54 protein-coding genes (1 of these 54 only partly in view) are annotated in these 57,006 nt (G+C 73.5%); 43 read left to right on the top strand and 11 right to left on the bottom strand.

Annotated features, from left to right (window positions below):
* The 17 genes from ACGIF2_RS04355 to ACGIF2_RS04275 form a co-directional block, all read left to right on the top strand.
* Positions 1-1,002, top strand: the 3' portion of a protein-coding gene (locus ACGIF2_RS04355; protein ID WP_396043874.1) for a UDP-N-acetylmuramoyl-L-alanyl-D-glutamate--2,6-diaminopimelate ligase. The gene continues 582 nt to the left of window position 1, outside the view; the window shows 1,002 of its 1,584 coding nt (coding positions 583-1,584); its start codon lies off the left edge, out of view; it ends in the stop codon at positions 1,000-1,002.
* Entirely contained in the window at positions 999-2,474 is a 1,476-nt protein-coding gene (gene murF, locus ACGIF2_RS04350) for a UDP-N-acetylmuramoyl-tripeptide--D-alanyl-D-alanine ligase (protein WP_396043872.1), read from the top strand. Before ACGIF2_RS04355 ends, murF begins: the two co-directional genes overlap by 4 nt.
* Complete coding sequence (gene mraY, locus ACGIF2_RS04345; RefSeq protein WP_396043870.1) at positions 2,471-3,553, top strand: phospho-N-acetylmuramoyl-pentapeptide-transferase; 1,083 nt, start codon at positions 2,471-2,473, stop codon at positions 3,551-3,553. Before murF ends, mraY begins: the two co-directional genes overlap by 4 nt.
* Complete coding sequence (murD, locus tag ACGIF2_RS04340; RefSeq protein WP_396044219.1) at positions 3,550-4,986, top strand: UDP-N-acetylmuramoyl-L-alanine--D-glutamate ligase; 1,437 nt, start codon at positions 3,550-3,552, stop codon at positions 4,984-4,986. Before mraY ends, murD begins: the two co-directional genes overlap by 4 nt.
* 10 nt (positions 4,987-4,996) lie before the next feature.
* Positions 4,997-6,250, top strand: coding sequence for a putative lipid II flippase FtsW (ftsW, locus tag ACGIF2_RS04335; RefSeq protein ID WP_396043868.1), 1,254 nt, complete (start codon positions 4,997-4,999; stop codon positions 6,248-6,250).
* Between the two features lie 85 nt (positions 6,251-6,335).
* On the top strand, positions 6,336-8,945 hold the full coding sequence (murC, locus tag ACGIF2_RS04330; RefSeq protein ID WP_396043866.1) for a UDP-N-acetylmuramate--L-alanine ligase: 2,610 nt from the start codon (positions 6,336-6,338) through the stop codon (positions 8,943-8,945).
* A 77-nt stretch (positions 8,946-9,022) separates the two neighbouring features.
* Complete coding sequence (locus ACGIF2_RS04325) at positions 9,023-10,003, top strand: cell division protein FtsQ/DivIB (protein ID WP_396043864.1); 981 nt, start codon at positions 9,023-9,025, stop codon at positions 10,001-10,003.
* Between the two features lie 201 nt (positions 10,004-10,204).
* Positions 10,205-11,455 (top strand): cell division protein FtsZ, encoded by a 1,251-nt coding sequence (ftsZ, locus tag ACGIF2_RS04320; RefSeq protein WP_396043862.1) that lies wholly within the window; start codon positions 10,205-10,207, stop codon positions 11,453-11,455.
* 7 nt (positions 11,456-11,462) lie between these two features.
* A complete protein-coding gene (gene pgeF / locus ACGIF2_RS04315) occupies positions 11,463-12,218 on the top strand; it encodes a peptidoglycan editing factor PgeF (protein WP_396043860.1) in 756 nt (251 codons plus the stop codon).
* A gap of 106 nt (positions 12,219-12,324) precedes the next feature.
* Positions 12,325-12,798, top strand: a complete 474-nt coding sequence (locus ACGIF2_RS04310; RefSeq protein ID WP_396043858.1) for a cell division protein SepF — start codon at positions 12,325-12,327, stop codon at positions 12,796-12,798.
* 3 nt (positions 12,799-12,801) lie between these two features.
* Complete coding sequence (locus ACGIF2_RS04305; protein WP_396043856.1) at positions 12,802-13,086, top strand: YggT family protein; 285 nt, start codon at positions 12,802-12,804, stop codon at positions 13,084-13,086.
* A 143-nt stretch (positions 13,087-13,229) separates the two neighbouring features.
* Complete coding sequence (locus ACGIF2_RS04300; protein ID WP_396043853.1) at positions 13,230-13,907, top strand: DivIVA domain-containing protein; 678 nt, start codon at positions 13,230-13,232, stop codon at positions 13,905-13,907.
* Between the two features lie 116 nt (positions 13,908-14,023).
* Entirely contained in the window at positions 14,024-14,479 is a 456-nt protein-coding gene (locus ACGIF2_RS04295; protein WP_396044217.1) for a TraR/DksA family transcriptional regulator, read from the top strand.
* Positions 14,480-14,500: 21 nt separating this feature from the next.
* The gene (locus ACGIF2_RS04290; protein ID WP_396043851.1) at positions 14,501-15,139 is read left to right on the top strand and encodes a signal peptidase II; all 639 of its coding nucleotides are present in this window, start codon (positions 14,501-14,503) and stop codon (positions 15,137-15,139) included.
* A complete protein-coding gene (locus ACGIF2_RS04285) occupies positions 15,132-16,073 on the top strand; it encodes an RluA family pseudouridine synthase (RefSeq protein ID WP_396043849.1) in 942 nt (313 codons plus the stop codon). Before ACGIF2_RS04290 ends, ACGIF2_RS04285 begins: the two co-directional genes overlap by 8 nt.
* 41 nt (positions 16,074-16,114) lie before the next feature.
* Positions 16,115-19,660, top strand: a complete 3,546-nt coding sequence (dnaE, locus tag ACGIF2_RS04280; protein ID WP_396043847.1) for a DNA polymerase III subunit alpha — start codon at positions 16,115-16,117, stop codon at positions 19,658-19,660.
* Positions 19,657-20,064 carry a pyridoxamine 5'-phosphate oxidase family protein gene (locus ACGIF2_RS04275; protein ID WP_396043845.1) on the top strand — a complete coding sequence of 136 codons (408 nt, stop codon included), beginning with the start codon at positions 19,657-19,659 and terminating at the stop codon, positions 20,062-20,064. The genes dnaE and ACGIF2_RS04275 overlap by 4 nt, the downstream gene beginning before the upstream one ends.
* A 9-nt stretch (positions 20,065-20,073) precedes the next feature.
* On the opposite strand, the gene ACGIF2_RS04270 is transcribed toward ACGIF2_RS04275, so the two are convergent.
* The gene (locus tag ACGIF2_RS04270; protein ID WP_396043842.1) at positions 20,074-20,319 is read right to left on the bottom strand and encodes an RNA-binding S4 domain-containing protein; all 246 of its coding nucleotides are present in this window, start codon (positions 20,317-20,319) and stop codon (positions 20,074-20,076) included.
* A 96-nt stretch (positions 20,320-20,415) separates the two neighbouring features.
* On the opposite strand from ACGIF2_RS04270, the gene hisD reads away from it, so the two are divergent.
* Positions 20,416-21,738, top strand: coding sequence for a histidinol dehydrogenase (gene hisD, locus ACGIF2_RS04265; RefSeq protein ID WP_396043840.1), 1,323 nt, complete (start codon positions 20,416-20,418; stop codon positions 21,736-21,738).
* Positions 21,739-21,869: 131 nt separating this feature from the next.
* Here the strand turns inward: hisD and ACGIF2_RS04260 are convergent, their stop codons facing one another.
* The gene (locus tag ACGIF2_RS04260) at positions 21,870-24,116 is read right to left on the bottom strand and encodes a RecQ family ATP-dependent DNA helicase (RefSeq protein WP_396043838.1); all 2,247 of its coding nucleotides are present in this window, start codon (positions 24,114-24,116) and stop codon (positions 21,870-21,872) included.
* A 308-nt stretch (positions 24,117-24,424) separates the two neighbouring features.
* On the opposite strand from ACGIF2_RS04260, the gene ACGIF2_RS04255 reads away from it, so the two are divergent.
* From ACGIF2_RS04255 to ACGIF2_RS04230, 6 genes are all read left to right on the top strand, one after another.
* Positions 24,425-25,540 carry a histidinol-phosphate transaminase gene (locus ACGIF2_RS04255; RefSeq protein WP_396043836.1) on the top strand — a complete coding sequence of 372 codons (1,116 nt, stop codon included), beginning with the start codon at positions 24,425-24,427 and terminating at the stop codon, positions 25,538-25,540.
* The gene (gene hisB / locus ACGIF2_RS04250; protein WP_396043834.1) at positions 25,537-26,157 is read left to right on the top strand and encodes an imidazoleglycerol-phosphate dehydratase HisB; all 621 of its coding nucleotides are present in this window, start codon (positions 25,537-25,539) and stop codon (positions 26,155-26,157) included. The genes ACGIF2_RS04255 and hisB overlap by 4 nt, the downstream gene beginning before the upstream one ends.
* On the top strand, positions 26,154-26,741 hold the full coding sequence (locus ACGIF2_RS04245) for a hypothetical protein (protein ID WP_396043832.1): 588 nt from the start codon (positions 26,154-26,156) through the stop codon (positions 26,739-26,741). The genes hisB and ACGIF2_RS04245 overlap by 4 nt, the downstream gene beginning before the upstream one ends.
* Positions 26,742-26,822: 81 nt before the next feature.
* Positions 26,823-27,470, top strand: a complete 648-nt coding sequence (hisH, locus tag ACGIF2_RS04240; protein ID WP_396043830.1) for an imidazole glycerol phosphate synthase subunit HisH — start codon at positions 26,823-26,825, stop codon at positions 27,468-27,470.
* Between the two features lie 124 nt (positions 27,471-27,594).
* Complete coding sequence (gene priA, locus ACGIF2_RS04235; RefSeq protein ID WP_396043827.1) at positions 27,595-28,335, top strand: bifunctional 1-(5-phosphoribosyl)-5-((5-phosphoribosylamino)methylideneamino)imidazole-4-carboxamide isomerase/phosphoribosylanthranilate isomerase PriA; 741 nt, start codon at positions 27,595-27,597, stop codon at positions 28,333-28,335.
* Positions 28,336-28,337: 2 nt separating this feature from the next.
* Positions 28,338-29,078 carry an SseB family protein gene (locus ACGIF2_RS04230; protein ID WP_396044214.1) on the top strand — a complete coding sequence of 247 codons (741 nt, stop codon included), beginning with the start codon at positions 28,338-28,340 and terminating at the stop codon, positions 29,076-29,078.
* A gap of 30 nt (positions 29,079-29,108) precedes the next feature.
* On the opposite strand, the gene ACGIF2_RS04225 is transcribed toward ACGIF2_RS04230, so the two are convergent.
* Genes ACGIF2_RS04225 through ACGIF2_RS04215 form a run of 3 tightly spaced genes read right to left on the bottom strand, consistent with a single transcriptional unit; the run spans position 29,109 to position 31,145 of the window.
* Positions 29,109-29,618 (bottom strand): spore germination protein GerW family protein, encoded by a 510-nt coding sequence (locus tag ACGIF2_RS04225; RefSeq protein WP_396043825.1) that lies wholly within the window; start codon positions 29,616-29,618, stop codon positions 29,109-29,111.
* A gap of 40 nt (positions 29,619-29,658) precedes the next feature.
* Positions 29,659-30,411, bottom strand: a complete 753-nt coding sequence (locus ACGIF2_RS04220) for a S1C family serine protease (protein WP_396043823.1) — start codon at positions 30,409-30,411, stop codon at positions 29,659-29,661.
* Positions 30,408-31,145: a hypothetical protein gene (locus ACGIF2_RS04215; RefSeq protein ID WP_396043821.1), complete on the bottom strand. Its 738-nt coding sequence runs from the start codon at positions 31,143-31,145 to the stop codon at positions 30,408-30,410. Before ACGIF2_RS04215 ends, ACGIF2_RS04220 begins: the two co-directional genes overlap by 4 nt.
* Positions 31,146-31,235: 90 nt before the next feature.
* Between ACGIF2_RS04215 and ACGIF2_RS04210 the strand changes: the two genes are divergently transcribed.
* Complete coding sequence (locus ACGIF2_RS04210) at positions 31,236-32,624, top strand: MFS transporter (protein WP_396043818.1); 1,389 nt, start codon at positions 31,236-31,238, stop codon at positions 32,622-32,624.
* Here the strand turns inward: ACGIF2_RS04210 and ACGIF2_RS04205 are convergent.
* The 3 genes from ACGIF2_RS04205 to ACGIF2_RS04195 all read right to left on the bottom strand — a co-directional run bounded on the left by ACGIF2_RS04205 (position 32,617) and on the right by ACGIF2_RS04195 (position 35,130).
* Positions 32,617-33,012 (bottom strand): DUF1844 domain-containing protein, encoded by a 396-nt coding sequence (locus ACGIF2_RS04205; protein WP_396043816.1) that lies wholly within the window; start codon positions 33,010-33,012, stop codon positions 32,617-32,619. The genes ACGIF2_RS04210 and ACGIF2_RS04205 overlap by 8 nt on opposite strands.
* Before the next feature lie 107 nt (positions 33,013-33,119).
* Positions 33,120-34,625 carry a catalase gene (locus ACGIF2_RS04200; protein WP_396043814.1) on the bottom strand — a complete coding sequence of 502 codons (1,506 nt, stop codon included), beginning with the start codon at positions 34,623-34,625 and terminating at the stop codon, positions 33,120-33,122.
* Positions 34,626-34,710: 85 nt separating this feature from the next.
* Complete coding sequence (locus ACGIF2_RS04195) at positions 34,711-35,130, bottom strand: Fur family transcriptional regulator (protein WP_396043812.1); 420 nt, start codon at positions 35,128-35,130, stop codon at positions 34,711-34,713.
* A gap of 334 nt (positions 35,131-35,464) precedes the next feature.
* On the opposite strand from ACGIF2_RS04195, the gene infC reads away from it, so the two are divergent.
* The 7 genes from infC (at position 35,465) to pheT (ending at position 42,720) form a co-directional block, all read left to right on the top strand.
* On the top strand, positions 35,465-36,562 hold the full coding sequence (gene infC, locus ACGIF2_RS04190) for a translation initiation factor IF-3 (RefSeq protein WP_396044212.1): 1,098 nt from the start codon (positions 35,465-35,467) through the stop codon (positions 36,560-36,562).
* Positions 36,563-36,654: 92 nt separating this feature from the next.
* Positions 36,655-36,849, top strand: a complete 195-nt coding sequence (gene rpmI, locus ACGIF2_RS04185) for a 50S ribosomal protein L35 (RefSeq protein ID WP_066582156.1) — start codon at positions 36,655-36,657, stop codon at positions 36,847-36,849.
* A gap of 61 nt (positions 36,850-36,910) precedes the next feature.
* Positions 36,911-37,294 carry a 50S ribosomal protein L20 gene (gene rplT, locus ACGIF2_RS04180; RefSeq protein WP_396043810.1) on the top strand — a complete coding sequence of 128 codons (384 nt, stop codon included), beginning with the start codon at positions 36,911-36,913 and terminating at the stop codon, positions 37,292-37,294.
* 31 nt (positions 37,295-37,325) lie between these two features.
* Positions 37,326-38,156, top strand: a complete 831-nt coding sequence (locus ACGIF2_RS04175) for a TrmH family RNA methyltransferase (RefSeq protein ID WP_396043808.1) — start codon at positions 37,326-37,328, stop codon at positions 38,154-38,156.
* A 67-nt stretch (positions 38,157-38,223) separates the two neighbouring features.
* The gene (thpR, locus tag ACGIF2_RS04170; RefSeq protein WP_396043806.1) at positions 38,224-38,838 is read left to right on the top strand and encodes an RNA 2',3'-cyclic phosphodiesterase; all 615 of its coding nucleotides are present in this window, start codon (positions 38,224-38,226) and stop codon (positions 38,836-38,838) included.
* 241 nt (positions 38,839-39,079) lie between these two features.
* Entirely contained in the window at positions 39,080-40,144 is a 1,065-nt protein-coding gene (pheS, locus tag ACGIF2_RS04165) for a phenylalanine--tRNA ligase subunit alpha (protein ID WP_396043804.1), read from the top strand.
* Positions 40,144-42,720 carry a phenylalanine--tRNA ligase subunit beta gene (gene pheT, locus ACGIF2_RS04160; protein WP_396043802.1) on the top strand — a complete coding sequence of 859 codons (2,577 nt, stop codon included), beginning with the start codon at positions 40,144-40,146 and terminating at the stop codon, positions 42,718-42,720. Before pheS ends, pheT begins: the two co-directional genes overlap by 1 nt.
* Before the next feature lie 90 nt (positions 42,721-42,810).
* On the opposite strand, the gene ACGIF2_RS04155 is transcribed toward pheT, so the two are convergent.
* From ACGIF2_RS04155 to ACGIF2_RS04145, 3 genes are read right to left on the bottom strand one after another with little or no spacing between them, the layout of a single operon-like run.
* The gene (locus ACGIF2_RS04155; protein WP_396043800.1) at positions 42,811-43,041 is read right to left on the bottom strand and encodes a hypothetical protein; all 231 of its coding nucleotides are present in this window, start codon (positions 43,039-43,041) and stop codon (positions 42,811-42,813) included.
* 10 nt (positions 43,042-43,051) lie between these two features.
* On the bottom strand, positions 43,052-43,825 hold the full coding sequence (locus ACGIF2_RS04150) for a DsbA family oxidoreductase (protein ID WP_396043798.1): 774 nt from the start codon (positions 43,823-43,825) through the stop codon (positions 43,052-43,054).
* A complete protein-coding gene (locus tag ACGIF2_RS04145; RefSeq protein ID WP_396043796.1) occupies positions 43,822-44,805 on the bottom strand; it encodes a quinone oxidoreductase family protein in 984 nt (327 codons plus the stop codon). The genes ACGIF2_RS04150 and ACGIF2_RS04145 overlap by 4 nt, the downstream gene beginning before the upstream one ends.
* 108 nt (positions 44,806-44,913) lie before the next feature.
* On the opposite strand from ACGIF2_RS04145, the gene argC reads away from it, so the two are divergent.
* The 11 genes from argC to tyrS all read left to right on the top strand — a co-directional run bounded on the left by argC (position 44,914) and on the right by tyrS (position 56,450).
* Complete coding sequence (gene argC, locus ACGIF2_RS04140; protein WP_396043794.1) at positions 44,914-45,978, top strand: N-acetyl-gamma-glutamyl-phosphate reductase; 1,065 nt, start codon at positions 44,914-44,916, stop codon at positions 45,976-45,978.
* Positions 45,975-47,138, top strand: a complete 1,164-nt coding sequence (gene argJ / locus ACGIF2_RS04135; protein ID WP_396043792.1) for a bifunctional glutamate N-acetyltransferase/amino-acid acetyltransferase ArgJ — start codon at positions 45,975-45,977, stop codon at positions 47,136-47,138. Before argC ends, argJ begins: the two co-directional genes overlap by 4 nt.
* Positions 47,135-48,148 (top strand): acetylglutamate kinase, encoded by a 1,014-nt coding sequence (argB, locus tag ACGIF2_RS04130; protein WP_396043790.1) that lies wholly within the window; start codon positions 47,135-47,137, stop codon positions 48,146-48,148. Before argJ ends, argB begins: the two co-directional genes overlap by 4 nt.
* Complete coding sequence (locus ACGIF2_RS04125) at positions 48,145-49,410, top strand: acetylornithine transaminase (RefSeq protein ID WP_396043788.1); 1,266 nt, start codon at positions 48,145-48,147, stop codon at positions 49,408-49,410. The genes argB and ACGIF2_RS04125 overlap by 4 nt, the downstream gene beginning before the upstream one ends.
* A gap of 1 nt (position 49,411) precedes the next feature.
* Positions 49,412-50,344: an ornithine carbamoyltransferase gene (argF, locus tag ACGIF2_RS04120; protein WP_396043786.1), complete on the top strand. Its 933-nt coding sequence runs from the start codon at positions 49,412-49,414 to the stop codon at positions 50,342-50,344.
* The gene (locus ACGIF2_RS04115) at positions 50,341-50,892 is read left to right on the top strand and encodes an arginine repressor (RefSeq protein ID WP_396043784.1); all 552 of its coding nucleotides are present in this window, start codon (positions 50,341-50,343) and stop codon (positions 50,890-50,892) included. The genes argF and ACGIF2_RS04115 overlap by 4 nt, the downstream gene beginning before the upstream one ends.
* Before the next feature lie 80 nt (positions 50,893-50,972).
* Positions 50,973-52,214: an argininosuccinate synthase gene (locus ACGIF2_RS04110; RefSeq protein WP_396043782.1), complete on the top strand. Its 1,242-nt coding sequence runs from the start codon at positions 50,973-50,975 to the stop codon at positions 52,212-52,214.
* The gene (argH, locus tag ACGIF2_RS04105) at positions 52,207-53,631 is read left to right on the top strand and encodes an argininosuccinate lyase (protein WP_396043780.1); all 1,425 of its coding nucleotides are present in this window, start codon (positions 52,207-52,209) and stop codon (positions 53,629-53,631) included. The genes ACGIF2_RS04110 and argH overlap by 8 nt, the downstream gene beginning before the upstream one ends.
* A 26-nt stretch (positions 53,632-53,657) precedes the next feature.
* A complete protein-coding gene (locus ACGIF2_RS04100) occupies positions 53,658-54,329 on the top strand; it encodes a uridine kinase (RefSeq protein WP_396043778.1) in 672 nt (223 codons plus the stop codon).
* Positions 54,330-54,448: 119 nt separating this feature from the next.
* Complete coding sequence (locus tag ACGIF2_RS04095) at positions 54,449-55,129, top strand: DNA-3-methyladenine glycosylase (protein ID WP_396044209.1); 681 nt, start codon at positions 54,449-54,451, stop codon at positions 55,127-55,129.
* A 58-nt stretch (positions 55,130-55,187) separates the two neighbouring features.
* Positions 55,188-56,450, top strand: a complete 1,263-nt coding sequence (gene tyrS / locus ACGIF2_RS04090; protein WP_396043776.1) for a tyrosine--tRNA ligase — start codon at positions 55,188-55,190, stop codon at positions 56,448-56,450.
* The last annotated feature ends 556 nt before the right edge of the window (positions 56,451-57,006 follow it).

Genomic DNA, 57,006 nt, shown 5'->3' with positions numbered 1-57,006 from the left:
GCCTGCTCGATGGAGGTCTCGTCGCACGCGCTCGCGCTGGGCCGCGTGCGCGGTCTCGAGCTCGACGTCGTCGGGTTCACGAACCTGCAGCGCGACCACCTCGACTTCCACGGCGACATGGAGGGCTACTTCCGCGACAAGTCGCGCCTGTTCGCGCCCGGCCAGGCGCGCCGCGGGGTCGTGGTCGTGGACGACGAGTGGGGTCAGCGGCTCGCGGCCGAGGCGCAGATCCCGGTCGAGTCGGTCGCGACGCAGGTCGGTTCGCCGTCCTCGCTCGACGCGGACTGGGCGGTGACGAGCGCGGACATCGGGCTCGACGGCATCGGTTCGACGTTCACCCTGCGGGCCCCCGACGGGACCGAGCACCTGGCAGCGAGCCCGCTGCCGGGGCGGGTCAACGTCTCGAACGCGGCCCTCGCGATCGTGCTCGCGCACCGTGCGGGCCTCGACCTCGCGGACGCGATCGACGGGGTCGGCCACGCCTCGGCGATCCCCGGTCGCATGGAGCGCGTCGTCGAGCGCGGCGAGGGCATGCCGCTCGGGCTGGTCGACTACGCGCACACGCCCGACGCGCTGGTGCTCGCGCTCGACGCAGTGCGCCCGATCACCCCGGGTCGCCTGATCCTGGTGTTCGGCTCGGACGGCGACCGCGACCAGGGCAAGCGCCCGCTCATGGGCGAGATCGGCGCGCGCCAGGCCGACGTCCTGGTCGTCACGGACGAGAACCCCCGCTCCGAGGAGCCGGCCGCGATCCGCGCGTCCATCCTGGAGGGGGTGCGGGCCGTGCGCCCCGACCTCACCGACGTCCACGAGGCGACCAGCCGCACGCAGGCCATCCACGACGCCTTCGAGATCGCGACGGAGCAGGACACCATCATCATCACCGGCAAGGGCCACGAACCGACGCAGGAGATCGCCGGGGTCTTCCACCGGTACAACGACCGGGACGTGCTGCTGGCGGCAGCCGCGGCCCGGCGACAGCTCGAGGAGCAGGACGCGTGATCGCACTGACGGCGGCCGACATCGCGGCCGCGACCGGGGGTGAGCTGCGTCCGGCGTCGCTCGACCCCGCCACTGTCGTCGCGGGACCCGCGGTGATCGACTCGCGCGAGGTCGAGCCGGGTTCGCTCTTCGTGGCGCTGCCCGGCGAGCACGCCGACGGGCACGACTTCGCGGCGGGTGCGGTGCAGGCTGGTGCGGCCCTCGTGCTCGCGTCGCGCGACGTGCTCGGGGCCGACGGCGAGCCGGTGCCCGCGGTCGTCGTGCCCGACGTCGAGAAGGCCCTCGGCGATCTCGCGCGCACGGTGCTCGTGCGGCTGCGCGAGGCCTCGGCCGAGCCGGGCGGGGCGGGCCTGCAGGTCATCGGCGTGACGGGTTCGGTGGGCAAGACGACCACCAAGGACCTGCTGGCCCAGGTGCTCGGCACCGCCGGCCCCACGATCGCCCCCGCGCGCTCGTTCAACAACGAGATCGGCCTGCCGCTCACCGTGCTGCGCGCCGACGAGTCGACCCGCTACCTCGTGCTCGAGATGGGGGCCAGCGGCATCGGCCACCTCACCTACCTGACGGGGATCGCACCGCCCGACGTGGCCGTCGTGCTCGTCGTGGGCAGCGCGCACCTGGGCGAGTTCGGTGGCATCGAGGCCGTCGCCCGGGCCAAGGCCGAGATCGTCCAGGGACTCGTCCCCGACGGTGTCGCCGTGCTCAACGCGGACGACCCGCGGGTGCGGGCCATGGCCTCCGTGGCTCCCGGGCAGGTCGTGACGTTCGGCACGTCGAGCGCGGCCGACGTCCTGGCGCGCGGCGTGCGGCTCGACCGTGCCGGCCGCGCGTCGTTCACGCTCGAGGCGCCGGGCTCCGACGGCGTGGTGCGGCAGGTGCCCGTCTCGCTGCGGCTCGTGGGCGAGCACCACGCGCACAACGCTGTCGCCGCCGCTGCGGCTGCGCTGCAGGTCGGGCTCGGGATCGACGAGGTCGCGGCCGGGCTCAGCGTGGCCGACGCGCTCAGCCCGCACCGCATGCACGTGGTCGACCGCCCCGACGGCGTGACGGTGATCGACGACTCGTACAACGCGAACCCCGACTCGATGCGGGCCGCGCTCAAGGCGCTGGCCGTCGTCGCCGGACGCGACCGCCGTTCGATCGCTGTGCTCGGCGAGATGCTCGAGCTCGGTGCGGACTCGCGCGAGGCGCACGACGCGATCGGCCGGCTCGCGGTGCGGCTCAACATCGGGCTGACGGTCGCGGTGGGGGACGGTGCCCGCCCGATCCGTGACGGCGCGAACCACGAGGGGTCGTGGGGCGACGAGGTCGCCCTCGCGGACGACATCGACGCCGCGGCCGCGTTCCTCGAGGACGAGCTGCGACCCGGTGACGTGGTGCTCGTGAAGTCCTCGTACGGCGCGGGGCTGTGGCGCCTGGGTGACCTGCTGGTCGCCGGCGGGACCGGCGCCGGGACGGAGGTCGCGTCATGAAGGCCGTCCTGATCTCGGGCGGCCTGTCGATGCTCATCGCGCTGCTCGGCACCCCGCTGTTCATCCGCTACCTGGTCCGCAAGCAGTACGGGCAGTTCATCCGGCAGGACGGCCCGACGGCGCACTTCACCAAGCGCGGCACCCCCACGATGGGCGGCGTCGTCATCATCGGGGCGACGCTGCTGGGCTGGGTCGGCGGGCTGCTGGCCACCCAGCAGCTGCCCAGCGTGTCGGCCCTGCTCGTGCTGTACCTCATGACCGGGCTCGGGGTGGTCGGGTTCCTCGACGACTTCATCAAGATCTCGCGGCAGCGCAGCCTCGGGCTCAAGGCCCGGTGGAAGTTCCTCGGCCAGGGGCTCGTGGGCGTCACCTTCGCGCTCGCCGCGCTGCAGTTCCCGAACGAGGCGTTCCGCACCCCGGCCTCGACCCGGATCTCGTTCATCCGGGACACCAACCTGGACCTCGCGTTCGCGGGCGTGACCCTGGGCATGGTGCTGTTCGTGCTCTGGGCCAACTTCCTCATCACGGCCTGGTCGAACGCCGTCAACCTCACCGACGGCCTCGACGGCCTCGCGACGGGCGTCTCGCTCATCGTCTTCGGCTCGTACGTGCTGGTGGGCGTGTGGCAGTTCAACCAGAGCTGCCAGTTCCTCGCCACCGCCGGGCCACGCTGCTACGAGGTGCGCGACCCGATGAGCCTCGCGGTCGTCGCGGCCTCGATCACCGGCGCGTGCTTCGGCTTCCTGTGGTGGAACGCGAGCCCCGCGAAGATCTTCATGGGGGACACGGGCTCGCTCGCGCTCGGCGGCGCGCTGGCCGGGCTCTCGATCCTGTCGCGCACCGAGATCCTCGCGGCGATCATCGGCGGCCTGTTCGTGCTCATCGTGCTCTCGGACGTCATCCAGATCGGGTTCTTCAAGATGACCGGGAAACGGGTCTTCAAGATGGCGCCGCTGCACCACCACTTCGAGCTCTCGGGCTGGGGCGAGGTGACGATCGTCATCCGGTTCTGGATCATCGCGGGCCTGTTCGTGGCCCTCGGCATCGGCATCTTCTACGCGGAGTGGGTGACGGGATAGTGGAGCTCACGGGCGCGCGCGTGGTGGTCGCCGGGCTCGGGCTCTCGGGCCGGGCGGCGCTCGAGGTGCTCACAGCCCGCGGCGCGACGGTCACGACCGTCGACGAGCACGCACCGGCGGCCGACGTCCAGGACGTGGCGCGGTTCGTCGCCGACGGCGGCCTCGACGGCGTCGACCTGGTGGTCGCCTCACCCGGCTGGCCGCCGAGCAACGCGCTGCTGGCCGACGCGCTGGCGCGGGACGTGCCGGTGTGGAGCGAGGTCGAGCTCGCCTGGCAGGTCCGGGCCGAGCGTCCGGGTGGGCGCGGCCCGGCGCCGTGGCTCGCTGTCACCGGCACCAACGGCAAGACCACGACCGTGGGCATGCTGGCCGCGATCCTGCGGGCGGGCGGCGAGCACGCGGTCGAGGCCGGGAACGTCGGCACTCCGATCGTCCAGGTCGTCACCGATCCCACGGTCGACGTGGTCGCGGTCGAGCTCTCGAGCTTCCAGCTGCACTTCACGCACTCGATGTCGGCCCAGGCCGCCGCGGTGCTCAACGTCGCTCCCGACCACCTCGACTGGCACGGCTCGCTCGCCGCGTACGCGGCCGACAAGGGGCGGGTGTACGAGCGCGTCCAGGTTGCGTGCGTCTACAACCTCGCCGACCCGGTCACCGAGCAGCTCGTGCGCGAGGCCGACGTCGAGGACGGGGCCCGGGCGGTCGGCACCACGCTCGGCACGCCCGGCGTCGGCCAGCTCGGCGTGGTCGAGGACGTGCTCGTCGACCGCGGCTTCACCCCGCAGCGCTACACGCACGCGGCCGAGCTCGGCACCCTGGCCGATCTCGCCCACCTGGGTGGCCCGGGCGGGGCGGTGCCGCCGCACGCCCTGGAGAACGCCCTCGCGGCCGCGGCGCTCGCGCTCGCCCACGGCTGCGCGCCGGCCAGCATCCGCGCGGGCCTGCGGGCGTACACCCCCGGGGGCCACCGTCTCGAGACCGTGGCTGTGCTCGACGGAATCCGCTGGGTCGACGACTCCAAGGCCACCAACGCGCACGCCGCGGCCGCGTCGCTCGCGGCGTTCGAGCCGGGCACCGTGGTGTGGGTCGCCGGTGGCCTCGCGAAGGGCGCCACGTTCGACGAGCTCGTCGCGGCCCGCCGCGACCGGCTCGCCGGGGTCGTGCTGATCGGCGCCGACCAGGAGCCCCTCGCGGGCGCCCTCGCCCGACACGCGCCCGAGGTTCCCGTCGTCCTGGTCGATCCCGACGACACTGGGAGCGTGATGACCCGTGCCGTGGACGAGGCGCGCCGGCTCGCCGCCCAGGTGCCCGGCGGGAACGCGAACGTGGTGCTCGCACCGGCGAGCGCCTCGATGGACCAGTTCGACTCCTACGCCCAGCGGGGGGAGTCGTTCGCCGCAGCGGTGCGCGCCCTGGGCCAGGACGCGGGCTGAGGCGGACGTGGTGACGTCCACACGCTCGGGACCGCTCGCCGCGAAGCCCCCGGCCGCCGCCGGTCCGACCGAGGGGTCGGGCGGCGCCCTCGGCGCCTGGAACAGCGCCGTCACCAGCTACTACGTGCTCACCGGGGCGACGGCGCTGCTCGTCGTGCTGGGTCTCGTGATGGTCCTGTCGAGCTCGAGCGTCGAGTCGATGGCGGCCGGCGACTCGCCCTACGCGGTGTTCATCACCCAGGCCCAGTACGCGCTGATCGGGCTGCCGGTGCTGCTGGCCGCGTCGCGTGTGCCCGTCGCGGTCTACCGGAAGGCGGCGTGGCCCTTCCTGGCCTTCGCGGCGCTGCTCCAGCTCCTGGTGTTCAGCCCTCTGGGTGTCGGCACCAAGGGCAACACGAACTGGATCGACGTCGGGCCGTTCACCGTGCAGCCCTCCGAGGTGGTCAAGCTCGCGCTGGCGATCTGGCTCGGCGCGGTCCTCGCCCGCAAGAAGCCGCTGCTGCGCGAGTGGAAGCACGCCTTCGTGCCGGCGGTACCCATGGCCTGCCTCATGATCGGGCTCGTGCTCGTGGGTCACGACCTCGGCACCGCGCTCGTGATGATGCTGCTCGTGGGCGGCGCGATGTTCATCGCCGGGGTCCCGCTGCGGATGTTCGGGGTCGCCGCCGCGCTGGCCGGGGTCGCGGCGGGCGCGCTCGCGCTCTTCAGCAGCAACCGCGTCGAGCGGATCACCTCGTGGCTGAGCGACAACTGCGACCCCACGAGCGCGTGCTACCAGACGGTGCACGGCGGCATGGGCCTCGCGACCGGCGGGTGGGCCGGGATCGGCCTGGGGCAGAGCCGCGAGAAGTGGTCCTACCTGCCCGAGGCGCACAACGACTTCATCTTCGCGATCATCGGCGAGGAGCTGGGACTGATCGGCACCCTGCTTGTGCTGGGCCTGTTCACGCTCATCGCCCTGGCCATGTTCCGGGTGATCCGCCGGCACCCGGACCCGTTCGTGCAGATCACGACGGGGGCCGTCGTGTGCTGGGTCATCGGGCAGGCGCTCGTCAACATCGCCGTCGTGATCGGCCTCGCGCCCGTGATCGGGATCCCGTTGCCGCTCGTCTCCGCGGGTGGGTCGGCCCTCATCATGACGATGGCCGCGATCGGCGTGGTCATCTCGTTCGCGCGGTCCGAGCCGGGGGCGGCCGAGGCCCTCGCCGCGCGCCCGAGCGTGGTGCGCCGCTCGCTCGCGGTGCTGGGCCGGACGCGGGCGTGATCGTGGGTGCAGGCACCGGCATGAGACTGTGCACCTCCGCGCGGCGGTGCGCGGAACGGTGAGAGACGAAGGAGCTGAGGGACGCGTGGGTGGACGTGAGGGTGTGCGGTCGGTGCTGCTGGCCGGCGGAGGCACGGCGGGGCACGTCAACCCGTTGCTCGCCGTCGCGGAGGAGCTGCGCCGGCGCGACCCGCAGGTGCGGCTCACGGTGCTGGGCACCGAGACCGGCCTCGAGTCCCGGCTCGTGCCCGAGCGCGGGCTCCCGCTCGCTGTCGTCCCCCGGGTCCCGCTGCCCCGGCGCCCCACGGCCGAGTGGGCGATGCTGCCCGCCCGGCTGCGCGAGGCCGTGCGGGCCGCGGGCGAGGTCATCGACGAGACCGGCGCGCAGGTCGTGATCGGGTTCGGCGGCTACGTCTCGACGCCGGCGTACCTGGCGGCCCGGACCCGGCACGTGCCGGTCGTGGTGCACGAGCAGAACGCCCGCGCGGGCCTCGCCAACCGGCTCGGCGCGCGGTGGGCCGCCGATGTCGCTGTGACGTTCCCGGGCACGACGCTGCCGGGCGCCCAGGTCACGGGCCTGCCCCTGCGTCCCGAGATCGCGGCGCTGGTCGCCGACCGGGAGCGCGACACCCAGGCCACCCGGCTCGACGCCGCGGCGCGGCTCGGGCTCGAGCCGGCGCGCACCACGCTCGTGGTCACGGGCGGCTCGCTCGGGGCGCTCAGCCTCAACCGGGCGATCGTGCGGGTGGCCGGCGAGCTGCTCGACGCCGGGGTGCAGGTGCTGCACCTCGCGGGTGCGGGCAAGGGTGACGAGGTGCGCGAGGCGGTCGCGGCGCTGCCCGGCGCCGAGCGCTACCACGTGCGTGAGTACCTCTCCGAGATGCAGGACGCGCTGGCCGTCGCCGACGTGGTGGTCGGCCGGGCGGGTGCCGGGACCGTGAGCGAGCTCGCGGCGCTCGGGATCCCCGCGGTGTACGTGCCGCTGCCTGTCGGCAACGGCGAGCAGCGGCTCAACGCCGCGCCCGTCGTCGCGGCCGGCGGGGGACTGCTGGTCGCTGACGCAGACCTCACGCCCGAGTGGCTCGTCGAGCACCTGGTGCCGCTGCTCGTGGGCCCGGACGCCGGTGCCGTGCGGGCACGCATGGGTGAGGCCGCGGCGACCGTCGGTGTCCGTGACGCCGCGTCGCGCGTGGCCGACCTGGTCGAGGCGCACCTGCCCCCCGTCGACGCCGCCGCGGACGCGTCGGGTCCCGGCGCACCGGAGCTCGGCTCTCTGGGGCGCGTCCACCTGATCGGGATCGGCGGCGCGGGCATGTCGGCCGTGGCCGGACTGCTGTCCGCCGCGGGCGTGACCGTGTCGGGCTCGGACGCCAAGGACGGCGCGGTGCTCGCGGACCTGCGTGACGCCGGGGTCCAGGTCTGGGTGGGCCACGAGGCGTGGTACGTCGACGACGTGGACACCGTCGTCGTGTCGAGCGCGGTCCGGGAGACCAACCCCGAGCTGGCCCGGGCACGCGAGCTGGGGCTGCGGGTGCTGCACCGCTCGGAGGCCCTCGCGGCGCTCATGGCGGGGCACGACGCGGTCGCGGTCGCGGGCGCGCACGGCAAGACCACGACCTCGGCGATGATCGCGACGGCGCTGACGCACGCCGGTCTCGACCCCTCGTTCGCGATCGGGGGCACAGTGCTCTCGGCCGCCGGCCCTCTCGGGGGCAGCCGCAGCGGCGCGGGTCCGGTCTTCGTGGCCGAGGCCGACGAGTCGGACGGCTCGTTCCTCGCGTACTCGCCCCGCACGGCCGTCGTGACGAACGTCGAGCCGGACCACCTGGACCACTACGGCACCCGTGAGGCGTTCGAGGAGGCGTTCGTCCGCTTCGCCGGGCGCATCGTCCCCGAAGGTCTGCTCGTGGCGTGCGCGGACGACCCGGGTGCCGCCCGGCTCGTGGACGGCGTGCGTGACGAGCTCGCGGCCCGAGGCGCCGACGTGGTGACGTACGGGATCGAGCCCGGCGCCGACGTCCTGGTCGAGCCGCGGGGGCGCACGGGGGAGGACTGGGCTGTCGACCTGCGTTCGGCCGACCCGTCGATCGGCGACGCGACGCTGCACCTGACCGCCCCGGGCACCCACAACGCGCTCAACGCGGCCGCGGCCTTCGTGGTCGCACGGCGCGCGGGGGCCTCGACCGCCCAGGCCGTCGAAGGGCTGGCCGCCTTCCGGGGGACCGGGCGACGCTTCGAGCTGCGCGGCGAGGTCGCGGGCGTGCGGGTGGTCGACGACTACGCGCACCACCCCACCGAGGTCGCGGCGCTGCTGCGCGCGGCGCGCAGCGTCGCGGGCGACGGACGCGTGCTCGTGGTGTTCCAGCCACACCTGTTCTCCCGCACGCGGACGTTCGCGGCCGAGTTCGGTCAGGCCCTCGACCTCGCCGACGTCGTCGTGGTGACCGATGTGTACGCCGCGCGCGAGGACGTCGACCCGGCGGTCACCGGGCAGCTCGTGGTCGACGAGGTGCCGACCGCCGGACGCGCGCGGTTCGTCGCTGACCGGGTGGAGGCCGCCCACGTCCTCGCGGCGGACGCGAGACCGGGCGACCTGGTGCTCACGGTCGGGGCGGGTGACGTCACCGAGCTCGCTCCCGTGGTGCTCGCGGCCCTCGTCACGCGTGACGCGGCCGGAGGGCCGGAGCAGGCATGACGCCGCAGCGCCCCCGCCCACCGGTCCCCGGCCGGACCGCGCGCCCTGCTGCGCCGCGTCCGCCCGCGGGTCCGGCGGTGCCCGGGAGCGCCACGGGCTCGACGCCGGTGACCGGGCAGGGGGCGGGTCGCGCGCCGGTGCGTCCGCGTCCGGCGCTGCCGTCCCGCCCGGCCGCGTCCGAGCCGCGCGCCGGCACGGGTGCCACCCCGCAGGCCCGAGGCGCAGGGCTGCCCGAGCCGTCGGTGACCACGTACTCGACGGGGCGGCGCGGAACGGTGCTGCCGTCGCGTCCCCCGGTGGTCTCGGCCGTCTCGGCGGCACGGTTCGCGGAGCGCGCGAGGGCTCGGCGGCGGCTCGCGGTGCGGCAGGTGGCCCTCGTCGTCGGCGGGCTGCTCGGGGTCGGTCTCGTGGCGTGGCTCGTGCTGTTCTCGCCGGTGCTGCGGCTCGACCAGCAGCAGGTCGTGGTCGACGGCGCCGGGACCGTGGTCGCGGTCGACCAGGTCCTGGCCGTGGTCGCGGAGCAGGGCGAGATCCCGCTGCCCCGGCTGGACACCGTGGCACTGCGCGAGCAGGTCCTCGACGTCCCGGGGGTGCGTGAGGCGGAGGTCACGCGCGAGTGGCCGCGCGGGCTGCACATCCAGCTCGTCTCGCGCGAGCCGGTCGCGGCGGTGCCGGAGGAGGCCGGGGTCGTCCCTCCGGACGGCGTGCCCGGGTTCGCGCTGGTCGACATGGACGGCGTGCAGGTGGGTCGGGTCGACGTCGCCCCGGAGGGCCTGCCGGTGGTGCAGGTCCCCGTCGGGGAGGCGCGCACGCTGACCGCGGTGCTCACCGTGCTCGACGCCCTGCCGGTCGAGCTGCTCGCGCAGGTCGGGGAGGTCTCGGCGCAGACGCAGGACACGGTGACGATGCAGCTGCGCGACGGCGCGCGGGTCGACTGGGGGAGCGAGCAGGACACGGCGCTGAAGATCGCCGTGCTCGGTGCGCTGCGGGCCGCGCCCGAGAGCGCGGGGGCGGCCGTGTACGACGTGTCGGCGCCGACGATGCCCATCACCCGGTGACCGGCAGCCGCGGGCGGCGATGTGACGGCATCGTCGGCCGACACGCGCGCGTGGTCGTTGATCCGGACGCCCGTCGCACCTAGCGTCTCGGAGTGAAGAATGTGACATAACTATAACCCTCAGGTTGAGGGTGAAGGTTTGACGGTCGCGGTCCTGCCGCACCGTCCTGTTGGACCCGGCGCACAACGAGAGGCACCCACTGTGGCAGCTCCGCAGAACTACCTGGCGGTCATCAAGGTCGTCGGCATCGGAGGTGGCGGCGTCAACGCCGTCAACCGCATGATCGAGGTCGGCCTCAAGGGTGTCGAGTTCATCGCGATCAACACCGATGCCCAGGCTCTGCTGATGTCCGACGCCGACGTCAAGCTCGACGTGGGCCGTGAGCTCACGCGCGGGCTCGGTGCCGGCGCGGACCCCGAGGTGGGCAAGAAGGCCGCCGAGGACCACGCCGAGGAGATCGAGGACGTGCTCCGCGGTGCGGACATGGTCTTCGTGACCGCGGGCGAGGGCGGCGGCACGGGGACCGGCGGTGCGCCCGTCGTGGCTCGCATCGCCCGCTCGCTCGGTGCGCTGACCATCGGTGTCGTCACGCGGCCGTTCACGTTCGAGGGACGCCGCCGCTCGGTGCAGGCCGACTCGGGCATCGACGCGCTGCGCGCCGAGGTCGACACCCTCATCGTCATCCCCAACGACCGGCTGCTGTCGATCTCCGACCGCTCGGTGTCGGTGCTGGACGCGTTCCACTCGGCCGACCAGGTGCTGCTCTCGGGCGTGCAGGGCATCACGGACCTCATCACGACGCCCGGCCTGATCAACCTCGACTTCGCCGACGTGAAGTCAGTCATGCAGGGTGCCGGCTCGGCGCTCATGGGGATCGGCTCGGCGCGAGGCGACGACCGGGCCGTGCAGGCTGCCGAGCTCGCGATCTCCTCGCCGCTGCTCGAGGCCAGCATCGACGGCGCGCACGGCGTGCTGCTGTCGATCCAGGGCGGTTCCGACCTGGGGCTCTTCGAGATCAACGAGGCCGCGCGCCTCGTGCAGGAGGCCGCGCACCCCGAGGCCAACATCATCTTCGGTGCCGTGATCGACGACGCGCTCGGCGACGAGGTGCGCGTCACGGTGATCGCCGCGGGCTTCGACGGCGGAGCGCCGCTCGTGCGACGCGACGGGCGCGGCCTGGGACAGGTCAGCGGCTCGATGTCGGGGGCCACGCGGTCCGCGCCGGCCGCCGCGCCGACCCACGCCGTCGGCCAGCCGCGTCCCGTGGACCCGGACGAGGACGTGGTGCGCGTCGGCACCCCGAGCCGTCCGGTCGCCCCGGCCCCCGTGCCGCAGTTCATGGCGTCCGAGCGCGAGCACGCCACCGGCCAGCTCGCGGTGCCGCAGATCTTCGAGGACGAGGGCGCACGCCGCACCCACGACGACCTCGACGTGCCCGACTTCCTCAAGTAGTCGCTGCATGACCCTGCCTGTGCTCGAGGTCGACCTCGGCCCGCGGGTGCGCGCCGGTTTCACCACGCGCGCCGGCGGGGTGAGCGGTGGGGCGTGGGGCACGCTCAACGTCGGGCTCGCGGTCGGTGACGACGAGGAGCACGTGCTGACCAACCGCGAGCGGGTCGAGCGGTGGGCCGGTGGTCCCGTCGTGTACGCGAACCAGGTGCACGGCGCGCAGGTCGCTGTGCTCGACGACGCGGCCCGCACGCTGCCGCGTGGCGCGTCGGCCGGTGACGTCGACGCGCTCGTGTCGACGTCGGCCGGGCTCGGTGTCGCGGTCTACGTCGCCGACTGCGTCCCGGTGCTGCTCGCCGACGCCGATGCGGGGCTGGTCGCCGCGGTGCACGCAGGCCGGCCGGGTCTGGCCGCGGGGGTCGTGGGTGCGGCTGTCGCCGCGCTGCGGGCGAGCGGCGCCGAACCCGCGCGGCTGCGCGCCGTGGTCGGCCCCTCGATCAGCGGCGGGGCGTACGAGGTTCCCGAGCAGATGCGGGCCGATGTCGCCGCGCTCGTGCCCGAGGCGTGGGCGGTCACGACGTGGGGCACACCGGCCCTCGACCTCGCGGCGGGGGTCGTGGCGGAGCTGTGGCGGGCCGGCGTGAAGCACGTGGACAGGCTCCCGACGTGCACCTGGGCCGACGAGCGGCTTTACTCTCATCGGCGTGCGGTGCGTGACGGCACCACGACCGGCAGGTTCGCGGGCGTGGTACGGATCACCGGGTGAGGTCGGGGTAATCCGGACGCGCCGCGCGTGTCGCGCCGGGAGGGTGCTGCGCCCTTGCTAGCGTGAAAACGCAGGGAGTAACAGTTCGGGGGATGGGGAGACCGCGATGGCCGGAGCGCTGCGCAAGACGATGCTGTACCTCGGCCTCGCCGACGAACGAGGCGAGCACGAGGAGTACGTCGAGGAGTACGACGATCTGGAGGCTACGGTGCCGCAGGAGTACGAGGCTCAGGTCACGCCGCTGCACCGCCCGACGATGACGCGCGTGGCGACGTCCGCGCCCGCCACGGGCGAGCTCCGACGGATCACGACGATCCACCCGCGCTCGTACAACGACGCGCGCAAGATCGGCGAGGCGTTCCGCGAGGGGACCCCCGTCATCATGAACCTCTCGGACATGGACGACGCGGACGCCAAGCGGCTCGTCGACTTCTCCGCCGGCCTGATCTTCGGGCTGCACGGCGCGATCGAACGGGTCACCAACAAGGTGTTCCTGCTCTCGCCCGCGCATGTCGAGGTCACGGGTGAGGAGCAGCCGCCGGCTGAGCCCCCCACGGTCGGTTTCTTCAACCAGAGCTGACGCGTGACGTTCCTCATCGGCATCCCGTACCTGATCGTCCTGGTCTTCTTCCTGCTGCTGCTGGTGCGTCTGGTCCTGGACTGGGTGCAGTTCTTCGCACGCGACTGGCGACCCACCGGGATCGCGCTGGTCGTCGCCGAGGCCACGTACACGGTCACCGACCCGCCGTTGCGGGCCGTGCGGCGCGTCGTTCCCCCGCTGACGCTCGGCTCCGTGCGGCTCGACCTGGCCTTTCTGGTCCTCATGCTGCTGTGCTCCGTGCTCTTGTCGGTGCTGCCGGCGCCGTGAGCCAGCGAGACCCTGCTCGCCCCCCGGGGTCTGAGCAGTGCACGGCGGGTCGCACGCTCGTGCGACAAACTCCGCTACCGTGAGCCGAGGTGGTCGGTGACTGCCCACCGGCTAGACCAAGTTCGACCGAAGAGGTGACGACGATGGCACTGCTGACAGCAGACGACGTCCTGAACAAGAAGTTCCAGGCGACCAAGTTTCGAGAGGGATACGACCAGGACGAGGTCGACGACTTCCTCGACGAGGTCGTGCACACCCTTCGTGACCTGCAGACGGAGAACGAGGAGCTCAAGACCAAGCTCGCGGCAGCAGAGCGGCGGATCGCCGAGCTGAGCCGCGCGGGTGCGCAGCAGCAGGCGGCCCCGGCCGCCAAGCCCGAGCCCGCCCCCGAGCCCGAGCGCCCCGTCGCCGCGGCACCCGTCGCCCCCGCTCCGGTGGTCGTCGCGCCCGTCGGCCAGCAGCGGCCCAACGAGCCCGAGTCGGCTACGGGCATGCTCGCGCTGGCCCAGAAGCTGCACGACGACTACGTCCGCAGCGGCCAGGAGGAGAGCGACCGGCTCATCTCCGAGGCCAAGGCCCAGGGCTCGCGCATCGTCCGTGAGGCCGAGGAGACGTCGTCACGCACGCTCGGGCAGCTCGAGCAGGAGCGCTCGCTCCTCGAGCGCAAGATCGACGAGCTGCGGGTGTTCGAGCGGGACTACCGCACGCGCCTCAAGAGCTACCTCGAGAACCTGCTCGGCGACCTCGACAACCGGGGCAGCGCGCTGCCGCCCCGCAGCGGTCAGAACGCCCAGCCCGGAGGCGACCCGCGAGGGGTCTGACCTGCAGTTCTGCTGTCCAGCACACCGCGTGGGGAGAGGTCCTCACGCGGTGTGTTGTGCGTTGTGACCATCGCGCATAGTCTCGCGTGACTTCCAGAGAGAGGGCGCCAGTGGCCATCAACGACTCGCTCAGCAGGGGGACGACATCGCAGGGGGACCCGGACTTCGCGAAGGCGGTTCGGATGTTCCCTGTGCGTGACGGTGAGAAGCCGTGGTCGGTCCGAGATGTCCGTGCGGTCGCCGACGAGCTCATGAGCGACGTCGCGCGACTTACCTCCGAGCTCTCCGCGGCGGACGCCGAGCTCTCGGACCTGTTGCGGAACTCCGGAGACGGAGCAGGCGACGACCAGGCCGACTCGGGCTCGAGCGCGCTCGAACGTGAGCACGAGCTGACCCTGGTGAACAACACGCGTGATCTCCTGGCGCAGACCACGCACGCGCTGGCCCGCATCAGCGCGGGCACGTTCGGCACGTGCGAGTCGTGCGGCAAGGCGATCGGCAAGGCGCGTGTGGAGGCCTTCCCGCGCGCCACGCTGTGCGTGGAGTGCAAGCAGCGCGAGGAGCGTCGCTGACGCCCCCGTAGACTCCTGCGGGTGCCCACGACCTCCGAGACGACGCCGGCCCTCGCACCTCCGGGTGCGAGGCACCGGCGTCGCCTTCTGCCGCTCCTCGTCTCCCTGACGGCCCTCGTCCTGCTGATCGACCAGCTCACCAAGGCCTGGGTGCTCCAGGCCCTCGTCGAGGGCGAGGCTGTCCCCGTGCTGGGCGACCTGCTGAGCCTGCAGCTGCTCTTCAACCCCGGTGCCGCGCTGTCGATCGCGGAAGGGATGACGTGGGTGCTCACGCTCGTGGCGCTCGGCGTCGTCGTGGTGGTCGTGCGCATCGCGCGCCGCCTCGGGTCGACGGGCTGGGCGGTGGCTCTCGGCCTGCTGCTCGGCGGGGCGCTCGGCAACCTCGGCGACCGGCTGTTCCGGGAGCCCGGGGTGGGACGCGGTCGCGTCGTCGACTTCATCGCGTACGGCGACCTGTTCGTCGGCAACGTGGCCGACATCGCGATCGTCGCCGCGGCCGGGCTCATCATGCTGCTCGCGCTGCGCGGCATCCAGATCGACGGGACCCGCGAGGGTTCGACCGCCGCGGACGACGCGGCGCCGGACGGCGGGCACGCCCCCCAGGCCCCCGCGGCCGGACCCGAGGCCCGTACCCCCCAGGAGGGCCGCGACGATGGCTGAGACCCGGGCGATGCCCGTCCCCGACGGACTCGCGGGCGAACGGGTCGACGCGGCGCTCGCGCGGCTGCTCGGGGTGTCCCGCACCCGGGCCGCCGAGATCGCCGCGGACGGCGGTGTGCGGCTCGACGGCCGGGAGGTCGGCAAGTCCGACCGGCTGCTCCCGGGCGGCTGGCTCGAGGTCGACCTGCCCGATCCGGCGGGCGCGCAGGCGCAGCCCGCCGTGGCGCCCGAGCCCGTGCCCGGGATGCGCATCGTGCACGACGACGACGACCTGGTGGTCGTGGACAAGCCGGTCGGCGTCGCGGCCCACGGGTCGCCGGGCTGGACCGGGCCGACCGTGGTCGGAGCGCTCGCCGCAGCGGGCTACCGCGTCGCGACGTCGGGCGCCGCCGAGCGCCAGGGCATCGTGCACCGGCTCGACGTCGGGACGTCGGGGCTCATGGTCGTCGCCAAGAGCGAGCACGCGTACACGGTGCTCAAGCGGGCGTTCAAGGAGCGCACGGTCGAGAAGGTCTACCACGCGCTCGTCCAGGGCCACCCCGAGCCCACCACCGGGACGATCGACGCGCCCATCGGGCGTCACCCCAGCTCGGACTGGCGGTTCGCGGTGGTCGCCGACGGCAAGCCCTCGGTCACGCACTACGAGGTGCTCGAGATGCTCCCGGCGGCCTCGCTCGTCGAGGTGCACCTCGAGACCGGGCGCACCCACCAGATCCGCGTCCACTTCTCGGCCCTGCGGCACCCGTGCGTGGGCGACCTCACATATGGCGCCGACCCGTCGCTCGCGGCGCGCGTCGGGCTCTCGCGGCAGTGGCTGCACGCCATGCGGCTGGGCTTCGAGCACCCCACCAGCGGGGACTGGCTCGAGCTCACGAGCGAGTACCCGCAGGATCTCGACGCGGCGCTCGCGACGCTCCGCGACGCCTACCGGTAGTCGTTCCGGGGGTGTCACCCGTGGCACCTAGACTGACCGGCATGGCATCGGCTGGGCGAACTGACGGCTCCGACTTCGTCCACCTGCACGTCCACACCGAGTACTCGATGCTCGACGGCGCGGCCCGGCTGGACGACCTCTTCACGGAGGCGAAGCGGCTCGGGCAGACGGCGATGGCCACGACCGACCACGGCTACCTGTTCGGCGCCTTCGACTTCTGGAACAAGGCCCGCAAGCACGGCATCAAGCCGATCATCGGCGTCGAGGCGTACCTGACGCCCGGGACCAGCCGGTTCGACCAGAACCGCGTGCGGTGGGGCGAGGCGCACCAGGCGTCCGACGACGTGTCGGCGCGCGGCGCGTACACGCACATGACGATGCTGGCCCGCACCACCGAGGGCATGCACAACCTGTTCCGGATGTCCTCGTTCGGCTCGCTCGAGGGTCAGCTCGGCAAGTGGCCGCGGATCGACCGCGAGCTGCTCAGCCGGTACAGCGAGGGCATGATCGGGATGACCGGCTGCGCCTCGGGCGAGGTGCAGACCCGCCTGCGGCTCGGGCACTTCGACGAGGCCGTGCGGGCCGCCGGAGAGTTCCAGGACATCTTCGGCAAGGACAACTTCTACGTCGAGATGATGGACCACGGTCTCGACATCGAGACCCGGGTCATCAAGGACCTGCGGCGGATCTCCGAGATCATCGGCGCGCCCATGGTCGCGACGAACGACCTGCACTACACGCGCCACGAGGACAGCCACGCGCACGAAGTGCTTCTCGCCGTGCAGTCGGGCTCGACCCTGGCCGACCCGGACCGGTTCAAGTTCGACAGCGACCAGTTCTACCTGAAGTCGGCCGAGGAGATGCGCCGCACCTGGGCGGAGCTGCCCGAGGCGTGCGACAACACGCTGCGCATCGCCGAGCAGTGCGAGGTCACGTTCAACACGGACGCGAACTTCATGCCTCGCTTCCCCGACACCCCGGCCGGCGAGAACGAGGACTCCTGGTTCATCAAGGAGGTCGAGACCGGGCTGCAGCGCCGCTACAAGGGCGCCGTGCCCGACGCCGTCCGCACGCAGGCGAACTACGAGACGGGCGTCATCACCCAGCTCGGCTTCTCGGGGTACTTCCTCGTCGTCGCCGACTTCATCAACTGGGCCAAGGCGCAGGGCATCCGGGTGGGACCGGGCCGTGGCTCGGCCGCCGGGTCGATGGCGTCCTACGCGATGGGCATCACCGAGCTCGACCCGCTCGAGCACGGGCTGATCTTCGAGCGGTTCCTCAACCCGGAGCGCGTGTCCTGGCCCGACGTCGACGTCGACTTCGACGAGCGTCGGCGCGGTGAGGTCATCCGGTACGTCACCGACAAGTACGGCGAGGACCGCGTCGCCCAGATCGTCACCTACGGCACCATCAAGGCCAAGCAGTCGCTCAAGGACGCCTCGCGCGTGCTGGGCTTCCCGTTCGCGATGGGGGAGAAGCTCACCAAGGCGATGCCGCCCGCCGTGATGGGCAAGGACATCTCCCTGGCCGGCATCTACAACCCGGACGACCCCCGCTACGCCGAGGCGGACGAGTTCCGCAAGGTCGTCGAGGCCGACCCCGAGGCGCAGCGCGTGCTCGAGACGGCGCGCGGCCTCGAAGGGCTCAAGCGCCAGTGGGGCGTGCACGCGGCCGGCGTGATCATGTCGAGCGAGCCGCTCGTCAACGTCGTGCCGATCATGCGCCGCCCCCAGGACGGCGCGATCATCACGCAGCTGGACCAGCCCGCGTCCGAGGCGCTCGGGCTGATCAAGATGGACTTCCTGGGCCTGCGCAACCTCACGATCCTCGACGACGCGCTCGAGAACATCGTGATGAACGGCAAGGACCCCATCCAGATCGAGGAGGTCCCGCTCGACGACCCGGCCACCTACGAGCTGCTGGGTCGCGGGGACACGCTCGGCGTCTTCCAGCTCGACGGCGGCCCGATGCGCTCGCTGCTGCGCCAGATGCGCCCCGACAACTTCGAGGACATCTCCGCCGTCATCGCGCTGTACCGGCCGGGCCCGATGGGGATGAACTCCCACATCAACTACGCGCTGCGCAAGAACGGCCTGCAGAAGGTCGAGCCGATCCACCCCGAGCTCGAGGAGCCGCTCGAGGAGGTCGTGGGCATCACCCACGGCCTGATCGTGTACCAGGAGCAGGTGCAGCGCGCCGCGCAGAAGCTCGCCGGCTACAGCCTGGGCCAGGCCGACCTGCTGCGGCGCGCGATGGGCAAGAAGAAGAAGGAGGTCCTGGAGAAGGAGTTCATCCCCTTCCAGGCCGGCTGCCGGGAGCGCGGGTACTCCGACGAGGCGATCCAGGCCGTGTGGGACGTGCTGGTCCCGTTCGCGGGCTACGCCTTCAACAAGGCGCACTCGGCCGCGTACGGCGTGGTCTCCTACTGGACCGCCTACCTCAAGGCCAACTACCCGACCGAGTACATGGCCGGGCTGCTCACCAGCGTGCGCGACGACAAGGACAAGTCGGCGCTGTACCTCGGCGAGTGCCGCCACATGGGCATCACGGTCCTGCCGCCCGACGTGAACTCGTCGTCGGCGAACTTCACGGCCGTGGGCAAGGACATCCGGTTCGGGCTGACGGCGATCCGCAACGTCGGCGCCAACGTCGTCGACGCGATCGTGCGGACCCGCGAGGAGAAGGGCGCCTTCACGTCCTTCATCGACTTCCTCGACAAGGTGCCCGCGGTGGTGTGCAACAAGCGGACCATCGAGTCGCTGATCAAGGCCGGAGCCTTCGACTCCCTCGGCCACCCGCGCCGCGCCCTGCTGCTCGTGCACGAGCAGGCGGTCGACTCGGTCATCGGGGTCAAGCGCAAGGAGGCCGAGGGACAGTTCGACCTGTTCGCGGACCTGGGCGCCGAGGACGACAGCATGGGTTTCTCGGTGGTCATCCCCGAGCTGCCGGACTGGGACAAGAAGCAGCGCCTGGCGTTCGAGCGCGAGATGCTCGGCCTGTACGTCTCGGACCATCCGCTCTCCGGCCTCGAGCACGTGCTCTCGGCCGCCGCGGACGTGTCGATCGCGACGCTCAACGCCGACGAGGCGCGCCCCGACGGCTCGACCGTCGTGGTCGCGGGCCTCATCACGAGCCTGCAGCGCAAGATGTCCAAGCAGGGCAACCCGTGGGCCGCCGTCACCCTGGAGGACATGGAGGGCTCGGTCGAGATCATGTTCTTCGGCGAGACGTACCTCGCCTACTCGACGGTGCTGGCCGAGGACGCGGTGGTCGTGGTGCGCGGACGTGTGCGCCGACGCGACGAGACCATGCAGCTCCAGGCCATGGAGGTCACGCTGCCGGACCTGTCGGCCGTGGCCGACGCGCCGGTCGTCGTCACCCTGCCCGCGTCCCGCTGCACGCCGCCCGTCGTCGAACGGCTCCGTGAGGTGCTCTCGACGCACCCGGGCATCAACGAGGTGCACCTGCGGCTCACGAGTCCGGGACGGGCGACGGTCATGCGCCTCGACGCGGGGCTGCGGGTCGAGCGCACGCCCTCGCTGTTCGGCGACCTCAAGGCCCTGCTCGGCCCGAGCTGCCTGTCGTGACGGCCCCGACGGCCCTGACCGAGGAGCAGACGGCCTTCGTCACCGACCGTCACCTCGCGACCCTGACGACGCTCCGCGCCGACGGGAGCCCGCACGTGGTGCCCGTCGCGTTCACGTGGGACGCCGCGCGTGGACGGGTGCGCATCACCACCAAGGTGGGTTCGGTCAAGGCCCGGAACGTCGAGCGGGCGGCGGCCGCGGGCACGCCGCCGCGCGCTGCGGTGTGCCAGGTCGAGGGGTGGCGGTGGCTGACCCTCGAGGGCCCGATCACGCTCTCGCGGGACCCGGACGAGATCGCCGAGGCGGTCGAGGCCTACGCCGCGCGCTACCGGCCGCTCGAGTTCCAGCCTGAGCGTGTGGTGCTGCACCTGGACGTCGACCGGGTGCTGGGCAGCGTGCGCTGACGGTTCTGCTCAGCCGACGACGGCGCGCACCTCGCCCGTGGGCAGGTCCACCGTGACGAGGTCGGCGCGGCGCAGCTGGCGGCCCCGGCGCCCCTCGGGCTCGCCGTTGACGAAGACGGCGCCGTCGTCGAGGAGCTCGCGTGCCTGCGCTCCCGAGTCGGCGAGGCCCGCGAGCTTGAGGAACTGACCGAGGCGGATGGACTCGTCGGTGATCGGGACGACGTCGCGCTGGCCGGGCGAGTGCGAGGTGCTCATGAGGACATCCTCCCGGAAGAGTGCGCCGGGTGACGTCCGGCGACGAGTGGTGGGACCGGGGAGTGCCCCGACGCGGGCGCGCCTAAACTTGGGGCCATGATCTCCAGAATCGACCTGCGTGGTCGGGCGATGTCCCGCCGCGAGCTGATCGAGACGCTCCCGCGCGCCGAGCTCGACGTCGAGGCCGCGACCGAGCAGGTCGCGCCGATCGTGGCGGCTGTGCGCCGCGACGGGGCGGGAGCGCTGCGTGACCTGGGGGAGCGCTTCGACGGGGTGCGCCCCGCGCGGCTGCGCGTCCCGGCGGACGCGATCGCCGCGGCCGTCGCCTCGCTCGACCCGCTCGTGCGGGCCGCGCTCGAGGAGACGATCGAGCGGGTGCGGACCGTGCACGCGGCCCAGCGGCCCGAGGACTTCACGGTCAAGCTCGACACCGGGGCGCAGGTGCGGCAGCGCTGGATCCCGGTGCGACGCGTCGGGCTGTACGTGCCGGGCGGCCTGGCGGTGTACCCGTCGTCGGTGATCATGAACGTGGTGGCCGCGCAGGAGGCGGGCGTCGGGTCGCTCGCGGTCGCGTCGCCGCCCCAGAAGGACAACGGAGGTCTGCCCTCGCCCGACGTGCTCGCGACGTGCGCGCTGCTGGGCGTCGACGAGGTGTACGCGGTGGGCGGGGCCCAGGCGATCGCGATGTTCGCGTACGGCGCGGCCGGTTCCGAGCCCGTGGACGGCACGACGCTGTGCGAGCCGGTCGACGTCATCACCGGCCCGGGGAACGTGTACGTCGCAGCGGCCAAGCGGCTCGTGCGCGGCGTCGTCGGCATCGACGCCGAGGCCGGGCCGACCGAGATCGCGATCCTGGCCGACGGCACGGCAGACGCCACGCACGTCGCAGCCGACCTGGTCTCGCAGGCCGAGCACGACCCCCTCGCCGCCGCTGTGCTCGTGACGCCGTCGGTCGAGCTGGCCGGAGCGGTCGAGGCGAAGCTCGTCGACCGGGTCGGGTCGACCGCGAACGCCGTGCGCGTCGCGCAGGCCCTGTCGGGCCCGCAGTCGGCGATCGTCATCGTCGACGACCTCGCGCAGGGCCTCGACGTGGTCAACGCCTACGGGGCCGAGCACCTGGAGATCCAGACGGTCGGCGCCGCGGCGCTCGCCGACCGGGTCACGAGCGCGGGGGCGATCTTCGTGGGGCCGTTCTCGCCGGTCTCGCTCGGCGACTACATGGCCGGCTCGAACCACGTGCTGCCCACCGGTGGCTGCGCGCACTTCGCGAGCGGCCTCGGCGTGCACAGCTTCGTGCGCGCCGTCCAGGTCATCGAGTACGACGCGGACGCGTTGGGCGCCGTGGCCGAGCGGATCGTCGCGCTGGCCGACGCCGAGGGGCTGCCGGCGCACGGCGAGGCGGTCCGGGCCCGCTTCTGACGGCGCGAGCCGCCCGCGGCTGCAGTCACGGGCGGCTCGTGGACGACTTGCATCCCAGTGGTGCCCCAGGCGTCTGTGCTGGTCCGGGGCCGTTTCGGAGCTCGAACAGGGTGCAGTCGAGCACCGACCGGTCAGCCCACGCCCAGCACGAACGGGTGCACGGCGGACGCGCCGGCCTGGCGCAGCAGCCGGGTGGCGACGGTGAGCGTCCATCCGGAGTCGGTGCGGTCGTCGACGAGGATCACGGCCCGGCCCGGCAGGTCGGCCAGCGCCGAGGGGTCGAGGTCGAGCTCGAGGCGGTGCACGACGCCCGCGAGGCGCTGCGCCGAGTTGACGTCGTGGCGCGCGGGCGGGGTGCCGGGGACGGGGCGCACGCTGCCGACCACGGGGAGCCCGAGCTGCCGCGCGACACCCTCGGCCAGGTGGCGCACCAGCCCGGGCCGGGTCGCGGACTCCACCACCACGACCCCCGAGGGGGCCGGGTCGGGGTGCCAGGCCGCGAGCACCTCGAGCACGGGGCGACGCAGCGGGACGGGCAGGGCGTCTCCCGTGCCGGGCTCGGCTCCGTCGTGGCCGGTCACGGGAGTGAACAGGTCACGCAGCAGACCGCCCCAGCCGATCCCGTCGAGACGTGCCACCGCTCGACCGGTCTCCGCGCGCTGGCCGTCCGGGATCTTGCCCGTGAGGTCGATCCCGAGCGATGCCATGCCCGAGGGCCACATCTTGCGCGGCTCGACCTCGACGCCGGGGACCGCGAGTCGCTCGCGCGCGACCTCGACCTCGGCGGCGTCGGGCACGACCCCCGCGCTCGCCCCGCCGCACCGGTCGCAGCGTCCGCACCGCCACCCGTCGGTCAGCTCGGGGTCGTCGAGCGCCCGCCGCAGGAACGCCATGCGGCACCCGTCGGTGCGCACGTAGTCGACCATCGACTGCTGCTCGGCGCGGCGCGCGGCCGCGACCCGCTCGTAGCGCTCGGCGTCGTAGGACCACGGCCGGCCGGTGGCCTCCCAGCCGCCCCGCACGCGGCGCACGGCACCGTCCACGTCGAGCACCTTGAGCATGAGCTCGAGGCGTGCGCGGCGCAGCGTCACCGACGTCTCGAGGGCGGCCGTCGAGAGCGTGCCGCGGGCGGTGAGCGCCGCGAGCGCGGCGCGCACCTCGGTCTCGGGCGGGAACGCCATCGAGGCGAAGTAGTCCCAGATCGCCCGGTCCTCCCGCCCCGGCAGGAGCACCACCTCGGCGTGCTCGGTGGCACGACCCGCGCGCCCCACCTGCTGGTAGTAGGCGATCGGCGAGGCCGGTGCGCCGAGGTGCACGACGAACGCGAGGTCGCCCTTGTCGAACCCCATGCCGAGGGCCGACGTCGCGACCAGCGCCTTGACCCGGTTGGCGAGCAGGTCCGCCTCGGCCGCCTCCCGCTCGGTCGTGTCGGTCTGGCCCGTGTACGCGCGCACGTCGAGGCCCACCCCGCGCAGGTACTCGGTGACCTGCTGGGCCGCGGCGACAGTCAGGCAGTAGACGATGCCCGAGCCGTCGATGCGCGGCAGGTTGTGGGCGAGCCACGCGAGCTGCGCGGACGTGTCCGGCAGCGTCGCGACCGACAGGTGCAGGCTGTCCCGGTCGAGCGGTCCGCGCAGGACGAGCACGTCGGCGAGGTGGTCGGTGCCGTCCTCGGCGGTCACGGCGAGCTGCTCCGCGACGTCGTCGGTCACGCGCGAGTTCGCCGTGGCGGTCGTGGCCAGCACCGGGATGCCCGGGGGCAGGTCGGTGAGCAGGGTGCGGATGCGACGGTAGTCGGGCCGGAAGTCGTGCCCCCAGTCCGAGATGCAGTGCGCCTCGTCGATCACCACGAGCCCCGCGTCGGCGGCGAGCCGGGGCAGCACCTCGTCGCGGAAGCCCGGGTTGTTCAGTCGCTCGGGGGAGACCAGCAGCACGTCGACCTCGCCCGCGTGGACGCGCGCCTGCACGTCGGCCCACTCGGTCATGTTGGACGAGTTGATGGTCTCGGCGCGGATCCCCGCGCGTGCCGCGGCGGCCACCTGGTTGCGCATGAGCGCGAGCAGCGGGGAGATGATCACCGTCGGCCCGGACGGCGGGCCGCCGGCCGCGCCTGCGCGCAGCAGGGCCGTCGCGACGAAGTAGACGGCCGACTTGCCCCACCCGGTGCGCTGGACCACGAGCGCCCGCCGCCGGTCCGCGACCAGGGCCTCGACCGCGACCCACTGGTCCTCACGGAGCCGGGCGTCTTCGCGTCCGACGAGGGCCCGCAGCGCCGCCTCGGCCTGCTCGCGGAGCGCTGCGCGGTCCACCGGGGCTGCGGCGTCGTGCTCGGTGGACGAGGTCGCGTCGGACGTGACGGGCCGGGGGGAGGGGGACATGCCTCGATGGTAGGCAGAGCCACCGACTCCGCGGGGAGGGGCCCCGGAGACGGGGATGCCCGTCCGCTGGGGGGCGGGGCGGACGGGCATCGGGCTGACGTCGTCGTCAGAGCAGGCGACCGGCGCGAAAGGGGGACGTCGCTCGGTCGCACATCGAGGCTAGGCACATCCCGGGCTCCCTGGGGTGGGACCTTGGTCACGTTCTCCGGCGAGGTGCTCCGCGGCGACGGCCCGCGACGCGTGGCGGTCACCGACCGAGGTCCGGACGCTCGACGGCCCTCTCAGGCGCAGTCCCTAGACTCGCAGGCGTGACAGCAGACCTGGACCGCCCGTCGTTGCCCCTGCGCGCCGAGCTCGCCGGCCTCGAGCCGTACGGCGCCCCGCAGCTCGACGTTCCGCACCTGCTCAACGTCAACGAGAACCCGTATGCGCCCTCGGCCGAGGTCGTCGCCGACATCGCCCACGACGTCGCGCTGGCCGCCGCCGGCCTCAACCGCTACCCCGACCGCGACTTCACGGCCCTGCGCGCGGACCTCGCGGCGTACCTGCACGTCGAGTCCGGCGTCGAGCTCGCGCCCGAGCAGGTCTGGGCCGCGAACGGCTCGAACGAGATCATGCTGCACCTGCTGCAGGCCTTCGGCGGACCGGGCCGCACCGCGCTGTCGTTCGCGCCCACCTACTCGATGTACCCCGAGTACGCGCGCGACACGTCGACCCGCTGGGTGGCCGGGCGCCGCGCCGAGGACTTCGCCGTGGACCCGCAGCAGGCCGCCGCGACGATCGCTGCCGAGGCGCCGTCGGTCGTGCTGCTCGCGAGCCCCAACAACCCGACGGGCACCGCGCTGCCGACGGCGACGCTCGAGGTCCTGCTCGACGCCGCGGCGCGTGTGCCCGGGGGCTGCGTGGTCGTGGTCGACGAGGCGTACGGCGAGTTCCGCCGCGCGGGCACCCGCTCGGCCCTCGACCTGCTCGCCGCGCACCCGCACCTGGTCGTGACGCGGACCATGTCCAAGGCGTTCGGCCTGGCCGGTGCCCGCGTGGGGTACCTCGCCGCGTCGACCGAGGTCGTCGACGCGCTGCGCGTCGTCCGGCTGCCGTACCACCTGTCGGCCGTGACCCAGGCGGTCGCCCGCGCGGCCCTGCGGCACGCGCCCGAGCTCATGGCGCAGGTCGGCTCGCTGCGGGTCGAGCGGGACGCGACTGTGACCTGGCTGCGCGAGCAGGGCCTGACCGTCGCGGAGTCCGACGCGAACTTCGTGCTGTTCGGGGTGTTCGACGACCGGCACGCGATCTGGCAGGGTCTGCTCGACCGGGGGGTGCTGATCCGCGAGGTCGGGCCCGAGGGGTGGCTGCGCGTGTCGATCGGCACGCCGGAGGACATGACGGCGTTCAAGGACGCCCTGGTGGAGGTGGCTGGACTGTGAGCACGACGGCTGACCGCGGCGCGCGCACGGCGCGCATCGAGCGGACCACGAGCGAGTCGTCGGTGCTCGTCGAGCTCGACCTCGACGGCACGGGGACCACCGACATCTCGACCACGGTCGGGTTCTACGACCACATGCTCACGGCCCTCGGCAAGCACTCGCTCATCGACCTGACCGTCAAGGCCACGGGCGACACGCACATCGACGCCCACCACACGGTCGAGGACGTCGCGATCGCGATCGGCGAGGCGCTGCGTCTGGCGCTGGGCGACAAGCAGGGGATCTCGCGCTTCGGGGACGCGCTCGTCCCGCTCGACGAGGCGTTGGCCCAGGCCGTCGTCGACGTGTCCGGCCGCCCGTACCTCGTGCACTCCGGCGAGCCCGCGGGGCAGGAGCACCACCTCATCGGCGGGCAGTTCACGGGCTCGCTCACGCGTCACGTCTTCGAGTCGATCGCGCACCACGCCGGGATCTGCATCCACATGCGGGTGCTGGCCGGTCGCGACCCGCACCACGTCGTCGAGGCGCAGTTCAAGGCCCTGGCCCGCGCGCTGCGGTTCGCCGTCCAGCCCGACCCACGGGTCGTGGGCATCCCGAGCACCAAGGGGGCGCTGTGAGCACCGACCACCCGCAGCCGTCGGGCGGCGACGAGCTGCCCGAGGGCTTCACCGTGCCCGACGACCTGTCGGGGCTGACCGGTCCCGGCGCCGACCCCGGGCCCGCTCCGGCCGGGGCGGACGCCGCCGCACCCGCGGCCGCCGCGCCGCAGGCCGAGCAGCCCACCGTCGCGCTCGTGGTCACGCAGGTCGCGGGCGCCGAGGCGCTCGCGGCGGCCTGCGCGATCGCGAAGGTCGACGTCGATGCGATCTTCACGTCGGTCGGTGCGGTCGCCGTGCTGCGCGACCCGACCGCAGCCGTCGCCGGCGCCCGCGCGATCTCGGCGATGCTCAAGACCTCGCCCGTGGTGCTGCTCGTGCGGCACACGGGCCAGATCGGCGCCACGCAGTGGGCCGGTGGAGTGCAGGGCGACGACCTGCCCCCGGGTCTCGTGCTGTCCGACGCCCCGGCCGAGATCGAGCAGCTGCTGCTCGGCACCCTCGTGGTCGCGGACGCGGAGAACGCCGTGACGAGCGTGGGCCTGTCGCGCTGGAAGGCGATGCGGCTGCTCGCGGCGGCGACCCGCGACCAGCGCCGCGGCTGAACCTCGTCCGTGGCCACCGAGCCGCCGCCGAGGGCTGGACGCGACGACTGCCCGTCCAGGTCGGCCGGGTAGCCTGACCCCGTGCCCAGCCAGTCTCGCGTCGTCGTCCTCGACTACGGCTTCGGCAACGTGCGGTCCGCCGTGCGTGCGCTGATGCGTGTCGGTGCACAGGTCGAGCTCACCTCCGACCCCCATGCGGCCGCCGAGGCCGACGGCCTCGTGGTGCCCGGCGTCGGGGCGTTCGCCGCGTGCATGGAGGGCCTGCGCGCCGTCCACGGCGACCAGATCGTCGACCGGCGGCTCGCGGGCGGACGCCCGGTCCTGGGCATCTGCGTCGGCATGCAGGTCATGTTCGCCGCGGGCGACGAGCACGGGGAGCGCGCCGAAGGGCTGGGCGAGTGGCCCGGTGTCGTGGACCGGCTCGAGGCCGACGTCGTGCCGCACATGGGCTGGTCGACGGTGGACGTGCCCGAGGGCTCGACGCTGTTCGCCGGCCTGGAGGACGAGCGCTTCTACTTCGTGCACTCCTACGCGGCCCGCAGCTTCCCGCTGGCCGAGGAGGCGGACGGCACCCGGTTCCGTGCACCGCTCGTCACCTGGTCGCAGCACGGCGACCGCTTCGTGGCCGCGGTCGAGAACGGTCCGCTGTCGGCGACCCAGTTCCACCCCGAGAAGTCCGGCGACGCCGGCGCCGAGCTGCTGCGCAACTGGGTCGGCTCGCTGCGCTGAGCCGCGCGGCGGTCCCGGACCCGCACCGCCCGACGACCACGTCGGGCACCGCACCGAGCACGACAGGGCCGACGTGGCCCGCACGAACCCCGGCGCCCCAGCCGCGCCGCCGAGAGAGGACACCATGACCGACCGTCTCGAGCTGCTGCCCGCCGTCGACGTCGCCGAGGGGCAGGCCGTGCGCCTGGTCCAGGGCGCTGCCGGGTCCGAGACGGGCTACGGCGACCCGCTCGCCGCGGCGCTCGACTGGCACGCCGGGGGAGCCGAGTGGATCCACCTGGTCGACCTCGACGCGGCCTTCGGCCGGGGCAGCAACGCCCCCCTGCTCGCCGAGGTCGCCGCCGACCTCGCCGGGAAGGGTGTCAAGGTCGAGCTCTCGGGCGGCATCCGGGACGACGCGTCGCTCGAGCGCGCGCTCGCGACGGGGGCCACGCGGGTCAACCTGGGCACCGCGGCCCTCGAGGACCCCGCGTGGACCGCGAAGGTCATCGAGAGCCACGGAGCCGCGATCGCCGTCGGCCTGGACGTGCGGGGCACCACGCTCGCCGCGCGCGGCTGGACCCAGGAGGGCGGCGACCTGTGGGAGGTGCTCGCCCGGCTCGACGACGCAGGATGCGCACGGTACGTGCTGACCGACGTGACGAAGGACGGCACGCTGCGCGGCCCGAACCTCGAGCTGCTGCGTGAGGTGTGCGCGCGCACGTCCGCGCCGGTCGTCGCGTCGGGCGGCATCTCGAGCCTCGCCGACATCGAGGCGCTGCGCGCGCTCGTGCCGCTCGGCGTCGAGGGTGCGATCGTCGGCAAGGCCCTCTACGCGGGGGCGTTCACGCTGCCCCAGGCCCTGGACGTCGCCGGGCGGCCGTGACCGTGGCCGGTCGTGAGCTCCCGCCGTCCTCGCCGTTCGCGGGCGACGACGGCTCGTGCGACATCGGGCTCGGTCGCGCGCTCGACGCGTTCGGCGAGGGCAGGGGGGCGCTCGGCGCCGTGGTCGACGCCCTCGCGGGCACCCGGGTGCTGGTGCCCGTGCTGGCCGAGCTTGAGGTCGCCGACGTCGTGGTCCACGACGGGCACGAGCACACGGTCGACAAGGAGGCGTCGGCCGGCATCGTCGCGCTGCGGGCCCCCGACGGGCGGACCGCTCTGCCGGTGTTCTCCTCGGTCGCGAGCATGAGCGCGTGGCGTGCCGACGCGCGCCCCGTGCCCTCGGACGTCGCCCGAGCGGCGCTGTCGGCCGTGGAGGAGGGCTGGGAGCTGCTCGTGCTCGACCCGGGCGGCCCCGTCACCGTGCTCGTGCCCCGTCCCGCGGTGTGGGCGCTCGCCCAGCAGCGGGCGTGGGTGCCCGCGGTACGTCCCGGCCCGGGGGGCGACGAGGTGTGCCCGGACGTCCGCGCCGCCGTCCGCGAGGCGCTCGCGGGCATCCCTCAGGTGCCCGCCGCGGACGCCGAGCCCGGTCGGCGCGCCGAGGTCGCCGTGGTCCTGTCCGTCGTCGCCGGGCTCGACCGCCCGCGCCTCGACGCCGTGCTCGCGCAGGTCAACGAGCGGCTCGCCGCCGACGAGACGGTCACCGCACGGGTCGACTCGCTCGAGCTGCGGCTGCGCACCGCCTGAGCGACGGGCCAGGTCGGGGCTGCCCGCGCGTCAGCGGTGCAGCGACCCGAGGCGCCGCAGGTGCCGGAGGCGTCCGAGGTGGCCGAGGTAGCCGTGGTGCCCCGGCAGCCCGTGGTGGCCGGGCAGCACGCGACGCACGCTGCGCAGCACCAGGGCGAGGCAGGCGGTCGCGCCCAGGACCACCACCGCGACGGCGCCGACGACCTGGGCCCCGAGCACGATCCGGTTGACGTCGATCGCGGGGCGCCAGTGCACGCCTGAATCGTCGATGACGTAGACCCCGAGCGGCTTGACCCGCGCGGCGTAGCCACCCCCGCCCCCGTCGCCCTCGCGGACGCCGCCCTCGCGGACGCCGCCCTCGGTGTCGTCCCCCTGCGTGCCCCGGCCGCCACCACTCCCGGTGGCGCCCATGATCTTCGCGACCGGGACGAGGGTGCGTCCCCCGTGCTCGTACGGGGTGCCGAAGGCCCGGGCGACGTTCAGCGTCTCGCTCGCGGTACGGGTCACGACGTAGGGGTCGAACTGCTGCTCGTCGGGCATGGTGTCTCCGGTCTGCTCGCGGCTCAGGGAGCCCGGGTGGTCAGGACGTCGCGCACGGCACGGTCTCGGTGAAGGCCGTGTCGTCTGCAAGCATCGTGCGCAGCGTGCTCACCGGCACCACGAAGCTCATGCCGGTCGAGTTCTTGGCGTAGACGACGCCGATCACGCGTCCCTCCTCGTCGAGCGCCGCCGAGCCCGAGCTCCCCGGCTCGACCGCGGCGTCGGTGACGAGCACCTCGCCGAGGTTCTCGTTGAGCGGGTCGGTCGTGGTGCCGATCACCCGCCCGCTCGTGACGGTGAGCCGGCCGCCCAGCGGGTAGCCGACGACAGTCACGGCGTCGCCCGGCTCGGGGTCGACCTCGGCCAGCACGGGCGCCGCAGGCAGCGGCTCGGCGGTGCGCACCACGGCCAGGTCGGCCAGGCCCGCCGTGCTCGCCGCGGTCACCGCGATGTCCCGGCCGTCGTAGGTGCTGACCTGCAGATCGGTCGAGTCGGCCACCACGTGGCGGTTCGTGACGAGCGTCGTCTCGTCGAGCGCGAAGCCCGATCCGGTGGACAGCGACGAGCACCCCACGTTGCGGATGCGCACCGCCATCCGCTGCGCCGCGTCGAAGCCGTCGGGGGAGAGGTTGCCCGTCGTGTCGGGCTCGGCCACCGGGACCGTCGACGGCACCACGTCGGTCGGCATCGGACCCGGCATCGACGGAAGCGCGCCGCACCCCGCGAGCAGCGCCGCGACGAGGAGCAGGCCCCCCGTCGGGACGGCGCGCGTGCTCGCCCAGGACCGGCTCACCGGTCGAGCTCCTTCTGCAGCGTCGCGTTCGCGTCCGTGGCCGCGCCGCACACGCGCTCCACGTCGGACCGGAACCGCGCGAGGTCCGTCGGGTCGTACTGCGCCGCGTTCTGCAGGTACTCGATGAGCCGGTACTGGCCGTCGATGCACGTCGACAGGGCAGACGCGACGTCGCGGGCCGCCTCGGAGACGCGCTCCTGGTAGTCGACGAGGCGCTGCTGCACCTCGCGGTCGTCGCCCAGCTGTGCCTTCTCGTCCGCGAGCTCTGTGATGCGCGCCTGGGCCGCGCCGAGCTGCTCCCGCGTGCCCTCGAGCTCGGCCAGCGCGCCCTCGAGCTCGCCGCGGGACTGGGCCAGGTCCTCCACGGTGCCCCGGGCGACCTGCTCCCACTCGGTGCTGCGCTGCTCGAGCGACCGCGCCAGGACGACCAGGTACGTCGAGGCCCCGAGGAGCACGGCCAGCAGCAGCCCGAGCACGATCACCGGCCACGGGTGGCGGTGGCTGACCGGCTCGGCCAGCGGCATGGTGAGCGGGGGCGGGACGTACCCGGCGTGCTCGCCCCCGGTGGCCACGGGCGGCGCGTCGACCGCGACGGACCCCGGCAGCGCTGTGGTGCCCAGCCCGTCCGGGCTCCACGCGGTCGCAGTCGCGACGCGGGCGGGCGCAGCGGTGGTCGGCGAAGGAGGAGCAGGCCGGACGTCGGGCTGGTCCGGGGTCCCCGGGTCACTGGTCACCCGGCACAGGATAGGGGCGGGTGTCGCCGTCCAGACCGCGGATCGAAATGGTCGCGCGCCCACGGGCCTCGGCGGGAGAGGATCCTCCCCGTGCTCCTCTCCCGCTACGCCGACCTCCTGCGCCTGCCCGGTGTGCTGCGCCTCGTCCTCGTCTCGCTCGTGGCGCGCCTGCCGCACGCCATGACCGGGATCGTGCTCACGCTGCACGTCGTGACCACGCTCGACAAGGGCTACGGCCAGGCCGGGATCGTCGCTGGAGCCATGACGCTCGGGTCGGCGATCGGCGCACCGTGGCGCGGACGGATGGTCGACACGCTCGGCCTGCGGCGCGCGCTCGCGCCGTCGGTCGCGGTCGAGGCGGCCGTGTGGATCTGCGCGCCCCTGCTCGGCTACGAGCTGCTGATCGGCGCCGCTTTCGTCGCGGGCCTGTTCCTCGTGCCGGTGTTCTCCGTGGTGCGTCAGTCGCTCGGCGTCCTCGTGCCGCCCGCGCAGCAGCGCACCGGGTACGCGCTCGACTCGGTCGGCACCGAGGCGACGTTCATGCTCGCGCCCGTGACCGGCGTGATGATCGCGACCCAGATCTCGACGACGGTGGCGCTCGTGGTGGTCGGCGTCGCGACGGTCGGTGCGGGTGCGCTGCTCATGTGGCTGAACCCGCCGACGCGGAGCGCGCAGCTCGACGGTGCCGCGGCGCCGGTCCCGGTCGAGCGCGGCTCGTGGCGCGACGTCGTCACCCCGGGACTGCTCGTGGTCCTCGCGGCGTCGGTCGCCGCGTCGCTCGTGCTCAACGGCACCGACCTGGCGATCGTCGCCTCGCTCCAGGACGCCGGGCGCGGCGGCTCGGTCGGGTGGATGGTCGCGCTGTGGGCGGGTGGGTCGCTCGTCGGCGGTCTGGTCTACGGGGCCGGTCGGCGCGCCGTGCACCCGCTGGCCATCGTGTTCGCGCTCGCTGTGCTGACCGTCCCGGCGGCGTTCGCCGGCACGCCGCTGCTGCTGGCGTTCGCTGTCGTCCTCGCCGGTCTGCCGTGCGCCCCGGCCCTGTCCTCGATCACGGCGACGCTCGTGCGCCTCGTGCCTGAGCACCGACGGGGCGAGGTCATGGGCTGGAACGGCACCGCGATGACCGTGGGTGCCGCACTCGGTGCCCCGGTGTGCGGTGCGGTGATCGACCGGGCGGGTGCCCAGGCCGGCTTCCTGACCGCGTCGCTCGTCGCGGCCGGTCTGGCCGGGGTCGGGCTCGTGGTGCTCAAGGTCACGCGTGACCGAGCGGTCGAGGTGGCAGCGCGTGACGAGGTGGCAGCGCGCGACGAGGCCGAGCCCGTCACCGGTGACGCCCTGGTCGAGGTCCTGACCCGCGCCGCGGGCACCGGCGGGCCGCTGTCCGGCGACGTGCCCGCCCAGGCCATGGGTCCGCGGGACGGGGCGTCCGACGCCCGGGAGGTCGTCCGGCAGGCGACGACGGTCCCCGAGCTCAGCTGACGGGACCGGTGAACGCCTCGCCAGGGCCCTCGCCGACCGCGTCGGGGAACGGGGACGCCTCACGGAACGCGAGCTGGAGCGAGCGCAGGCCGTCCCGCAGCGCCCGGGCGTGCTGGTTGCCGAGGTCGGGGGCCGAGGCCGTGACGAGCGCGGCGAGCGCCGTGATGAGCTTGCGGGCCTCGTCGAGGTCGAGGTAGTCCGCTCCCGGGGCTCCCGGGGTGTCCTCGGACAGACCGCACTTCACGGCCGCGGCGCTCATGAGGTGGACCGCGGCGGTCGTGATGACCTCGACCGCGGCGACGTCGGCGATGTCGCGGGTCTGGGCGGCGGCGTCGACCTGCCCCGGGGTCTCGACGGGGGAGGGGACGGGCGCGTGCGGCTCGGACATGGTGACGATCCTCTCATCCCGCGGGCCGCCTCCGAGGGACGGCTCGAGGGCCCCGCACCGGAGTGGTGCGGGGCCCTCGGGGTCGGGCGGGTCGTGCGGGGTGCGCGTCAGACGATGGGGAGCGCCGACGTCGCGGGCGTGCCGGTCTCGACCGGCACGGTGCCGGCGAGGCCCGCCCGCAGCGCCGCACCGAGCTGGGTGTCGACGTTCGTCCAGTACTGGATCGCGCGCTCGCGGATCGCCTCGTTCTTCACGCCGCCGACGTGGCCCGTGATCGTGTCGAGGAAGCGGGCCCGGGCGGCGTCGTCGAACACGTCGCGGTAGAGCGTGCCCGCCTGGCCGAAGTCGTCGTCCTCGGCGTGCAGGCTCGCCGCGGTGCGCACGAGGTCGCCGTCGGACTCCCAGCCACGGGACTCCGCGGCGACGTCGGCGTGGGCCGCCGGGCCGCCGACCGAGTTGGGCGCGTACACCGGGGTGCTGGCCGAGTTGAAGCCCGAGCGCATCGCGCCGTCCTGCGAGTACGAGTGCACCGGCGCCGCGTGCGGCGCGTTGACGGGCAGCTGCGCGTGGTTGGTGCCCACGCGGTACCGGTGCGCGTCGGCGTAGGAGAAGATGCGCGCGAGGAGCATCTTGTCGGGGCTCGCCGCGATGCCGGGCACGAAGTTGCTCGGCGCGAACGTCGCCTGCTCGATCTGGGCGAAGTAGTTCTCGGGGTTGCGGTTCAGCTCGAGCGTGCCGACCTCGATCAGCGGGTAGTCCGCGTGCGGCCACACCTTCGTGAGGTCGAACGGGTTGAACCGGTAGTCCTTGGCGTCGTCGTACGGCATGACCTGGACCGAGAGCGTCCACGACGGGAAGTCGCCGCGCTCGATGGCCTCGGAGAGGTCACGGATGTGGACGTCCGCGTCAGACCCCGCGAGCTGCGAGGCCTGGTCGTTCGAGAAGCACTTGATGCCCTGGTTGGTCGTGAAGTGGTACTTGACCCAGAAGCGCTCACCCGCGGCGTTGATCCACTGGTAGGTGTGCGAGCCGAAGCCGTCCATGTGTCGCCACGACGCCGGGATGCCGCGGTCGCCCATGAGCCAGGTCACCTGGTGCGCCGACTCGGGGGACAGGCTCCAGAAGTCCCACTGCATGTCGTTGTCGCGCAGGTGGGTGCCCGGCAGCCGCTTCTGCGAGTGGATGAAGTCGGGGAACTTGATGCCGTCGCGGATGAAGAAGACGGGGGTGTTGTTGCCGACCAGGTCGTAGTTGCCCTCGGTCGTGTAGAACTTCAGCGCGAAGCCGCGCGGGTCGCGCCACGTGTCGGGCGAGCCCGCCTCGCCGGCGACGGTCGAGAAGCGGGCCAGCGTCTCGGTGGTGGTGCCCTGCTGGAACACAGCGGCGCGCGTGAACGCGCTGACGTCGTGCGTCGTGGTGAACGTGCCGAACGCGCCGCCGCCCTTGGCGTGCACGACGCGCTCGGGGACGCGCTCGCGGTTGAACTGCGCGAGCTTCTCGACGAGGTAGTGGTCGTGCAGGACGATCGGGCCGTCGGCGCCGACGGACTGGGAGTGCGCGTCGGAGGCGACGGGGGCGCCCGAGCTGGTCGTGGTGGGCGGGACGTTCGACATGAAGTTCCTCTCGGTGTCCCGGCGGGCCGGGGGGTTGTGCTCTGCGCAGACGGTGGCAGGCAGACGGTCGTGGGGTGCCGGTCGGTCAGTCGGTCCGGCAGGTGGGGCACAGGCCCCAGTACGTGACCTCGGCGGTCTCGACGGTGAATCCCGACGAGGAGCTGGGCACCAGGCAGGGCGCGTGCCCGACCGCGCAGTCCACGTCGTCGATCGCGCCGCACGTGCGGCACACGACGTGGTGGTGGTTGTCGCCGACCCGGCGCTCGTAGCGCGCGGGGTGGCCCGCGGGCTCGATCTGGCGCACGAGGCCCGCGGCGGTCAGCGCGTGCAGCACGTCGTAGACGGCCTGCACCGATGCCGTGCCGAGCTGCTCGCGCACAGCGGTGATCACGGCGTCGGCGTCGGCGTGCGGGTGCTCGGCCAGCGCTGCGAGCGTGGCGAGGCGGGTCGGGGTGACCCGCAGCCCGCTCTCGCGCAACTGCTGCTCAGGGCTCGCGGTGGTCATGGCCGCCACCCTAGCGGCTTATCTGGAACAGATCCAGTTCTGGAATAGATCCAGGACGACGCGCGGGTCTCGACCCGCGTTCAGCGACCACCGGCGACTCTGGTAAGGTCGTCCTCGACTGACCTGGATCGGTGGTTGCTCGACGAGCAGACACGGAATCCGGGTGCACAAGTGGAGTCACCTCCCACCTGAGTTTCGACCGCTCGATCTCTGATCGACGACAGAGGCCAGGTCCCGGTCCGGAGAGCGCGACGTGATACGTCGTGCTCGGCTCGCCGTCGCGCGAGGCGCTCGTCGCGCCGCGTATGGCGGTCCGGACTGTCGTGGCCCCCACCTGTGCCCAGGTTCGGGGGCCTTTCCCGTTCCTGGTGATCCCCACGACGAACCTGAGGAGCACCACATCAGCGAGCCCCGCATCAACGATCGGATCCGCGTCGCCGAGGTCCGCCTGGTCGGCCCCAACGGCGAGCAGGTCGGCATCGTCCGCGTGGAAGACGCACTGCGCCTGGCCCAGGACGCCGATCTCGACCTGGTCGAGGTCGCTCCGGACGCCCGTCCGCCCGTCTGCAAGATCATGGACTACGGCAAGTTCAAGTACGAAGCAGACATGAAGGCGCGCGAGGCCCGGCGCAACCAGACGAACACGATCCTCAAGGAGATCCGTTTCCGCCTGAAGATCGACCCGCACGACTACGGCACCAAGAAGGGCCACGTCGAGCGGTTCCTCAAGGCCGGGGACAAGGTCAAGGTCATGATCATGTTCCGCGGTCGCGAGCAGTCGCGACCGGAGATGGGCATCCGTCTGCTCCAGCGCCTCGCCACGGACGTCGCCGACCTCGGCTTCATCGAGAGCGCGCCGAAGCAGGACGGGCGCAACATGATCATGGTGCTCGGCCCGGTCAAGAAGAAGGCCGAGCAGAAGAGCGAGCAGCGTCGCGCCGCCCAGACCCAGACGAGCGACGAGAGCCACGCCGGCGACGAGCGTCCCGACGAGCAGCCCGCGGAGCAGCCCGCAGCGGTGACGGCCCCGGCCGCACAGCCTGCGAGCGCCCCTGCCGCACCGGCCGCGACGCCGGAACCCGAGGCCGTGAACGCCGAAGCACCCGCGGAGGCGGAGGCACCTGCCGAGGCACCTGCCGAGGCGGAAGCACCTGCCGAGGCACCCGCAGCAGAGCAGAAGCCCGCCGCGGCGGCGCCCAAGGCTCCGGCTGCGAAGGCCCCGGCCAGGGCGAGCGCCCCGGCCAAGGCCACCAAGCCCGCCGAGGCGACCGCCGAGGCACCTGCCGCCGCAGCACCGGCCCCCCGGCCCACGCCGCGTCCGGCACCGAGCGCAGCGCAGCCTGCTGCGCCTCGCCCGGCCCCCCGGCCCGGCCCGGCCAAGCCGGCGGCGAAGCCCTCGCCGTCCGCTCGCCCGGGACAGACCACGGCCTGACCTGAACGACGGACGGGGATCCTCACTCGGACCCCCGCACGAACGAGTCGCGCCACCCCGCGCGATGCGACGACAAGGAGAGAGCGGCAGCCATGCCGAAGAACAAGACGCACTCCGGTGCCAAGAAGCGTTTCCGGGTCACCGGCAGCGGCAAGCTCATGCGTGAGCAGGCCAACGGTCGTCACCTGCTCGAGCACAAGTCGAGCCGTCGCACCCGGCGTATCGCCGGCGACGTCGTCGTCTCTGCTGCTGACGCCCCCAAGATCAAGAAGCTGCTCGGCAAGTGACCTCGTGGGCGCGTGAGCGCCCCGGAGTCACCTGCGAGCCCCGACACGCAAGGAGCATCACGTGGCACGCGTGAAGCGGGCGGTCAACGCCCACAAGAAGCGCCGTACAACCCTCGAGCGCGCCAGCGGTTACCGTGGCCAGCGTTCGCGTCTCTACCGCAAGGCGAAGGAGCAGGTCACCCACTCCCTCGTCTACTCCTACCGCGACCGCAAGGCGCGCAAGGGAGACTTCCGCAAGCTGTGGATCCAGCGCATCAACGCGGCCTCGCGCGAGCAGGGCATGACGTACAACCGCCTGATCCAGGGTCTGAAGCTCGCCGGCATCGAGGTCGACCGCCGCGTGCTCGCCGACCTCGCGGTCAACGACGCGCCCGCGTTCAACGTCCTGGTGAAGGCTGCCAAGGACGCGCTGCCGGCCGACGTGAACGCGCCCACCGCGGCGTGACGCGCTGACTGCTTCCCCGGACGCCCGGCCGATGCCCGAGCTGACCAACCCCCGCGCCGAGCGGGTCAAGGCAGCACGGGCGTTGGCCGGGCGTTCCGTTCGTCGTCGCACCGGACGGTTCCTGGTCGAGGGCCCCCAGGCGGTACGCGAGGCCGTCCGCTTCGCCGCCGCCCACGTGCGTGAGGTCTACCTGACCGAGGCCGCGGCCGAGCGCTACGACGAGATCGTGGCCGACGCGCGGGCAGCCGGGCTGTCCGTGCGCACCGGGACACCCGAGGTCCTCGACGCGATGTCGGGCGACGCCCAGGGGGTGCTGGCTGTGCTCGAGCACCGGCCCGCGACCCTCGAGCAGGTCCTCGCCGCGCGCCCCCGGCTCGTGGCGGTGCTCGCGAACGTCCGCGACCCCGGCAACGCCGGCACCGTGATCCGTGCTGCCGACGCCGCGGGGGCGGACGCGGTGGTGCTCGCGGGGGAGTGCGTCGACCCGCTCAACCCGAAGGTCGTGCGCTCGACGGCAGGGTCGCTGTTCCACCTGCCGGTCGTCGCCGACGTCGCCCTGGCCGAGGTCGTGCACGCCGTGCGCACCGCAGGGCTGACGGTGCTCGCTGCCGACGGCGCGGGCGACCGCGACCTCGACGACCTGCAGGACGTCGCCGCGACGCGCCAGGTGCCCGGCGGGGACCCCGACCTGCACCGGCCGACAGCCTGGGTCTTCGGGAACGAGGCCTGGGGCCTGCGACCCGAGGACCGTGAGCTCGCGGACGCCGTGGTGCGGGTGCCGATCCGCGGCCGGGCCGAGTCGCTCAACCTCGCGACCGCCGCGACGGTCTGCCTGTACGCGAGCTCACGCGCCCAGCGCTGAGCTGCACCTTCCCCTGCTCCTACCCAGCCCCCTGCCGTGCGCGGCAGGGGGCTGGCATGGTGGTCGGATGCGCCTGTTCGTCGCCGTCCGCCCACCGGCCCCGGTGCTCGACCACCTGGACCTCGCCCTGCGCGTCGTCCAGGCGCACGAGGCGCTGACCGCGGACCCCGCGGACGTCCGGTGGACGCTCGAGGAGAACCGTCATGTGACGGCGGCGTTCTACGGGACGCTCCCCGACGGGCGCACCGACGAGCTCGTGGCCGCGCTCGAGGACGGGGTCCGGGCGATCCCGCCCTTCGAGCTGCGGCTGCGCGGGGCGGGGGTGTTCGCGCACCGGACGCTGTGGGTCGGGGTGGCGGGCGACCTCGGGTCGATGCGACGGCTGTCGGCGATGGCCGGCGCCGCGGGCGAGGAGGTCGGTGCGAGGCCCGACGACCGGGTCCGCTCGCGCCCGCACCTGACGGTCGGCCGGGTCGGCGCGCCCACCCCGGCGGGTCGTGGCCGCCGTCGCCGCGACCGTCCGACCGACGACCCGGCGGCGTCGCTGGTGCGGGCGCTCGCCGTGTACGACGGGCCCGAGTGGACGGTCGAGGAGCTGCTGCTCGTGGCCTCCGCTCCGGGCGCCGGTCGCGGCGGTGGTCCGCTCTACACACCGGTGCAGGCGTTCGCACTGGGTGCCTGAGCTGGGCTGGGCGCCCGACGTGCGGGGTGTGGCACCATGGCGCCATGCCCGTCGCAGCCCCGACCGCCCCGCGTGGTCGCCGATTTAGGTGGCCCGTCCCCGGGCCGCGCCGCTGACGCCGTGCACCAGGACGTCACCCTGATGGGGTGGCGCACAGGCCCCCGGGACGGGCGCCACTAGACTTTCCCGCTGGTCGTGTGCTCCGCGCACCGGCCGGCCCGCTCCCGCCTGGAAGGCCCGGATGTCCACTCCTGTGTCCCCACTGTCCCCGCTCGACGCCGCCGGCATCGAGGCGGCCCTGGCCGATGCGCTCGCCGCGCTCGAGCAGGCGTCCGGCCTCGACGAGCTCAAGGCCGCCCGTCTCGAGCACGTCGGCGAGCGCAGCCCGCTCGCGCTCGCGAACCGCGAGATCGGTCAGCTGCCCCCGGCCGACAAGGCCGTGGCCGGCCGGCTCGTCGGTGCCGCACGCGGCCGGCTCGCGAAGGCCCTCGCCGCCCGCCAGGAGCAGCTCGAGGCCGAGCGCGACGAGCGGGTGCTCGTCGAGGAGTCCGTCGACGTGACGCTGCCCGTCGACCGGCACCCCCGCGGAGCCCGCCACCCGCTCGAGATGCTCTCCGAGCGGATCGCGGACATCTTCGTCTCGATGGGCTGGGAGATCGCCGAGGGGCCCGAGGTCGAGGCCGAGTGGTTCAACTTCGACGCGCTCAACTTCGGCGTCGACCACCCCGCTCGCCAGATGCAGGACACGTTCTTCGTGGACTCGGGCGAGCCGGGCGTCGACTCGCACCTGGTGCTGCGCACGCACACCTCGCCCGTCCAGGCCCGCTCGCTTCTGAGCCGCGAGCTGCCCGTGTACATCGCGTGCCCGGGCAAGGTGTTCCGCACCGACGAGCTCGACGCGACGCACACCCCCGTCTTCCACCAGGTCGAGGGGCTCGCGGTCGACAAGGGCCTGACCATGGCGCACCTCAAAGGCACGCTCGACCACTTCGCCCGGGCGATCTTCGGCCCCGAGGCGCGCACCCGGCTGCGCCCGTCGTTCTTCCCGTTCACCGAGCCGTCCGCCGAGATGGACCTGTGGTTCCCGCAGAAGAAGGGCGGCCCGGGCTGGATCGAGTGGGGTGGCTGCGGGATGGTCAACCCGAACGTGCTGCGCGCCGCGGGCATCGACCCCGACGTCTACACGGGCTTCGCGTTCGGCATGGGGATCGAGCGCACGCTGATGCTGCGGCACGGCATCGCTGACATGCACGACATGGTGGAGGGCGACGTGCGCTTCTCCCTGCAGTTCGGGACGGAGATCTGATGCCGCGCATCCCTCTGACGTGGCTCGCCGAGCACGTCGACCTTCCGGCGGGCACGACCGCCGAGCAGCTCGCCGCCGACCTGGTCCGCGTCGGGCTCGAGGAGGAGGCCATCCTCCCCGCGGCCGTGACCGGTCCGCTCGTGGTCGGCGAGGTCGTCGAGCGGACGCCCGAGCCGCAGAAGAACGGCAAGACCATCAACTGGTGCCGCGTCGACGTGGGCGCGCTCAACGAGGCCGACGGGTCGCCGCGCGGCATCGTGTGCGGCGCGCACAACTTCGACGTGGGCGACCGCGTGGTCGTCGCGCTGCCCGGCGCTGTGCTGCCCGGACCGTTCCCGATCGCGTCGCGCAAGACGTACGGCCACGTCTCGGACGGCATGATCTGCTCGGCCCGCGAGCTGGGGCTGGGCGAGGACCACGACGGAATCATCGTGCTGTCCCGCATCGGGATCGACGCCGAGCCGGGGGCGGACGCGCGCGAGCTGCTGGGCCTCGGCGAGGAGGTCCTCGAGATCAACGTGACGCCCGACCGCGGCTACTGCTTCTCGATGCGGGGCGTCGCACGGGAGTACTCGCACGCGACGGGCGCCGCGTTCACCGACCCGGGCCTGGCGACCGCGGCCGACACCGCGGTGTCCGGTGACGTCACGGGTGCGGGCTTCGCGGTCGAGATCGTCGACGCGGCCCCCGTCCACGGCGTGCCCGGCGCGGACCGGTTCGTCGCGCAGGTCGTGCGCGGGGTCGACGCCTCGGCGCCCTCACCTGCGTGGATGCAGCGCCGCCTGACGCAGGCGGGCATGCGTCCGATCTCGCTCGCGGTCGACGTGACGAACTACGTGATGCTCGACCTGGGGCAGCCGCTGCACGCGTACGACCTGTCGCAGGTGGCCGCGCCGATCGTGGTGCGGCGCGCCGTGCCCGGCGAGCGTCTGCGCACCCTCGACGACGTCGAGCGGGTGCTCGACCCCGAGGACCTGCTCATCACCGACAGCCCCGCGGGCGGGGACGCCTCACGGATCCTTGGCCTGGCGGGGGTCATGGGCGGCGCCGAGAGCGAGGTCGCGTCGGGCACGAGCGACCTGCTGATCGAGGCCGCGCACTTCGACCCGGTCACCGTCGCCCGCACGGCGCGGCGCCACAAGCTGCCCACCGAGGCGGCCAAGCGCTTCGAGCGCGGGGTCGACCCGCAGCTGCCGCGTGTCGCGGTCGCGCGGGTCGTCGAGCTGCTCGTGGAGCACGGTGGCGGCGTCGCGGACGTCGCGGTCACCGACGTGGACCGGACCCCGGCCCCCACGACCGTCGCGCTGCCGGTCGGCCTGCCGGCCCGCCTCGTGGGGGTCGACTACACCTCGGCGCAGGTGCGCGAGACGCTCGAGGACATCGGCTGCACCGTGTCGGGTGCGCCCGACGCGGGCGTCGTCGAGGTGCAGGTCCCGACGTGGCGCCCCGACCTGACGGAGCCCGTCGACCTGGTCGAGGAGATCGCGCGGCTGCGCGGCTACGACGCGATCCCGTCCCTGCTGCCGGTCGCCCCCGCGGGGCGCGGCCTGTCGGCGGGGCAGCGTGCGCGTCGGGCCGTGGCCCGCACGCTCGCCGACGCCGGGTTCGTCGAGACGCTCAGCTACCCGTTCGTGGGCACCGAGCAGCACGACGCGCTCGCGCTCCCGGCTGACGACGTGCGTCGCCGGGCGGTGCGGCTGGTCAACCCGATGTCCGAGACCCAGCCCGAGCTCCGCACGAACGTGCTGGTCACGCTGCTCGAGACCGTGCGCCGCAACGTCGGACGCGGCACGGCCGACCTGGCGGTGTTCGAGATGGGTCTCGTGACCCGCCCGGTGCCCGGTGCGCCCCTGCCGCCGAGCCTGCCGGGGGCTGTGCGTCCGTCGGACGACGAGCTCGTCGCGCTCGAGGCCGGCGTCCCCGCCCAGCCGCGGCACGTCGCCGGGTTCGTGTCGGGCCATCGTGAGCCTGCCGGCTGGTGGGGTGCGGGGCGTCGTGCCGACCACACCGACGCGATCGAGGCCGCGCTGCTGGTGGCCGAGGGCGCCGGCACCCAGGTCGTGGTGCGGGCGGGCACCGGGCACGCGCCGTGGCACCCGGGGCGCACAGCACGGCTCGAGACGCTCGACGGGCGCCTCGTGGGCCATGCGGGCGAGCTGCACCCCAAGGTCGTCGCTACCCTCGGCCTGCCCGAGCGGTCGGCGGCGTTCGAGGTCGACCTCGACGTCCTGCTCGACGCCGCCCCCGGCGAACCCGTGCAGGCTCACGAGGTCTCGTCGTTCCCGGTCGCGAAGGAGGACATCGCGCTGGTCGTCGACACGGACGTGCCGGTGGCCGACGTGCAGGCCGCGGTGCGCACCGGAGCGGCCGCGAGCCCGGCCGGCGACGTGCTCGAGGAGCTGCGCCTGTTCGACGTCTACACCGGACCGCAGCTGGGCGACGGCAAGAAGTCGCTGGCGTTCTCGCTGCGGCTGCGCGCGGCCGACCGCACCCTGACGGCCGAGGAGGCCGCGGGCGTGCGCGAGGCGGTCGTGGCCGAGGCGGGTCGACGGGTAGGGGCCGTGCTGCGCGCCTGACCTGCGCACGCCCACCCGCACGTCACCGCCCGTTGGCGGCGCCGACGACGCAGCGCCCGCCCCGCCTCTGCGGGGTCGGGCGCTGCGTCGTCAGACGTTCAGCCCGCTGCCCGCCGGGAGCGGGCACGACCAGGTCGCCTCGGTCCAAGACCAGCGGGAGGTGACCTGCTTCCCGTCGACGTCGGGGCAGGGCGGTCGCTGCAGGCCGTAGGAGAGGTAGCCGGCCACGAGCGCGACGCTGAGCAGCACGGCGAGCACGGTGGCGGCGCGCCGCAGCCACGGAGGGCTCGTCGCGTCGCCCGCGAGCGGGATCATGTCCACGGCAGCGATGCTAGAGCTCGCAGGTGTCGTCCGTGCACGCGTCGGCCGCACCGGCAGGCGTGAGGTCCACGGGGGCGGCGGCCTCCCAGGCACGCTCGAGCAGCTGGGTGAACACCTCGACCGGCTGGGCGCCCGAGACCGCGAGGCGGCGGTCGGCGACGAAGAACGGGACGCCACGGACCCCGAGCGCCCGGGCCTGCTCCTCGTCCCGGCGCACGGCCTCGCCGCCGTCGCCGCCGGCCAGCGCCGCGCGCACGTCGTCGTCGGTGAGCCCGGAGGCACCGCACCCGGCGTCCGCGGCGAGCCGCACCAGGGTGTCGTGGTCGCCGAGGTCCGCGCCGTGGGTGAAGTGGGCGGCGTACAGGATCTCGACCGTGCGGTCGGCGAGGTCGTCGCCGCCCGCGCTGCGTGCCACGTGCACCAGGCGGTGCGCGTCGAACATGTTCACAGCGAGCGTCGTCGCGAGGTCGAGGGTGAGGCCGTCCTGCGCCGCGACCTCGGAGACCTGCGCGAACATCTGCCGCACCTGGTCCTCGGCGATCCCCTTGTGACGGGCGAGCGCCTCGATCTCGGGGACGCCGGGCCCGGCGGGCGTGTCGGGGGAGAGCTCGTACGAGCGCCACACGGTGCCCACCGCGTCGCGGTGGGCGAAGCCTGCGAGCGCAGCGGCGTAGCGGCGCCGACCGATGTAGCACCACGGGCAGGCGATGTCCGACCACACCTCGACCTCGAGGGTGCGGGCGGACGACGTGGGTGGCTGGGGGACTGCGGTGATGGTCGTCACGGGAGCAGCAGGACCTTTCCGGTGGTGGTGCGCCCTTCGAGAGCGCGGTGGGCCTCGGCGGCGTCGACGAGCGGGAACGTGGCGCCGATGCGCACGTCGAGGGTGCCGGCGAGGACGGCTGCGAAGAGCTCGTCGGCACGCCAGGTGAGCTCGTCGCGCGTCGCGACGTAGTGCCCGAGCGTCGGGCGGGTGAGGTAGACGGAGCCCGCACGGTTGAGGAGCTGGGGGTCCACCGGGGGGACGGGGCCCGACGCGGCGCCGAACAGCGCGAGGCCGCCGCGCGGTCGCAGCGAGGCGAGGGACGCGTCGAACGTGCTGCGCCCGACGCCGTCGAACACGGTGTGCACCCCCGCGCCGCCGGTGAGCTCGCGGACCAGGGCGGGCAGCTCGGTGGTCAGGTCGTCGAGCTCGGTGTAACGGATGACGTCGCTCGCACCGGCCGCGCGCGAGAGGGCCTCCTTCGCGGACGATCCCACGGTCGTGATCACGCGCGCGCCGCGGGCCACAGCGAGCTGCGTGAGCAGCAGCCCCACGCCCCCTGCGCCGGCGTGCACGAGCACGTCCTGGCCCGGGGTCACGGGAAACGTCGAGCTCACCAGGTAGTGGGCCGTGAGGCCCTGCAGCGGGAGCGCCGCGGCCACGAGGTCGTCGACACCGGGCGGCACGGCCAGCGTCTCGCGCACCGGGACGACCGCGAGCTCGGCGTAGGAGCCCGGTCCGGCGCTCCAGGCGACACGGTCACCCACGGCCACGTCGGTGACCTGGGAGCCGACGGCGACCACGGTCCCGGCGCCCTCGGAGCCCACGACGTGGGGGAACGGCACGGGGTAGAGGCCTGATCGGCGGTAGGTGTCGATGAAGTTGACCCCGGCGGCAGCGACCTGCACCAGGACGTCGGTGGGGCCGGGATCGGGGTCGGGGCGGTCGACGACGTGCAGGACGTCCGGGCCGCCCGGGGCGACAGCTTCGATGGCGCGCATGTGGCGGGAACAGCATCGGGGGGTGGATCATTCCTGGTGGGCGGGGTGCGGCGTGTCGCACCGTGGACCCCTACGCATCATCCTGCACGGGCGTGTATGTTCATACATATGTCCTTCACGGTAGCTGTCGCAGGAGCGAGCGGGTACGCCGGCGGCGAGATGCTCAGGTTGCTGCTCGCCCACCCCGAGGCGAAGATCGGCACGCTCACCGCGCACTCCAACGCCGGGACGGCGCTGGGCGTCCACCAGCCGCACCTGCGCAGCATCGCGGACCGTGTGCTGGCACCGACCTCGGTCGACGAGCTCGCGGGCCACGACGTCGTCGTCCTGGCCCTGCCGCACGGTGCGAGCGGAGAGATCGCCGCGGCGCTGGCTGCACGCGGTGAGGACACGATCGTGCTCGACCTGGCCGCCGACCACCGCCTCGTTGACCCGACCGCGTGGGAGGCCTACTACGGCAGCGCGCACGCCGGGACCTGGCCCTACGGTCTGCCCGAGCTGCTGCACGCCGGCGAGACCAGCGCCGCGGCACAGCGCGCGCAGCTCGCCACGGCCCGCCGGATCGCTGTCCCCGGCTGCAACGTGACCGCCGTGACCCTGGGCCTGCAGCCCGGTGTGGCGGCAGGGCTCGTCGAGCCGACCGACCTCGTGGCCGTGCTCGCGAACGGCTACTCGGGGGCCGGGCGCACGCTCAAGACCCACCTGCTCGCCAGCGAGGCGCTCGGCAGCGCGCAGCCGTACGCCGTGGGCGGCACCCACCGGCACATCCCCGAGATCCAGCAGAACCTCGCCGTCGCCGGTGCGCACGACGTGACGATCTCGTTCACCCCGACCCTCGTGCCCATGTCGCGCGGCATCCTCGCGACCGCCACCGCGCGCCTCGCGCCGGGCGTGGACCCGGGGGACGTCCGGGCTGCGTGGGTGGCCGCGTACGCCGACGAGCCGTTCGTCGAGCTGCTGCCCGAGGGTCAGTGGCCCACCACAGCCGCCACGCTCGGGGCGAACACAGCGCTCGTGCAGGTCGCGGTCGACGAGCGCGTGGGACGCGTCGTGACGGTGACCGCGATCGACAACCTCGTCAAGGGCACCGCCGGCGGCGCCCTGCAGTCGCTCAACGTCGCGCTCGGCCTGCCCGAGACGACCGGTCTCCCGCTGGACGGAGTCGCGCCGTGACCGTCACCTCCCCGGGCGGGTTCCGCGCCTCGGGCGTCACCGCCGGCCTCAAGGCCTCGGGCCGCCCCGACCTCGCGCTCGTCGTCAACGACGGGCCGCTGCAGGTCGCCGCGGGCGTGTTCACCTCCAACCGCGTCGTCGCCGCGCCCGTCGTCTGGTCGCGGCAGGCCGTCGCGGACGGCGTCGCCCGCGCCGTCGTGCTCAACTCGGGCGGCGCGAACGCCTGCACCGGCCCCGAGGGCTTCGCCGACACGCACCGGACCGCCGAGCACGTGGCCCAGGTGCTCGGCACCTCCGCCGGAGACGTCCTGGTCTGCTCGACCGGGCTCATCGGCGAACGGCTCCCGATGGACCTGCTGCTCCCGGGGGTGGACGCCGCTGTCGACGCCCTCGACCCCGACGGTGGCGCGGCCGCCGCGGTCGCCATCATGACGACCGACACCGTCGCCAAGACCGTGCACTTCCAGGGGGACGGCTGGTCGGTCGGCGGCATCGCGAAGGGCGCCGGGATGCTCGCGCCGGGCCTCGCGACCATGCTCGTGGTCCTCACGACCGACGCGGTGGTCAGCGCTCCCGAGGCCGAGGCAGCGCTGCGGGCCGCGACCCGGGCCACGTTCGACCGGGTCGACTCGGACGGCTGCATGTCGACCAACGACAGCGTGCTGCTGCTCGCGTCCGGGGCCTCGGGCGTCACGCCGGGCGCCGACGCGCTCGGGCTCGCGCTCCGCGAGGCGTGCGCCGTGCTCGCCCGCGCACTGGTCGCCGACGCCGAGGGCGCGAGCCACGACATCGCCGTGACCGTCACGCACGCGACCACCGAGGACGCCGCGGTGGCCGTGGCCCGCGCCGTGACCCGCTCGAACCTGTTCAAGGCGGCCGTGTTCGGCAACGACCCCAACTGGGGCCGCGTGCTCGCGGCCGCGGGCACCGTGCCCGAGCAGGTCGCGCCGTTCGACGCCGACCGGCTGGACGTGAGCATCAACGGCGTCCAGGTCTGCCGCGCGGGGGGCGTCGGCGAGGACCGCACGCTCGTCGACCTCGCCGCGGCCCGTGAGGTCACGGTCGAGCTCGACCTGCACGCGGGCGACGCGAGCGCCACGGTGTGGACCAACGACCTCACGCACGACTACGTCCACGAGAACAGCGCGTACGCCACATGAACCAGCCCGGCACAGACCCGCACACCGACGAGGACTTCGTGTTCAACACCCGCACCGACCTGCGCCCCGACCAGAAGGCGGAGGTGCTCATCGAGGCGCTGCCCTGGTTGCAGCGCTTCAAGGGCGCGCTCGTGGTGGTCAAGTACGGCGGCAACGCGATGATCGACGAGGACCTCAAGCGGGCCTTCGCCGAGGACATGGTGTTCCTGCACCGTGTGGGGCTGCGTCCCGTGGTGGTGCACGGCGGCGGTCCCCAGATCAGCTCGATGCTCGACCGGCTCGGGATCGAGAGCGAGTTCCGCGGCGGGCTGCGCGTCACGACGCCCGAGGCGATGGACGTCGTCCGGATGGTGCTCACCGGGCAGGTCTCGCGCGAGCTCGTGGGTCTGCTCAACGCGCACGGACCGCACGCGGTGGGGCTCTCGGGCGAGGACGGCGGGCTGCTGCAGGCCCGGCGCAGGCACGCGGTGATCGACGGCGCGCTCGTGGACGTGGGCCTCGTGGGCGACGTCGTACAGGTCAACCCGTCGGCCGTGCTCGACCTGCTCGACGCGGGACGCATCCCGGTGGTCTCGACGGTGGCCCCCGACATCGACGACCCGACCCAGGTGCTCAACGTCAACGCCGACACGGCCGCGGCGGCGCTCGCGGTGGCCCTCGGCGCCCGCAAGCTCATCGTCCTGACCGACGTCGAGGGCCTGTACACGAGCTGGCCGGACCGGTCGTCGCTCGTGCGCCGGATCCGGGCCAGCGAGCTCGCCGACCTGCTGCCCAGCCTCGACTCGGGCATGCGCCCCAAGATGGAGGCGTGCTGGCGTGCGGTCGAGGGCGGTGTCGGCCGGGCGCACGTGATCGATGGCCGGGCCGCGCACGCGATCCTGGTCGAGGTCTTCACCTCGGACGGCATCGGCACGATGGTGCTGCCCGACGACGAACCCGTGCCGTCGCCGTTCACCGGGCAGGTGCCCGTGGTCGGTGTCGACGTGACCCCTGACGGAGGTGCGCGATGAGCGCCGAGCTGGAAGCCCAGGACCCGACCGCCACGACGCTGGTCGCGCCCGACTCGGGGGCCCGGTGGACGCAGCGCTACTCCGCAGCGCTCATGGACACGTTCGGCACCCCGCAGCGGGTCCTCGTGCGCGGAGAGGGCGTGTACGTGTGGGACGCGGACGGGCGGCGCTACCTCGACCTGCTCGCGGGCATCGCGGTCAACGCGCTGGGCCACGCGCACCCCACGCTGACGGCGGCCATCTCGGCGCAGCTGGGGACGCTCGGTCACGTGTCGAACTTCTTCGCCACGCCCACCCAGGTCGCGCTCGCCGAGCGGCTGCTCTCGATCGCGGACGCCCCGGAGGGCTCGCGGGTGTTCTTCACGAACTCGGGCACCGAGGCGAACGAGGCAGTGGTGAAGATGGCCCGCCGGACGGGACGTCGCCGCATCCTCGCGCTCGAGGGCTCGTTCCACGGGCGGACCATGGGCGCGCTCGCGATGACCCACAAGCCCGCCTACCGGGAGCCGTTCGAGCCGCTGCCCGGCGGCGTCGAGTTCCTCCCCTTCGGGGACACCGAGGCGCTCGAGGCGGCCTTCGCGCAGGACGGCGACGACGTCGCGGCACTCGTGCTCGAGCCGATCCAGGGCGAGGCGGGCGTGCGTCCGCTGCCTCCGGGCTACGTCGCGCTCGCGCGCCGGCTCACCTCCGACGCGGGGGCGCTGCTCGTGCTCGACGAGGTGCAGACCGGCATGGGGCGCACGGGCCGGTGGCTCGCGCACCAGCACCCGCACCTGGGCGGAGGGGTGCGGCCCGACGTCGTGACCCTCGCCAAGGGCCTGGGGGGAGGCTTCCCGATCGGGGCTGTCGTGGCCTACGGCGAGCGGGCAGCGACGCTGCTCGGGCGCGGACAGCACGGCACGACGTTCGGCGGAAACCCCGTCGCGGCGGCCGCGGGCCTGGCCACGATCGGTGTGATCGAGCGCGATGGGCTGCTCGGGAGCACGACCGAGGTGGGCGAGCGGCTGCGGGCCGACATCCGGGGCCTGGGTCACCCGCTCGTGGCCGAGGCGCGCGGGGAGGGGCTGCTCATCGCGATCGAGCTGGCCGCTCCCGTCGCGGCCACCGTCGCAGCGCGCGCGCTCGAGGCGGGCTTCGTCGTCAACCCCTGCAACCCGACCACCCTGCGCCTGGCGCCGCCGCTGATCCTCACGACCGACCAGGTGGCGCCCTTCGTGGCGTTCCTGGGCGCCCTGCCCCACGACCTCGGAACGGAGGCCTGACATGGTGCGTCACTTCCTGCGTGACGACGACCTCGACCCGCGCGAGCAGCAGCGGGTGCTCGAGCTGGGCCTCGCGTTCCGCGACGACCGGTTCATCCGCACCCCCCTCTCCGGGCCGCGTGCCGTCGCGCTGCTGTTCGACAAGCCGTCGACCCGCACCCGGGTGTCGTTCGCGGTGGGGGTCGCCGAGCTCGGCGGCTACCCCATGCTCATCGACGGCGCGAGCTCCCAGCTCGGGCGCGGCGAGCCCGTCGAGGACACCGCCCGGGTGCTGGACCGGCAGTGCGCGGCCATCGTGTGGCGCACGTTCGCTCAGAGCGACCTCGCGCGCATGGCCGCGGCGTCCGCGGTGCCCGTGGTCAACGCCTTGACCGACGAGTTCCACCCGTGCCAGGTGCTGGCGGACCTCATGACCGTCGCCCAGCTGCGCGGGGGGGTCGGCGCGCTCGCGGGCACGACGCTGGCCTACGTGGGTGACGGCGGCAACAACATGGCGAGCTCCTACCTCCTCGGCGGGGCGACCGCCGGCCTGCACGTGCGCATCGGCACCCCCCCGAGCTTCCTGCCCGATCCCGAGGTGGTCGAGACAGCGACCCGGATCGCGGCCGAGACCGGCGGCTCGGTGCTCGTGACGCACGACCGCGTCGAGGCGCTCACCGGGGCGGACGTGCTCGCGACCGACACGTGGGTCTCGATGGGCCAGGAGCTCGACGCGGACGGGCGCGCTGAGCCCTTCGTGCCGTTCCGGCTCGACGACGCCGCGCTCGAGCTCGCCGCCCCCGACGCGATCGTGCTGCACTGCCTGCCCGCGTACCGGGGCAAGGAGATCACCGCCTCGGTCCTCGACGGCCCGCAGTCGGCCGTGTGGGACGAGGCCGAGAACCGTCTGCACGCGCAGAAGGCGCTGCTGACGTGGCTGCTGGAGCAGTCATGAGCACAGCACCCTCGCTGCAGCCGACGCCGGACGTGGCGCGCAGCACGGTCCCGCAGACCAAGGCGGCGCGGCACGCGCTCATCACGGCCCTCCTCGCCCGCCGGTCGATCCATTCGCAGGCCGAGCTCGCCGACTCCCTCGCCGAGGAGGGCGTCTCGGTCACGCAGGCCACGCTCTCGCGCGACCTCGTCGAGCTGCGGGCCGTGAAGATCCGGACAGCCACGGGGGCGCTCGCGTACGCGGTGCCCGCCGAGGGCGGTGACCGCACGCCCGCGCTGGCCGACTCCGAGGCTCTCGCGGCGCGTCTCGGCCGGCTGTGCGCCGAGCTGCTCGTCGGGGCCGAGGCGTCGGGCAACCTCGTGGTGCTGCGCACCCCGCCGGGCGCCGCGCAGTTCCTCGCCTCGGCGATCGACCACTCGGTGCTCCCCGCGGTGCTCGGCACGATCGCGGGCGACGACACCGTCCTCGTGATCGCCCGCGACAACGGCGACGGTGGTGACGGCGCGGCCCTCGCCGCACGCTTCATGACCCTGGCGACCGACGGCTGAAGTCGTCGCGACCTCTTCGGTGCCCCGAACACGGGGCGCCGGTACACCTGAACAGTTCCTGCGATGAGAAGAGACATGTCATGACTGAGCGCGTCGTCCTCGCCTACTCGGGCGGCCTGGACACCTCCGTGGGCATCGGGTGGATCGCCGAGGCCACCGGGGCCGAGGTCATCGCCGTGGCGGTCGACGTCGGCCAGGGCGGCGAGGACCTCGAGGTCATCCGCCGCCGTGCGCTCGACTGCGGCGCGGTCGAGGCGTACGTCGCTGACGCCCGCGACGAGTTCGCGACCGAGTACTGCATGCCCGCGCTGAAGGCGAACGGCATGTACCTCGACCGCTACCCGCTGGTCTCGGCGATCTCGCGGCCCGTGATCGTCAAGCACCTGGTGCGCGCCGCCCGCCAGTTCGGCGCGACGACCGTCGCGCACGGCTGCACGGGCAAGGGCAACGACCAGGTCCGCTTCGAGGTGGGCATCACCTCGCTCGCGCCCGACCTCACCTGCCTGGCGCCGGTGCGCGACCTCGCGCTGACCCGCGACAAGGCGATCGAGTTCGCCACGAAGCACTCGCTGCCCATCGAGACCACCAAGCACAACCCGTTCTCGATCGACCAGAACGTGTGGGGCCGCGCGGTCGAGACCGGGTTCCTCGAGGACATCTGGAACGCGCCGACCAAGGACGTCTACACCTACACCGACGACCCGACGTTCCCGCCGGTCGCCGACGAGGTCGTCATCACGTTCGAGCAGGGCGTGCCCGTCGCGCTCGACGGCGTGGCGGTCACCCCGCTGCAGGCCATCCAGGAGATGAACCGTCGCGCCGGCGCCCAGGGCGTGGGTCGCATCGACATCGTCGAGGACCGCCTGGTGGGCATCAAGTCCCGCGAGGTGTACGAGGCGCCGGGCGCGATCGCGCTCATCGCCGCGCACCAGGAGCTCGAGAACGTCACGGTCGAGCGCGAGCAGGCCCGGTTCAAGAAGGGCGTCGAGCAGCGCTGGTCCGAGCTGGTCTACGACGGCCAGTGGTTCTCGCCGCTCAAGCGCTCGCTCGACGTGTTCGTCGAGGACACCCAGCGCTACGTCTCGGGCGACATCCGCATGGTGCTGCACGGTGGCCGTGCGACGGTCACGGGCCGCCGCTCGGACGCGAGCCTGTACGACTTCAACCTCGCGACGTACGACACGGGCGACACGTTCGACCAGTCGGCCGCGAAGGGCTTCATCGAGATCTACGGCCTGACCTCCAAGCTGTCCGCCGCGCGCGACGTGCGGTTCGGCAACGCCGAGGACCTGGGCGCCGCGGGCGGGATCACCGGTGCCTGAGAGCCCGGGCGACGGCGCGCGGGTGAGCCTGTGGGGCGGCCGGTTCGCCGGCGGTCCCGCGGACGCGCTCGCCGCGCTGTCGAAGTCGACGCACTTCGACTGGCGGCTCGCGGGGCACGACATCGCGGGGTCGGTGGCCCACGCGCGGGTGCTGCACGCCGCGGGACTGCTCGACGACGCCGAGCTCGCGGGCATGGTCGACGCCCTGGGCCGCCTGCGGGAGGACGTCGCCTCGGGGGCCTTCGGGCCGTCGGAGGACGACGAGGACGTGCACACGGCCCTCGAGCGCGGGCTCATCGAACGCGCGGGTCCTGAGCTCGGGGGCAAGCTGCGGGCGGGGCGCTCGCGCAACGACCAGATCGCGACGCTCGTACGGATGTACCTGCGCGAGCAGGCCCGCTCGCTCGGGGCGCTCGTGCTCGACGTCGTGGACGCGCTCGTCGACCAGGCCCGGGCCGCGGGCGACGCGCCCATGCCGGGCCGCACGCACCTGCAGCACGCCCAGCCGGTGCTGCTGGCCCACCACCTGCTCGCGCACGCGTGGCCGCTGCTGCGCGACGTCGAGCGGTGGGTCGACTGGGACGCGCGCGCCGCGGTGTCCCCGTACGGCTCGGGGGCGCTCGCGGGCTCCTCGCTCGGTCTGGACCCGGCCGCGGTCGCGGCCGACCTGGGGTTCGCGGGGCCGGTCGAGAACTCGATCGACGGCACGGCCTCGCGCGACGTGGTCGCGGAGTTCGCGTTCGTGGCGGCCATGACGGGCATCGACCTGTCGCGGTTCGCCGAGGAGGTCGTGATCTGGGCGACCAAGGAGTTCGGCTTCGTCCGCCTGGACGACGCGTACTCGACCGGGTCGAGCATCATGCCGCAGAAGAAGAACCCCGACGTCGCCGAGCTCGCCCGTGGCAAGGCCGGCCGGCTGGTGGGCGACCTCACCGGCCTGCTCACCACGCTCAAGGGCCTGCCGCTCGCGTACAACCGCGACCTGCAGGAGGACAAGGAGCCGGTGTTCGACCAGGTCGACACGCTCGCCGTCCTGCTGCCCGCGTTCGCCGGGATGACCGCGACCCTCACGTTCGACACCGACCGCATGGCCGCGCTCGCCCCCCAGGGGTTCTCGCTCGCGACCGACGTGGCCGAGTGGCTCGTGCGCGAGGGCGTGCCGTTCCGGGTCGCGCACGAGGTCGCCGGCGCGTGCGTGCGGGTGTGCGAGGGGCGCGGCATCGAGCTGTGGGACCTGTCCGACGAGGACCTGGCCGCCATCTCGCCGCACCTGACGCCGCGCGTCCGTGAGGTCCTGAGCGTCGAGGGCTCGCTCGCCTCGCGCTCGGCGCACGGCGGGACGGCTCCGGTGCGCGTCCGCGAGCAGCTCGAGCGTGCCCGCGCGCGGGCCGACGAGCTGCGGGCCTGGACCGCGTAGCGGTGCACGACGGACCGGAGAGGCCGGTGACCCCGCGCGACGACCGCGGGGTCACCGGCCTCTCGGTGTCCTCGGGCGAGCCGGGCAGACCCAGCGCGACCTCGCACGCGCCGGTGGACGGTTCCGAGGGAGCCGCGGACGTGCTCGCGGACCGGGTGCTCGCGACCCGGCCCCGGCTGGGCCCGGTCCGGCTCGTGTGCGTCGACGGCCCCGCGGGCTCGGGCAAGTCGACGCTCGCGGCACGGCTGGCCGATCGGCTCGCCGCCGGGGGGACCCAGGCGGTCGTGGTGCACCTTGACGACCTGTACGCCGGGTGGTCGGGGCTCGAGGGTGACCTGTGGCCACGGCTCAGCGCGCAGGTGCTCGAGCCGTTGCGACGCCAGCTCCCCGGGCGCTACCAGCGCTACGACTGGGTCGCCGGGGAGTTCGCCGACTGGGTCGACGTGCCCGTGCCGCAGGTGCTGGTGCTCGAGGGCTGCGGTGCCGCCCGTCGGGAGGCCGCCGCCGACGCGGCGCTCACGGTGTGGGTCGAGGCGCCGGCCGGGTTGCGCCTCGAGCGCGGGCTCGCACGGGACGGCGCGGACATGCGCACGCACTGGCTCACGTGGATGGAGACCGAGGCGGCGCACTTCGCGCGCGAACGGACCCGTGAGCGGGCTGACGCGCGCATCGACGCGTACGGCAAGATGGCGGGATGAGCAGCGGCCTGACGGGCGACGGCACGCAGGGCACCCCGGTGCCCGCGGTCGGTGCGTCGGCTGCACCTCCGGCGTCGTCCGCCGTGCCGTCCGACACCCCGCCCGACGCGGTCGCCACGATGCGGGGGAGCGGTCCTGTGCCGGCGCGGGCCTGGTACGCGCGCGACGTGCTCGCGGTGGCTCGCGACCTGCTCGGGGCGTTCGTCACGACCCGGTCGGTCGACGGGGACGTCACGCTGCGCATCACCGAGGTCGAGGCGTACGGCGGCAGCGCCGACCCGGCCTCGCACGCCTACCGGGGCCGGACCCAGCGCAACGCCGCGATGTTCGCCGAGCCGGGCCGGCTCTACGTCTACCGGCACCTGGGCCTGCACCACTGCGCGAACGTCGTGACCGGACCCAGCGGCGACCCCTCGGCGGTGCTGCTGCGAGCTGGCGAGGTCGTGGCGGGCGTCGAGCTCGCCCGCGAACGGCGCGAGCGGTTAGGCGTGCTGGACTCGGACCGCCAGCTGGCCCGCGGGCCGGGACGTCTGGCTGTGGCGCTGGGGCTCGACCTCACCCAGAACGGCGCGGACGTGACCGAACGCGACGGGTTCGTCGTGCTGCACCGGCTCGAGGGTGCGCCGAGCGGCGTGCACGCCGCGGGCGCACGCGTCGGGGTCGGCGGCGAGGGGGCGGACGTGAGCCGCTTCCCGTGGCGGCTGTGGCTGACCGACGAGCGGACCGTCACGGCGTACCGCCCTGCCTATCGCCCGCCGACGTCGGGGAGCAGCCCGCGCAGCGGGGCGACGTCGGCCTGAGACCTGCCTTCCACCGGACCTGTACCTGGGGCGCCTGCCCCTGCAAGGAGAGACACCTGTGACGCACATCCTCGACGAGCTCGCCTGGCGCGGGCTCGTCGCCCAGAGCACCGACCTCGACGCGCTGCGCACAGCGCTCGACGACGGGCCCATCCGCCTGTACTGCGGGTTCGACCCCACCGCGCCGAGCCTGCACATCGGCAACCTCGTGCAGATCCTCACGGTGCGCCGCTTCCAGCTGGCCGGGCACCTGCCCTTCGCCCTCGTGGGCGGCGCGACGGGCCTGATCGGCGACCCCAAGATGGCGGGGGAGCGCACGCTCAACGCCCCCGACGTCGTCGCGGGCTGGGTCGAGCGCATCCGCCGGCAGATCGAGCCGCTGCTCGACTTCGAGGGCCCGACCGCGGCGACCATGGTCAACAACCTGGACTGGACGGCGCCGATGTCGGCGATCGACTTCCTGCGGGACGTCGGCAAGCACTACCGGCTGGGCACCATGCTCGCCAAGGACACCGTCGCGCGCCGGCTGAACAGCGACCAGGGGATCAGCTTCACGGAGTTCAGCTACCAGATCCTGCAGGGCATGGACTACCTCGAGCTGTACCGCCGTCACGGGGTGAGCCTGCAGACCGGCGGCAGCGACCAGTGGGGCAACCTGCTGTCCGGCGTCGAGCTCGTGCGCAAGGTCGACGGCGAGGGCGTCCACGCGCTCACCACACCGCTCATCACCAAGGCCGACGGCACCAAGTTCGGCAAGACCGAGAGCGGGACGGTGTGGCTCGACGCCGAGCTCACGACGCCCTACGCGTTCTACCAGTTCTGGCTCAACGCCGACGACGCCGACGTGGCCCGCTACCTCAAGGTGTTCACGTTCCGCTCCGCGGAGGAGATCGCCGAGCTCGAACGAGCGGTCGCCGAACGGCCTGCCGCTCGGGAGGCGCAGCGCACGCTCGCCCACGACGTGACGTCGCTGGTCCACGGGACCCACGCGGCTGACCAGGTGGTCGCGGCGAGCCAGGCCCTGTTCGGCCGCGGTGAGCTCGCGGGACTCGACGCGGTGACCCTTGCGGCCGCCGTCGCCGAGCTCCCGACCGCCTCGGCCCGGCTCGGCGACCCGCTCGTCGACCTGTTCGCGGCGAGCGGTCTCGTCGCGAGCAAGGGTGCCGCGCGCCGTGCGGTTGCTGAGGGGGGCGCCGCTGTCAACAACGTCAAGGTCGCGGACGAGGCGGACGTCCTCGCGCCCGAGCACCTGCTGCACGGGCGCTGGGCCGTGCTGCGCCGGGGCAAGCGCACCCTCGCCGTCGTCGACGTCCAGGCCTGAGTCGCCCGGGCTCCTGCTGCGCACCACGACCGTGCTGGTCACGGCGGTGCGCAGCAGGGGGCGGGGTGTGGTCGCGATCACGAGGTCTCAAGTTGACGCTCCGCGGGGCCCCGCGTAATGTTCTCGAGGTCGCCCTGCCAGGGAGGAACGGACGCCGAGGAGCAAACCTCGGAGGCCGGTCCCCGGGGGAGCGACCACCCCAGCTTCAGACTTGAGACGCTTCTGGCGTCCGGTCAGCATGCCGGGTGGCGGTTTCGGCCAGTGAACGCGACGAGCGGTCAGGGCCGGAGAAAAACTCCGCTAGAGTAGAAAACGTCGCCTGAGGGAAGACGCCCGAACGGCCGCCGCGAGGTGGTCACGGAGGGAAAAGAACTCGGGTAGGCTTGAATAGCTGCCTCACGGAGGGCCTGAAAGGGCCCGAAGAGATGCGCGTCTGTTCCTTGAGAACTCAACAGTGTGCCAAGTAGTCGATGCCAAGATGGTTCATCTTCTGGTGGTTGCCGGCCTTCGGTCGGTGGTTGTCGGTTGGTGAGTCTTGGTTGACTGAGGGCATCGT

The sequence above is a fragment of the Cellulomonas sp. P22 genome, from assembly GCF_044392165.1.
The sequence above is the reverse complement of the archived record's forward strand: the minus strand, read 5'-3'. Positions and strand labels throughout refer to the sequence as shown.

Bases quoted from the DNA above. Each gene is read 5' to 3' on its own strand.
- ACGIF2_RS04225 (WP_396043825.1), bottom strand. From the start codon at position 29,618: ATGCCCGACGAGCAGCAGTTCGACCCCTACGTCGTGACCCGTACCGCG.
- ACGIF2_RS04205 (WP_396043816.1), bottom strand. From the start codon at position 33,012: ATGTCCGAGCCGCACGCGCCCGTCCCCTCCCCCGTCGAGACCCCGGGG.
- ACGIF2_RS04175 (WP_396043808.1), top strand. From the start codon at position 37,326: ATGCCCGAGCTGACCAACCCCCGCGCCGAGCGGGTCAAGGCAGCACGG.
- ACGIF2_RS04195 (WP_396043812.1), bottom strand. From the start codon at position 35,130: ATGACCACCGCGAGCCCTGAGCAGCAGTTGCGCGAGAGCGGGCTGCGG.
- argB (WP_396043790.1), top strand. From the start codon at position 47,135: ATGAACCAGCCCGGCACAGACCCGCACACCGACGAGGACTTCGTGTTC.
- ACGIF2_RS04095 (WP_396044209.1), top strand. From the start codon at position 54,449: ATGCGGGGGAGCGGTCCTGTGCCGGCGCGGGCCTGGTACGCGCGCGAC.
- ACGIF2_RS04200 (WP_396043814.1), bottom strand. From the start codon at position 34,625: ATGTCGAACGTCCCGCCCACCACGACCAGCTCGGGCGCCCCCGTCGCC.
- ACGIF2_RS04260 (WP_396043838.1), bottom strand. From the start codon at position 24,116: ATGTCCCCCTCCCCCCGGCCCGTCACGTCCGACGCGACCTCGTCCACC.
- pgeF (WP_396043860.1), top strand. From the start codon at position 11,463: ATGACCCTGCCTGTGCTCGAGGTCGACCTCGGCCCGCGGGTGCGCGCC.
- hisD (WP_396043840.1), top strand. From the start codon at position 20,416: ATGATCTCCAGAATCGACCTGCGTGGTCGGGCGATGTCCCGCCGCGAG.
- ACGIF2_RS04115 (WP_396043784.1), top strand. From the start codon at position 50,341: ATGAGCACAGCACCCTCGCTGCAGCCGACGCCGGACGTGGCGCGCAGC.
- ACGIF2_RS04110 (WP_396043782.1), top strand. From the start codon at position 50,973: ATGACTGAGCGCGTCGTCCTCGCCTACTCGGGCGGCCTGGACACCTCC.
- argC (WP_396043794.1), top strand. From the start codon at position 44,914: ATGTCCTTCACGGTAGCTGTCGCAGGAGCGAGCGGGTACGCCGGCGGC.
- ACGIF2_RS04310 (WP_396043858.1), top strand. From the start codon at position 12,325: ATGGCCGGAGCGCTGCGCAAGACGATGCTGTACCTCGGCCTCGCCGAC.
- argF (WP_396043786.1), top strand. From the start codon at position 49,412: ATGGTGCGTCACTTCCTGCGTGACGACGACCTCGACCCGCGCGAGCAG.
- thpR (WP_396043806.1), top strand. From the start codon at position 38,224: ATGCGCCTGTTCGTCGCCGTCCGCCCACCGGCCCCGGTGCTCGACCAC.
- mraY (WP_396043870.1), top strand. From the start codon at position 2,471: ATGAAGGCCGTCCTGATCTCGGGCGGCCTGTCGATGCTCATCGCGCTG.
- ACGIF2_RS04145 (WP_396043796.1), bottom strand. From the start codon at position 44,805: ATGCGCGCCATCGAAGCTGTCGCCCCGGGCGGCCCGGACGTCCTGCAC.
- rpmI (WP_066582156.1), top strand. From the start codon at position 36,655: ATGCCGAAGAACAAGACGCACTCCGGTGCCAAGAAGCGTTTCCGGGTC.
- ACGIF2_RS04285 (WP_396043849.1), top strand. From the start codon at position 15,132: ATGGCTGAGACCCGGGCGATGCCCGTCCCCGACGGACTCGCGGGCGAA.
- ACGIF2_RS04270 (WP_396043842.1), bottom strand. From the start codon at position 20,319: ATGAGCACCTCGCACTCGCCCGGCCAGCGCGACGTCGTCCCGATCACC.
- ACGIF2_RS04300 (WP_396043853.1), top strand. From the start codon at position 13,230: ATGGCACTGCTGACAGCAGACGACGTCCTGAACAAGAAGTTCCAGGCG.
- priA (WP_396043827.1), top strand. From the start codon at position 27,595: ATGACCGACCGTCTCGAGCTGCTGCCCGCCGTCGACGTCGCCGAGGGG.
- dnaE (WP_396043847.1), top strand. From the start codon at position 16,115: ATGGCATCGGCTGGGCGAACTGACGGCTCCGACTTCGTCCACCTGCAC.
- pheS (WP_396043804.1), top strand. From the start codon at position 39,080: ATGTCCACTCCTGTGTCCCCACTGTCCCCGCTCGACGCCGCCGGCATC.
- pheT (WP_396043802.1), top strand. From the start codon at position 40,144: ATGCCGCGCATCCCTCTGACGTGGCTCGCCGAGCACGTCGACCTTCCG.
- ACGIF2_RS04125 (WP_396043788.1), top strand. From the start codon at position 48,145: ATGAGCGCCGAGCTGGAAGCCCAGGACCCGACCGCCACGACGCTGGTC.